Below are 57,671 nucleotides of genomic sequence, written 5' to 3' on the forward strand. Positions count from 1 at the left end.
CCGTCCGCGCCGGAGCTGGCAGCGAGCCGAAACCCGGTTACCTCGCCGAGACCCTCGCCGAAGCCATCACCCAGTACCGCAACGGACAGTAGCCAACAGCCGTGTGGGGGAGACCCCCACACCAGCCCACCACGGCGCCTCCCACAGCCTGTGGGCCACCACACGGCCGTGGGAGGCACTGACCTGCATGTGAGGGCGTGGGGGTCCCACACAGGAACCCGCCCCAAAGCCCTCCGCAGCCGCCCCCGAGCCGAACCCGGCCCTCTTCTCCAGGGCTGTGGGACCCCCACACACCCCACCAACGAATCTCACACCCAGTAACCGTGAAGGAGTCCCGTGCTCTCCCTTTCCTTCGTCGTCGTGCTCACGGTGATCGTCGTCCTCCTCCTGCGCACCGGACACCTGCGCATCGGACCCGCCCTCGCCGCCCTCCTCCTCGGCTTCTGCCTCGCCTCCACCGCCGCCGCCCCCACGATCAACCACCTCCTGGCCACCTGCGCGTCCGCGCTCAGCAAGCTCGCGGCCTGAACCCCGCACCACCCCCAACCGAGAGGGAACCCGCATGCGCCACGAACCTCCGCCCGACGGGCGGTTAGGGCCGATGGCCCCGCACATCCCCGCCGACCTCTTCCGCCAGGCACAAGCCGACGGACGCCCGATCGTCATCGTCCAGACCGCCGACCCTGCCCGCCCGGCGCGGTCCCACCTCGGCCCGGTCCTGATCGGCCTGGCCGTCGCCTTCGCCGCCATGGGCATGGTCGCCGCCGCGATCGCCTTGTGCGAGTTCGCGGTGCGGACCGCCGCGGTCATCGGCTCCCTCTCCGGACCGATCACGCTCGGCCTCGGCCTCAAGCTCTTCAACCCCAAGTCCAAGTAAGCGCCTCGAACGGAGAACTGACGTGAGCACCGACTTGGAAGACGTCGTCACCGTAGAGCTGGACTGCGGGCACTGGTCCGCGCCCTACTCCCGCGAGATCACCCTCCGCCAGCTCGGAGACCTGCTCCTGATCCTCGACGGCATGGCGGAGGAGACCGCCGTCGCAGAGGAGGGCGCCGCGTGATCCGCCGCACGCTCGCCCGTCACCGTCTCGCGGTCCGCTGCTGGTCCGGCTGGGTCTCCACCAGCCGTAGCGGCCGATCCATCGGCCCGCGCCCGATCCTGGCCCTGCACCGGCTGCCCGACCCGCACTGCGCCAACTGCGGCGGCAAGGGCCAAGTGCTGAGCGGCACCCCCTACTCGGATGAGCCGGACTTCGACGACTGCGACTGCGCCCCGTTCCTGCCTCTCGCCAAAGTCTGGCTCCCGAAAGCGCCGGGCTGGGCGCGACCGCTCCTCCAAGTGCGCCGCATTCGGCGCGCCGTCTACTCCGACGAACCGCCGTTCTAACCCCGAGAGGAAACGTCGTGTTCGAGATCCGCGCCATCCGCAAGGCGTACGCCGACGCCCCGAAAATCGTCGACGAAATGGCCGACGTCTTCACTCTGGCCATGCGCCTCCACAAGCCCGGCGGGCACAGCCCGGCCGCCGACCGGGAGTACAGGCTCCGGAAGGCGGTGCTACTCGACCGAGTCGCACTGAGTAAGGGCAAGCCGTGGGCCCCGGAAGCGGCGGCCGACGCCGAATGGGCCGCCGAGGAAGCAGCGGTGACATTCACCTCCGCTGACCGACTCGACGGCACCGCCGCGGGGCCCATGACACCTGAAAACGCCCGCCAGCAAGGCGCCTACCGGGACTACGTCCGCCAGGAGTACGCCCGCTGGCTGGCTGACCAGTAGCTACGCCCGGGGCGGCCGCCCTCTCGCCAAAGACGCGCGGCCGCCCCGGTCCCTGCACCGTTCCCGAAGGAACAGGAGAACCCCAGCATGACCCAACACGCCCTCTTACGGCGATCCCGCCCGCGAGTTCTGGACGCCTGTTGCGGTGCCGGCGGCGCCGCGGTCGGCTATCACCGGGCCGGATTCGATGTTCTCGGTGTCGACATCGCCCCGCAGCCGAACTACCCCTTCCCCTTAGTGCAGGCCGACGCGGTGGAGTTCGTACGCGAGCACGGCGCGGACTTCGACTTCATCCACTCCTCGTGGCCCTGCCAGCACCACACCGCGCTGACCAAGGGCACGAACAAGGGCCGGGAGTACCCGGACCTCATCCCCGCCGGCCGGGCCGCCATGGAGTCCACCGGACGCCCATGGGTGATCGAGAACGTCATGCCCGCACCGATCCGCCGCGACGTCGTCCTGTGCGGCGAGATGTTCGGCCTCGGAGTCACCCGGCACCGCAAGTTCGAGACGTCCGGCTGGTCGTTCACCCCGCCGGTTCATCTCCCGCACCGGGGCCGTACCCGCGGCTACCGGCACGGCCGGTACTACGACGGCCCCTACTACCCCGTCTACGGCGACGGCGGCGGCAAAGGCACCGTCCCGGAATGGCAGACCGCGATGGGCATCGACTGGACGGACGTCCGCAAGGAGATCGCCGAAGCGATCCCGCCCGCCTACACCCACTGGATCGCCACCCAGTACCTCACCCACGAGAAGAGGGCCGCCGCATGAACACCAGCACCCTCGACTCCCCGTGGCTGGGTGCCCTGCACGCCGCCGCGAACGGCTGGCCCGTCTTCCCGCTCCGCCCCGGCAGCAAGCGACCCGCCCTCCACGGCGAGAACCGGTGCCCGCGGACCGGCGCCTGCGCGGACGGCCACGCCAAGTGGGAGGACCGCGCCACCACCGACCCCGAGCAGATCCGCCGGTGCTGGGAAACCGGCCCGTTCAACACCGGGATCGCCACCGGCCCCGCCGGACTCGTCGTCGTCGACCTGGACGTACCCAAGAACGACAAGGGCAAGAAGGACATGCCGTGCGGCATGACGACCTTCACGGCGCTCTGCGAGCGCGCCGGACAGCCCGTCCCCACCACCCACACCGTGCGGACCCCCTCCGGCGGGTCGCACCTGTACTTCCGCTCCCCGGAGGGGGCCCGGCTCGGCAACACCGCGGGCACGCTCGGTGCCCTCATCGACACCCGGGCATGGGGCGGATACGTCGTCGCCTCCGGCAGCATCACCCCGCAGGGCGCGTACGAGATCGACGACCCCGCCCCCGTCGGGCCGCTCCCCGCTTGGCTGGCCTCCCTCCTCAACCCCGCCCGCACACCGCAGGCCCCGCCCACGGTCCACGTTCCGCGCAACGTGCCCGCGTACGCCGCAGCCGCGCTGCGCAATGAAGCAGCGGCTGTTGCAGGGGCGCAGGAGGGTACCCGGAACCGGTGCCTCGTACGGGCCGCCCGAGCTCTGGGCCGGTTCGTCGCCTCCGGAGACCTCGACCGGGGCACGGTCCAAGACGCTCTTAAGGAGGCGGGGGAGGCGGCTGGGCTGTCCGAGCGCGACTGCACGTCGGCCATCGCCAGCGCCCTGGACTGGTCCATCGCCCACAACCCTGGGCCGACCGCATGACCGCCCCCGCCCGCTCCCCCTTTAAGAGCCCCACACCCCCCACCGGCCAGCCCAACCCCGCCAAACCGACCCGGGCTCCCGACGGGAGTGGCGCGCCGAAGCTCGCCGCCCGCCAGGGCGTCCATTCAGCTCTTCGCCCTGAGCCGCACCAGGCAGACGGGCGGTACCCGGTCGCGTGGCTCCACATCACCGCACCGCCCGAACGCAACGTCACCCCCTATGCCACCTCGTGGTGCCAGTGCGGACACGAGGCCTCCGCCATGGGACACCGCGCTGTGCTGCGCCTGATCAACGACCACACCGAACACCGGGCCGTCTGCCCGTTGCGTACCGCCGAAGGGAGGAACCCGGCGTGAGTACCCCTGAGGAGATGAGCCCGGATCTGTGGGAGGGGTTCGACCAGCTCGATCCTGAACAGATCACCGGTCCGGCATGGGACGAACCTGTCCCCATCACGGCCCGCCCGGCCCTGCCCACGTTCCCCGTGGGCACCCTGCCCGCGTGGCTGGGGGACATGGTGCGCGGTGTCGCGGAGGAGACACAGACCCCCGTCGACCTCGCCGGGTGCCTGGCACTGGCGGTCATCGCCACAGCCGCCGGCGGCCGGGCGAAGGTGTGCGTCCGGGGCCACTGGCGCGAGCCCGTGAACCTCTACACGGCCATCGCCCTGGACCCTGGGAACCGTAAGTCCGCGGTCTTCGACCTCATGGTCCGCCCGCTGCTCGATGTGGAGAAGACCCTCATCGAGCTGTCCGGGCCGGTGCGGGCCGAAGCCGAGACCACCATCCGTCTGGCTAAGTCCGCCGCCGACAAAGCCGCCCAGAAGGCCGCCACTGCTGAACCCGTTGCCCGCGATGCCCTCACTGCCGAAGCGGTCGCCCTGGCACAGACGGTGGAGGAGATGACCGTTCCGGCCGTGCCGCAGCTCATCGCCGACGATGCCACCCCGGAAACCATCGGCACCCTGCTCGCCCAGCAGGACGGGCGGATCTCCTGCCTGAGTGCCGAAGGGGAGCTGTTCGACATCATCGCCGGGCGCTACAGCGGCCGGCCCAACATGGGCATGTTCCTCAAGGGCCACGCCGGAGACATGGTCCGCGTCAATCGCCAGGGCCGGGAATCCGAACACATCGACTCCCCGGCCGTCACCATCGGCCTGGCCATCCAGCCCGAAGTGCTGGACTCCCTGGCCCGGATCGACGGGGCCGACGGGCGCGGTCTGCTTGCCCGCTTCCTGTACTCCAAGCCCCTGTCCCTGGTCGGCAGCCGCAACCTATCTCCCGCCCTGCTGTCCGAGGACACAGCCGACCTCTACGCCCGCAACCTCGGTGGCCTGACGCTGGCGCTGGCCGACTGGACCGACCCCGCAATCCTGACCCTGACCCCCGAAGCAGACGCGGTGATCCTGGCCTTCCAGAAGGTCACCGAATCCCGGCTGGGCAAAGGGGGAAGCTTCGCCCCGATCGTGAAATGGGCGTCCAAGCGCGACGGGGCCGTGGCCCGCATCGCCGGACTGCTCCACCTGGCCACCCACCCCGAGGACGGATGGCACCGACCGATCGAAGCCGCGACCATGGCAGCCGCCACCGAACTGGGCGACTACTTCACCGCCCACGCCCTGGACGTCTTCGACGCCATGACCGCAGCACCCGCCCGCGACACCGCCTACGCCGTGCTCGCCCACCTCCGTTCCAGCCGGATGGACGGGTTCTCCAAACGAGAGCTGTTCCGGACCCTGCCCCGGGCGGACTTCCCCGCCATCGGCGACCTTGATCCCGCCCTGGCGCTGCTCGAAGAACACGGCTGGATCCGCCAGCAACCCCAGCCCCCGCGCACCGGACGCGGCGGCCGGCCACCCTCCCCCCGCTACGACACCCACCCCCGCGTCACCCGAAGCGCCTGACACAACCCCCAACCCGCTGACAGAACCGACAGAACCTCCGCACAAAGCCGTTGACCTGCACAAACACCCGTGATCGCGGCTGTGACAAAACCTCCGGAAACTCTGACAGAACCCCCGAGTCCCGAACCGGGCCACCGCGACAGAACCCCCCTCCTGGAGGTTCTGTCGGAGTTTTTTCGAGTTCTGTCACAAGACCCCGAACCACGGAAGCCGCAGGTCAGCGACCTAACGAGCGGGTTCTGTCGGTTCTGTCGGCGCACCGGGGGATTCCGCCCCCTGACCCTGGCCCGTGAAGGAGACACCGCATGCCGCCCGCCTCCCTTACCGACACGCTCCGCGGCGGCCTCCCCGACCGCTACCTCAACCCCGACGACATCGCCGAGATCTTCGACGTCCCGAAGGAAACCGTCTACGCCTGGCGCAAGAAGCGCATCGGCCCGCCTGGATTCCGCGTCGGCAAGCACCTGCGCTACGACCCCGCCGACGTCCAGCGCTACACCGCCGAACTCAAGGCCGCCGACAGGGCTGCCTGACAACCACCGCAATCAGTACGTCCCAACTCCCAGGGAGGGCCAGTGGCCCTCCCTGGCTGCGTCGCGAAGGGATCACAACCTCGATGGCAGGCCACATCCAAGACCGCTGGTACAAGCTCGAGACAGGGCCCGACGGTACGAGCCAGAGGGTCAAGACCGATCGCTACGGAACTGGGCTGCGCTACCGCGCTCGGTACGTCGCCCCGGATGGCAGCGAACGCAGCCGGTCTTTCCCTGACAAGCAGAAGCGGCTTGCAGAGGCATGGCTTTCCCAGATAGCAGCCGACATGACGCGCGGCCAGTACGTAGACCCCGCAGCGGGAAAGGTGACGTTCGAGCAGTACGCCACGACGTGGCTTGCGTCGCAGACGACCGACGTCTCGACCATCGACGCGATCGACCAGCGCTTCCGGCTGCACATCTTCCCGCATATCGGCTCTCGTTCCATGAGCGCCTTCACACCGGGGCATATCCGGGCCTGGGGTAGGGCGTTGCAAGACGCTGGGCTGGCCTCGTCGTACCAGCGCGTCATCTTCGCGAATGTCTCCGCTGTGTTCAGTGCCGCCGTCGATGATGGCGTCCTCGTTCGGAACCCCTGTCGGGCCAATTCTGTGCGTCCGCCCAAGCGTGACGCGCGGAAGGTTCAGGTATGGCCGGAGGGGCGGGTCCTCGCCGTTCGGGACGCCTTGCCGACGCCCTATCGCAAGGTTGTTGACATGGGGGCGGGGTGCGGCTTGCGGCAGGGAGAGATCTTTGGGCTAGCCGTCGACGAAGTCGACTTCCTCGGTGGGGTGGTTCATGTCGTCCGGCAGGTGAAGATGGTCAAGGCCCAGCTTGTATTCGCGCCCCCGAAGGGCGGCAAGATGCGAGACGTGCCGCTGTCCGATGCTGTGGCGTTCGCCCTGGCCGAGCACATCACCGAGCGCCCGCCGTTGGAAGTCACGTTGCCCTGGAGGACGCCCGACGGGCCGCCGGTCACCGCATCGTTGCTCTTCTACTCGCGAGAGCGAAAGGCGGTGAATCGGAACTACTTCAACATGCGTGTCTGGAAGCCCGCCCTTGTGTCCGCCGGCGTCATCCCCGGGCGCGAGGTCGGACAGCGCTTCGCGGAGTCGCGCCAGCACGGCATGCATGCGCTCCGACACTTCTACGCGTCCGTGCTCCTGGACGCGGGCGAGAACATCAAGGCCCTCGCGGAGTACCTCGGGCACGGCGACCCGGGCTTCACTCTGCGCACGTACACGCACCTGATGCCCAACAGCCAGGCGCGAGCACGGAAGGCCGTCGACCGCGTGTTCCGCAAGGGCGGTGACACGGACGACGGCCCACAGACGGCCCAGAACGGCGGGAAGGCGCCCTGACCTGCGGCGGAGTTAAATGTCGCGGAAGATCTCGATCTGCGCGCCGATCGAGTTGAGCCGCTCCGCCAGGTCCTCGTAACCGCGGTTGATCACATAGACGTTGCGCAGCACCGACGTGCCCTCCGCGGCCATCATGGCCAGCAGGACGACCACGGCGGGCCGCAGGGCCGGCGGGCACATCATCTCGGCCGAGCGCCAGCGGGTCGGGCCCTCGACGAGGACACGGTGCGGGTCGAGGAGCTTGACGTCGGCGCCGAGGCGGTTGAGGTCGGTGAGGTAGATGGCGCGGTTGTCGTAGACCCAGTCGTGGATGAGGCTCTGGCCCTGGGCGGTGGCGGCGATGGCCGCGAAGAAGGGGACGTTGTCGATGTTCAGGCCCGGGAACGGCATCGGGTGGATCTTGTCGATCGGCGCGCGCAGCTTGGAGGGCCGCACCGTCAGGTCCAGCAGCCGGGTGCGGCCGTTGTCCGCCGGGTACTCCGGGCTGCGCTCGTGGTCGAGGCCCATCTCCTCGAGGACGGCCAGCTCGATCTCGAGGAACTCGATCGGCACGCGGCGGATCGTCAGCTCCGACTCCGTCACGACGGCGGCGGCGAGCAGGCTCATCGCCTCGACCGGGTCCTCGGAGGGGGCGTAGTCGACGTCGCGGTCGATGGTGGCCACGCCGTGCACGGTGAGGGTCGTGGTGCCGATGCCCTCGACGCGCACGCCCAGCTCCTCCAGGAAGAAGCAGAGGTCCTGGACCATGTAGTTGGAGCTGGCGTTGCGGATGACGGTGACGCCCTCGTGGCGGGCGGCGGCCAGCAGGGCGTTCTCGGTGACGGTGTCGCCGCGCTCGGTCAGCACGATCGCCCGGGTGGGTGCGACCGAACGGTCGACCTGCGCGTGGTACGTACCGTCGGTGGCCGTGATCTCCAGGCCGAAGTGGCGCAGGGCCGTCATGTGCGGCTGGACGGTCCGGGTGCCGAGGTCGCAGCCGCCGGCGTAGGGGATCTTGAAGTGGTCCATGCGGTGCAGCAGCGGACCGAGGAACATGATGACGCTGCGGGTGCGGCGGGCGGCCTCGGTGTCCATCGCGGCCAGGTCCAGCTCGGCGGGCGGCACGATCTCGAGGTCGTTGCCGTCGTTGATCCAGCGGGCCCTGACGCCGATGCTGCCGAGCACCTCGAGGATCCGGTAGACCTCCTCGATGCGGGCGACGCGACGCAGTGTCGTACGGCCGGCGTTGAGGAGGGTCGCGCACAGCAGGGCCACGCAGGCGTTCTTGCTGGTCTTGACGTCGATGGCGCCGGAGAGCGGACGTCCGCCGACGACCCTCAGATGCATGGGCCCGGCGTAGCCGAGAGAGACGATCTCGCTGTCCAGCGCCTCACCGATGCGGGCGATCATATCAAGGCTGATGTTCTGATTTCCCCGCTCGATGCGGTTGACCGCGCTCTGACTGGTCCCGAGGGCGTCGGCGAGCTGCGACTGCGTCCAGCCTCGGTGCTGACGGGCGTCACGGATGAGCTTGCCGATGCGGGCGAGGTAGGCGTCTGTCATGAGACAGACGGTATCTCAGATATGAGATCCCTTCCCCATTGATCATTGTTCTATTACTATGCAAACAACTGAAAGGGGGGCGTGCACATGACCCTGAACGCGCCCGTACGTCCCGCGGCGATCCGGCGCCGCCCCTTCGTCGTGGCGTCGCCCTACCTTCTCGGCGCCGCCGCGTTCCTCACGGTCTTCCTCGGCTGCCGGGACCGGCTGCCCGATCCCGTGGCCACCCACTTCACCGGCGCCGGCCGCGCCGACGGCTTCACCGCGCTCGGTGTCTTCCCCTATGCGGCCCTCGGCCTGCTGCTCGTACCGGCCGCCCTCTTCGTCTGGTTCGCCTGGGCGGAGGACGGCAGACGCGTGAACGGGCGGGCACTCGTCGCCGTCGCCTACGGTGTGGCGGGGTTCGGCGGCTTCCTGCTCACCGACCTCGTCGTCGCCAACGCGCGGGCCGCCTCCGCCGAACAGGCCCGGCTCGGCCCCTGGCAACTTGCCGCGGCCCTGGTCGCCGCCGCCGTGGCCGCCGCCCTCGGCCTGCTCCTCGCCGGCCGGAGCGCGCCGGCCGTGTCCGGGTCGCCCGCCGACCCGGGCTCCGCGCCCCGCCTCCCCCTCCGCGAGGGGGAGAGCGTGACGTGGACGCGGACCGTCGGCTCCCGCGCCGTCTTCGCCTGCGGGCCCGCGCTCCTCGCACTGGGCGTACTGGTCGCGCTCGTCGCGGACTGGGGCTCGGCCCTCACCCTGCTCGTCCCGGGCGCGCTGCTGCCCGTCATGTCCGGCGCGCGTATCACGGTCGACCGGCACGGGCTGACCGCCACCGCGCCCTGGCTGCCGCGGCCCCGGCTGCGCGTCCCGCTCGCCCGCATCGAGGAGGCGACCGCCCGCGACATCAGCGCCCTGAAGGACATGGGCGGTTGGGGCTACCGCGTCCACCCGGGCCGCAGCGGGCTCGTGCTGCGCTCGGGCGAGGCGATCGTGGCCCGGCTGACGACCGGCAGCGAATTCGTGATCACCGTCGACGACGCGGCCACGGCCGCCGCCCTGCTCAACGCGCTGGTCGCCCGCGACCGCGCGCACCACGGGGGATGACGTGCTGATCCGACTCGACCCCGCCTCCCCGCTGCCGCTCGGCGACCAGATCGCCGCCGCCGTCCGCGGAGCCATCGCCGACGGCGCCGTCCGCCCCGGCGAACGCCTCCCCGCCGCCCGCGCGCTCGCCGACTCCCTCGGCGTGAACGTCCACACCGTGCTCCGTGGCTACCAGCGCCTGCGCGAGGAGGACCTCATCGAGCTCCGCCGCGGCCGCGGGGCGGTGGTCACCGGCGACGACACCTCCCCGGGCCGCGCCCGCCTCGTCGAGGGCGTCCGCCACCTGATCGCGGAGGCCCGCACCCTCGGACTCTCCGACGAGGAGGTCCTGTCCCTGGTCAGGACGGGGCTGGCGGGGCGGTGAATGGGTCCGCAGTCCTGGAGATCGCAGCTCCGGCGGCCGCCGAGCCCCCCGCGTCGAACCGGTCGCCCTCGGGTGAGGGCCACGCACGGCCTATCAGGGCATGACCGTGCCGCAGCGATGTACTAGAGTTATCTCGACATCGAGATATCTGCCGAGAGGCGTACCGCTGCCGCGCCAGTAAGGCATACCTAACTTAGGTTCACCTTAACGGATCGGCGTGGAGCTGTGACGGCAGGATGGCCGTGGTACGCGCGAATTCATGCATGAAGGAGACTGTCGTGTCGGCGAACAGCTTCGACGCCCGCAGCACGCTGCAGGTGGGCGACGAGTCGTACGAGATCTTCAAGCTGGACAAGGTCGAGGGCTCCGCCCGTCTTCCCTACAGCCTGAAGGTGCTGCTGGAGAACCTGCTCCGCACGGAGGACGGCGCGAACATCACCGCCGACCACATCCGGGCGCTGGGCAACTGGGACTCCCAGGCCCAGCCCAGCCAGGAGATCCAGTTCACGCCGGCCCGCGTGATCATGCAGGACTTCACCGGCGTGCCCTGCGTCGTCGACCTCGCCACCATGCGTGAGGCCGTCAAGGAGCTCGGCGGCGACCCGGCGAAGATCAACCCGCTGGCCCCGGCCGAGCTGGTCATCGACCACTCCGTCATCGCCGACAAGTTCGGCACGAAGGACGCCTTCGGCCAGAACGTCGAGCTGGAGTACGGCCGCAACAAGGAGCGCTACCAGTTCCTGCGCTGGGGCCAGACCGCCTTCGACGAGTTCAAGGTCGTCCCCCCGGGCACCGGCATCGTCCACCAGGTGAACATCGAGCACCTGGCCCGCACGGTCATGGTCCGCAACGGCCAGGCCTACCCCGACACCCTCGTCGGCACCGACTCGCACACCACCATGGTCAACGGCCTCGGCGTGCTGGGCTGGGGCGTCGGCGGCATCGAGGCCGAGGCCGCGATGCTGGGCCAGCCGGTCTCCATGCTCATCCCGCGCGTCGTCGGCTTCAAGCTGACCGGTGAGCTGCCCGCCGGCACCACCGCCACCGACCTGGTGCTCACGATCACCGAGATGCTGCGCAAGCACGGCGTCGTCGGCAAGTTCGTCGAGTTCTACGGCGAGGGCGTCGCCGCCACCTCGCTGGCCAACCGCGCCACCATCGGCAACATGTCGCCGGAGTTCGGCTCCACCGCCGCGATGTTCCCGATCGACGGCGAGACGCTGAAGTACCTGAAGCTCACCGGCCGCTCCGAGCAGCAGGTCGCGCTGGTCGAGGCGTACGCCAAGGAGCAGGGCCTCTGGCTGGACCCGGCCGCCGAGCCGGACTTCTCCGAGAAGCTCGAGCTGGACCTGTCCACGGTCGTCCCCTCGATCGCCGGCCCGAAGCGCCCGCAGGACCGCATCGTCCTGGCGAACGCCGCCGCGCAGTTCTCGCAGGACGTCCGCAACTACGTCGACACCGTCGACGAGGCGGGCAAGGAGTCCTTCCCGGCCTCCGACGCCCCGGCCAACACGCCCAACGGCGCCCCGTCGAAGCCGGTCACCGTGACCGCCCCCGACGGCACGACCTACGAGATCGACCACGGCGCCGTCACCGTCGCCGCGATCACCTCCTGCACCAACACCTCGAACCCCTACGTCATGGTCGCCGCGGCGCTCGTGGCCAAGAAGGCGGTCGAGAAGGGCCTGACCCGCAAGCCGTGGGTCAAGACCACCCTCGCTCCGGGCTCGAAGGTCGTCACCGACTACTTCGACAAGGCGGGCCTGACCCCGTACCTCGACAAGGTCGGCTTCAACCTCGTCGGCTACGGCTGCACCACCTGCATCGGCAACTCCGGCCCGCTGCCGGAGGAGGTCTCCAAGGCCGTCAACGAGCACGACCTGGCCGTCACCTCGGTGCTCTCGGGCAACCGCAACTTCGAGGGCCGGATCAACCCCGACGTCAAGATGAACTACCTGGCGTCCCCGCCGCTGGTCGTCGCCTACGCCCTCGCCGGCTCCATGAAGGTGGACATCACCAAGGACGCCCTGGGCATCGACACCGACGGCAACCCGGTCTTCCTCAAGGACATCTGGCCGTCCGAGGCCGAGGTCAACGACGTCGTGGCCAACGCCATCGGCGAGGACATGTTCAACAAGTCCTACCAGGACGTCTTCGCGGGCGACGCCCAGTGGCAGGCGCTGCCGATCCCGACCGGCAACACCTTCGAGTGGGACCCGCAGTCCACCTACGTCCGTAAGCCCCCCTACTTCGAGGGCATGACGATGGAGACCACCCCGGTCTCCGACATCGCCGGCGCCCGCGTCCTGGCGAAGCTGGGCGACTCGGTCACCACCGACCACATCTCCCCGGCCGGTGCCATCAAGGCCGACACCCCGGCCGGCAAGTACCTCACCGAGCACGGTGTCGAGCGTCGTGACTTCAACAGCTACGGCTCGCGCCGCGGCAACCACGAGGTCATGATCCGCGGTACGTTCGCCAACATCCGCCTGCGCAACCAGATCGCGCCGGGCACCGAGGGCGGCTTCACCCGCGACTTCACCCAGGCCGACGCGCCGGTCTCGTTCATCTACGACGCCTCGCGCAACTACATCGACCAGGGCATCCCGCTGGTCGTGCTGGCCGGCAAGGAGTACGGCTCCGGCTCGTCCCGCGACTGGGCCGCCAAGGGCACCGCGCTCCTCGGCGTCAAGGCCGTCATCGCCGAGTCCTACGAGCGCATCCACCGCTCCAACCTCATCGGCATGGGCGTCCTGCCCCTCCAGTTCCCCGAGGGCGCCTCGGCCGAGGCCCTGGGCCTCACCGGCGAGGAGACCTTCACCTTCACCGGTGTGACCGAGCTGAACAACGGCACCACGCCGCGCACGGTCAAGGTCACCACCGACACCGGTGTCGAGTTCGACGCGGTCGTCCGCATCGACACCCCCGGCGAGGCGGACTACTACCGCAACGGCGGCATCATGCAGTACGTGCTGCGCTCCCTGATCCGCAAGTAAGCGGTACCGGTAGGGCGTTCACAGGGCCGCACCCCGTTTCGTACGGGGTGCGGCCCTTCGCCATGTTCCGGGCGGACGTTCACCTCTCCACTCTCACGGGGCATTCCCCAACACGTCCGGGTGATCAGGAGGTTGAGGATGTGTCGGGCATTCCCCCGCGGGCTACGCTCCCTGCCGGGACGATGCGACGCCGTCGTTCCAGAGGGAGGGGCAAGCGATGGGATCCGCCGTTACCTTCGGGGAACTCGGCCGGCTTTGCGGTGAGGAGCTTCCTCCGCGGATCGCGCTTTCGAGTCTGTTGTCGGCAGGCGCCACGGCCGCCGATCCCGTGTATCCGACGCTCGTGAGAACGGAGCACGGAACGACGGTGGCCTATGCCTGTCAATACCGGCAGGACGCGGGCAGTCCTGGCCTTCTCGTCGCGCTGGGGCTGGCTCCCAGCTCTCCCGGGCACAGCACCACCTGTATTCCTGCGGCTGTCTCAAGCCGCTGACCGCTTTCGAGAAGGGGTACGGAAATGGACAACGCCATCAGCTTCGAGGAACTCGACAAGGTCGCGGGCGAGGTACTGCCGGAGCGGACCGTCATGGGCATCGTGGCCACTCCGCTCGGCTTCGGTGACCCCCACGGCGACGGCGGCGCCGCCGGCGCCGGCAGCTCCAGCAGCAGCTCCGCCACGGCCTCGGGCGGCGGCGTGTACGCCCCCGCTCCCAGCGACCACGGCACCACGATCCTGTCGGCCTGCCAGTCCGTGGACCGGCAGGGGACCCCGGGTCTGCTCGGTTCGCTGGGCCTGCCGTCCACGAACCCGACCACCACCCTGACCTGCACCCCTGCGGCCGTCTCGAGCCACTGATCGCGTAGCGGCACGCCGTAACGCCCGGGGAAGGGCCGGAGTCGTCCGGCCCTTCCCCGCCACTTCGCAGGCAGTCCGCCGGTCACCTCACGGAGAGCGCCCATGGCACAGGAACCCACGCTGGTGGCCGGCATGGAACTGGTCGGCGAGTTCGAGGGCTCCGGGTATCGGGAGCCGCCCCACCTGGTCTGCCGCCCCGACGGACAGATCGTTCGGCTGCCGGCCCTGCTCTACCAGGTCGTCCGAGCGCTGAACGGCCGGAGCCGGGAGCATTCCGGAGGGGCACCGGTCATGGCGCGGGTGGCCGACGAACTCCGCCGGGAAACGGACCGGGAGTTCACCACCGAGCACGTCGCCTTCCTCATCGACAAGAAGCTCGCCCCTCTCGGCATCACCACCTACAGCGACGGTTCGCCGCCTCCCCCCACCCCCAAGAGCGACCCGTTCCTCTCCTTCCGGTTCCGGGTGGCGGTGCTGCCGGAGCACGTCACCTGGTTCCTCTCCGGCCTCTTCGCCTGGCTGTTCCGCCCCCTGCTGGTGCTCGGTGCCCTCGCGGTGTTCGTGGCCGGCGAGGTATGGCTGTGGTCGACGCAGGACACCGGTGCCGCCCTGCGGACGGTGCTCTCCTCCCCGGCCGGCGTGCTGCTCGTCGTCCTCCTGGCCATCGCCTCGTGCGTGTTCCATGAAATGGGCCATGGCGCGGCGTGCCGTTACGGAGGTGCGCGGCCCGGCGCCATGGGATGCGGCATCTACGTCGTGTGGCCCGCCTTCTACACCGACATCACCAACTCCTATCGGCTGGGCCGCGCGGGCCGCATCCGGGCCGACCTCGGTGGCGTCTACTTCAATGCCCTTTTCGTTCTGGGCCTGCTCGCGCTGTACGTGTCGACCGGCTCCCCGCTTCTCCTGGTGGCGATCCTCTCCGTCCACCTGGAAATGTTTCAGCAGCTTCTTCCCACGCTGCGGTTCGACGGCTACTACATCGTCGCGGACCTGACCGGCATTCCCGACCTCTTCAAGTACATCGCGCCGATTCTCAAGAGGGTCGTGCTCCGGCGACCGCAGGACGAGCGGCTCCGAGCCCTCAAACGATGGCCGCAAATCGTGGTCGCGGTATGGGTCGTGTTCCTGGTGCCGGCGCTCGTTCTTCAGCTGGGCATGGTGCTCGCCAATATGCCCCGACTGCTCCAGGCCGACTGGCGGACCGTCAATTCGCTGGTGGAGAACGCCGGAACGTCCGGCAATCAGGTCCTCGGCATGGTCGCGGCGTGTCTCCAGATCCTCTTGCTCACGCTTCCCGTGGTCGGGCTGGTGCTGGTACTCGGGCGACCGGTGCGTTCCCTCGTACGCGTCGTCCGGCGCCGGGTGAGCCGCGGCGCTCCCGTGTGAGGGCAGCAGAAAGGGCCGCACCCCCGTCCGGGAGCGCGGCCCTCACCTCAGGTCAGAACATCAGGTGGTACTGGTGGTCGCTCCGGCCCGCGATCCGGGTGAGCCGGCCCGAGCCGGGACCGGCCTTCCTGCCCATCACTTTGTCGGCACCCCCAGCAGCTCCACCTCGGCCAGCCTGACCTCGCCGTTCGCGCTCTCCAGGCGGTAGTGGCGGTACCGGCCGGGAGCCCGGACGGAGAAGACCCGGGTCTGCCGGTCCCAGGCGAAGGACTCGCCCGCGCGCCGGTCGACCTGGGTCCATTCCTCGCCGTCCGTCGACCCCTTGAGCACCCAGCCTTCCGGGGCCCTCGCCCGGTCGGCCGAGGTCAGCGTGTAGGAGGTCACCCGGGACCCGGCCGGCACCCGCAGGGAGGCGGTGGTGAAGGACGTGTCCGTGGCGGAGGTGTCGTCCGTCAGTGCCGAACCGCTCGACGTGGTCAGATCGGCGGCGGGGGCGGGCACCTTGTCGTCGCGGCTGATGGACGACGGTCCCGCGTCCTTGCCGCTGCCCCACGTGGAGGGCTTCGGCCCCATGGTGAACTCCAGCGTCGCTCCGTTCGCGAGCACGGAGTGCGGGAGCGCGGTGGAGTCCCACGCCTTGCCGTCGACCCGCAGGCCCTGGACGTACACGTCGCGGGCGCTGTTGCCCGGGGCCTTCACCACCAGGTCGCGGCCGTTCTCCAGATGGACCGTGGCCTTGGTGAAGAGCGGCGAGCCGACCGCGTACTCACCGGCGCCCATCACCAGCGGGTAGAAGCCGAGCGCGCTGAAGACGTACCAGGCCGACATCTCGCCGTTGTCCTCGTCGCCCGGATAGCCCTGGCCGATCTCGCTGCCGAGATAGAGCCGGGACATGGCCTCGCGGACCTTGGCCTGCGTCTTCCACGGCTGGCCCGCCGCGTCGTAGGTGTAGGCGATGTGGTGGGAGACCTGGTTGCTGTGGCCGTACATGCCCATGCGGACGTCCCGGGCCTCGGTCATCTCGTGGATGACGCCGCCGTACGAGCCGGCGAACTCCGGCGCCCCCGTCTCGGGCGTGGCGAAGTAGGCGTCCAGCTTCTTCGCCAGGCCGCTCCGGCCGCCGTAGAGGGCGGCCAGGCCCCTGGTGTCCTGCGGGGCGGTGAAGGCGAAGTTCCAGCCGTTGGTCTCGGTGTAGTCGTGGCCCCAGACGCGCGGGTCGTAGTCGTCGGGCGACAGCCGCCAGGAGCCGTTCGCGTCCTTGCCCTGGAAGAAGCCGACGTTGGTGTCGAAGAGCTTCACGTAGTTCTGGGCGCGGCCCAGGAAGTAGGCGGCCTCCTCCTTGTAGCGGGCCCGGTGGGTCTTGGCGTAGAGCGCCTCGCCCATCTTCGCGAGCCCGAAGTCGTTGAGGTAGCCCTCCAGCGCCCAGGACACGCCCTCGCGGGTCTTCGTGCTCGTGTAGCCGAGGAAGACGGAGGTGTTCATGCCCTTGCGGCCGACACCGGGGTGGGTCGGCGCCACCGTCGCGTTCTTGAGCGCGGCCTCGTACGCCGCCTCGGCGTCGAGGCCCACGCCCTTGACGTAGGCGTCGGCGAAGGCGACGTCCGAGCTGGTGCCGGTCATCAGGTCGGCATAGCCGGGGGCGGACCAGCGGGAGGTCCAGCCGCCGTCCTTGTACTGCTGGACGAATCCGTCGACCAGCTTCGCGGCGCTCTTGGGCGTCAGCAGGGAATAGGCGGGCCAGGTGGTGCGGTAGGTGTCCCAGAAACCGTTGTTGACGTACACCTCGCCGTTGACGATCTTCGCGCCGGTGCGGGTCGGGGTGTTCTTACCGGCCGCGGGGGAGAAGGGGCTGGCGTAGCGGGGGCGCGGCCGGGCCCTGGTGCCGGTGTTCTCGAAGGCGGAGTTGGGATACAGGTACATCCGGTAGAGGTTGGAGTAGAGAGTGGTGAGCTGGTCGCGGCTCGCGCCCTCGACCTCGACGCGGCCGAGGATCGCCTCCCAGGCGGCGCGGGCGCGGTCGCGGACCCCGCTGAAGGAGGAGCCGGCCGGGATCTCCTGTTCGAGGTTGGCCTTCGCCTGGTCGACGCCGATCAGGGAGGTCGCCAGGCGCAGCGTCACGGCCTTGTCCTTGCCGGGCCTGAAGCGGAGATAGCCGGTGACGTTGCTGCCCGCTCCGCCGCGGGGGCGGCCGCTCGCGGTCACGGGTGCGTCGAAGACGCCGTAGACGAAGAGCCGCCCGGCGCCGGTGGACAGCCCGCTCCTGACGTCGGAGTAGCCGGTGACGACACCGCGGCCGGGATCGAGCGTCAGACCGCCTTGCTTGGTGACGTTGTCAAGGATGACACCGGCGTTCTCCCCCGGAAAGGTGAACCGCATCATCGCCGCGTGGTCGCTGGGGGTGATCTCGGCCTTGAGGCCGTTGTCGAAGGTGACGCCGTAATAGTGCGGCCTGGCCGTCTCGTTGGCGTGCCGGAAGGGCAGGGCGCGGGCCGTGCGGGAGGCGTCGGGGGTCCCGGCGGCGGTCGAGGGCATCACCTGGAAGGTCTGCCGGTCCCCCATCCAGGGGCTCGGCTCGTGGCTGGCGCTGAAGGCCTGGATGGTGGGGCGGTTGTCTGCGTTGTTGGTGGCGGCGTACTGGTAGAGCCAGGTCGTGGAGGCCGCGTTGGTCACGGGGGTCCAGAAATTGAAGCCATGGGGTACGGCGGTGGCGGGGAAGGTGTTGCCCCGCGAGAAATTCGAGCTGGAATGGGTGCCGCGCGTGGTGACGGCGTAATCCGCCAGATGGGCCTGTGGTTTCTCGGCCGGGGCGGGCGCGAGCGTGATGTCGTCGACCCAGCCGCGGAATTTGGCGGGCCCCACCGGCGAGTCGTACGCGACGAGCACCCGGTCGACGGTCTTGCCCGCGGCGACCGCGCCGATCAGTGCGGTCTTGTTGTTCCACTGGTTGACGTACAGCGTCTTGGAATCGGCCTGCCCCCGCGGGGTCAGCCGTGCGCCGTGCTGGTCGACGGCGCCGAGGTCGCTGAGATAGGTACCGTCGGTGAAGGCGAGGTCGAGCGAGACGTGGGTGGCGGGGTAGCGGGCATCCGCCTCCGGCATCGAGGGGAAGACCTTGTACGCCAATCGGGTCCTCGGCGTCACCCGGGTGTGGACGTCGAAGACCTTGTTGTACGAATAGCCGCGGCCGGTCGCCTGGTGGGTGCCGCCGTAGCGCAGGGCATGCGTGCCCGTGAAGCCCACATTGGCCTTCGCGGTGGGGGAGCCCGTCGGGCCGCGGTCGACGTGGCTGCGCATGTCGGAGGCGGGGGGAGTGCCGGTGTCCGCCGTCGCGAGCTGCACCTCGGCCAGTTGGGTGGCCGCGCCTCCGCTGTTGTGGGCTATGTCCAGCCGGTAGTGCCGGTAGGAGACGGCGCCGCCGAAGGAGAACTCCCGTGTCTGGAGCCGCCTTTCGAAGGCCTGACCCTCGCGGACGTCCAGGACGGTCCAGTGCGATCCGTCGTCGGAGCCCTTGAGCGTCCAGTCCCGGGGGTCCCGGCCGGGCGCGTCATTGGCGGAGGTCAGCGCGTACCGGACGGCCTTGACCGGTTCGGACAGTGTGAATTCCAGCCAGGCGGCCCTGTCGAAGGTGAGCCATTTGGTGGCGCTCTCGCCGTCGACGAGGTTCTCCTTGACCTCTCCCGCCTCGGCGTTCTCGCCGCTGGCCCGGACGCCGCTCACCTTGTCGGTGGCATTGCCGGGGATCCCGGTGGTGTCATTGCCGTCGACCCCGGCGGACTTCTTCCGGCCACCCGGGCCGGTCTCGACGGTATTGCGCCAATCGGGCTGCGGCTCACCCTTCTCGAAGGAGGAAGCGAACTCCTCGTCAGGAGCCTTGCCCCGAACGGCGGAAGCGTTTTCGGCCCATCCTTGCGTGCCCTGAGCAGTCGTCAGCAGTACGGTGGCCACGAGGAGGGCGGTGGGACGGGCACAGCTACGCCATCGGTGTCTGAATCTCTGTCGCATCTCATGCCTCTCGACGAAACTGACAACGTTGTCGCTCGAGTCGCGCAGAGTTAAGTAGGGCGTGAGACACCAGTGGTGTCAAGGGTTCCGGGGTTGGTGTCGGTGTATGTCGGCGAGGTCTCAACTCGGGAAAGACTGGTCGTCAAAGCTGCTTTCGATCTTGCCCAGTTGATGGGGAGTGGACTATACCTGTCGGCGTCCGAGGCGACGGTTCGGCGCCGCGGCGGACCCGGGAGGCAGCGGCGGACGGCAGTGCCGTGGGAACATCACCGATCCCGGACGCACACCCAGCACACACCAAGCTTCAACTGACCCGCGGTGTCGGGCCCTTCGTCGATGGCGAGTTCGCAAGGGGAAGACCGGTACACCGCCTGAGTCCTGGAGAAGGCGAGGACTTGAGCATGGGATCCACCTCGGAATTCGGTCGACGCGATCTGATCAAACGAGCGGCGGCCATCGGTCTGATCGCGGTGCCGTCGATGAGCGTGCTGAGCGCCTGCGCGAGCGGCGGCGACAGCGGCAACTCCAACCAGGTCGACAAGGGCGAGAAGAGCGCCACGAACCCGCTCGCCATCAACGAGGGCGCGCCGCTCGACGTCGTCATCTTCGACGGCGGCTTCGGCCAGCAGTACGCGAAGGACGCCGAGGCCGAATACGGCAAGGTCTTTCCGAGCAGCAAGGTGAGCCACTCCGCCACCCAGAAGATCCAGTCCACGCTCCAGCCCCGCTTCAACGGCGGTACCCCGCCGGACCTCATCGACAATTCCGGCGCCGAGCAGATGGACATGGGCACCCTCGTCGGAAAGAAGCAGCTCACCGACCTCAATGCCCTCCTCGACGCGCCCTCCGTCGACGACCCCAAGAAGAAGGTGCGCGACACGCTGCGCCCGGGCGTCGTGGAGATGGGCCAGTTCGACGGCCAGGAGACCTGGATCCTCTATTACGCCTACACGGTCTACGGCGTCTGGTACTCGAAGACCAATCTGCGCAAGCTCGACGCGCAGTACCCCGAGACCTGGGACGAGATGCTCGCGGTCTGCGAGAAGGCGAAGAAGAAGGGCATCGCCGGCTGGACGTACGCGGGCAAGCACCCGTACTACCTGCCGTTCAGCCTCTACCCCTTCATCGCCAAGATCGGCGGCAGGGAGGTCCTCGACAAGATCGACAACCTGGAGCCGAACGCCTGGAAGGACCCGGCCGTCAAATCCGCCTTCGAGGCGTACTACGAGCTGTACAAGAAGGGCTACATCCTCAAGGGCACCCCGGGACTGACCCACATCGAGTCGCAGACCGCCTGGAACGAGGGCAAGGCACTGTTCCTCCCGAACGGCTCCTGGGTGGAGAACGAGTCGAAGAAGACCACCCCGAAGGACTTCCAGATGGCCGTCGGGGCCCCCTCCGGCCTCGACAAGAGCGACAAGCTGCCGTTCGGGACGATCTGGGCCTCCGGCGGCGAGCCCTTCATCGTGCCGAAGAACGCGAAGAACCCGCGCGGCGGCATGGAGCTGCTGCGCATCATGCTGAGCAAGAAGTCCTCGCAGAACTTCATCAAGCAGGTCTCCTCGCTCACCTCCCTCAACGGCGGCACCGAGGGCCTGACCCTGCCGCCCGGTCTCGCGTCCTCGCAGGAGGCGCTCACCAAGGCCGGCCAGAACGTCGTCAACCCGCGCATCCAGGACTGGTACGTCGCCCTCCAGAAGGAGAAGATCGGCGTGGCGGCGATCGGCGAGCTGATGGCGGGCCGGGCCACCCCCGACGAGGCGATCGCCAAGATCCAGCGGTTCGCCGACGACACCGCCAAGGACGCCTCCGTCAAGAAGTACCGGCACAAGTGAGCTCGCGTCACCAGCGGCGGCACCCGCGGGAAGAGATCGGGGTCGAAAGTCATGCAGCACGGTAAGTACCGCTTCATCGTCGGTTTCCTGGCCCTGCCTCTGGCGATCTACGGTGTCTTCGTCATCTCGCCGTTCATCCAGGCCATCTACTACTCCTTCACGGACTGGACGGGGCTGAGTCCCGACTTCAAGATGGTCGGCTTCCAGAACTACCAGCGGCTCTGGGACGACGAGGTGTTCTGGAAGTCCGTGGGGCACAACGTCCTGCTGCTGGTGCTCCCGCTGGTGACGCTCGGGCTCGGGCTGTTCTTCGCGTTCATGCTCAACGTCGGCGGCCGGCGCAGGAAGAACGCGGCGATCGCCGGTGTCCGCGGCTCGAGCGTCTACAAGGTCGTCTACTTCTTCCCGCAGGTGCTCTCGATCGCGATCGTCGCACTGTTGTTCCAATTCGCCTACAACCCCAACAGCGGCGCGCTCAATTCCTTCCTCAAGGCCATCGGCCTGGACTCCGTGCAGCCGGACTGGCTCGGCGACCCGCAGCTCGCGCTGTGGTGCGTCATGGCGGTCATGGTGTGGTGCAACGTCGGCTTCTACGTCGTCCTGTTCTCGGCGGGCATGAGCTCCATTCCGAAGGACTTCTACGAGGCGGCGCTGCTGGACGGCGCCAACCGCGTCCAGACGTTCTTCCGGATCACGCTGCCGCTGCTGTGGGACACGGTCCAGACCGGCTGGGTCTACATGGGCATCATGGCGCTCGACGCCTTCGCGGTCATCCAGATCATGACCGTGGGGCCGGGCGGACCGGACTATTCCACCGAGGTCCTGGCCTACTACCTCTATACGAAGGCGTTCCGCGACGGACAGGCGGGATACGCCACCACGCTCGGCGTGGCGCTGCTCATCGTCACCATGATCTTCGCGGGCATCGTCATGAAGCTCGGCCGGCGCGAGCGGCTGGAGTACTGATGGCCGCCTCGACGGCCGCGTGGCCGCAGCCGACCCACCGTCCCACCGCCGAACCGGGAGTAGCACCGTGACCGCGCAAGCCGAGCCCTCGGACCTCCCCGACCTCCCGGAGGTCGCCACGGCGGACCCCGCGCCCGGCCTGCCGTCGCAGCGCGGCGGGCCGGCGATCGACTCGCCGAGCGGGCGGCTCGGCAGCGAGGGCAGGGTCCTCAACGTCTTCTCGCACGGCGTGCTGGCCCTGTGGGGCCTGATGGTCACCCTGCCGCTGCTGTGGGCGGTGATGAGCGCCTTCAAGACCGACAAGGAGATCTTCACCTCGCCGTGGGCGCTGCCGACGAGCCTGCACTTCGACGCCTGGGGCCGGGCCTGGTCCCAGGCGCACATGAGCCAGTACTTCCTCAACTCGGTGATCGTCGTGGCCGGTTCGCTCTTCGGCACGATGCTGCTGGGCTCGATGGCGGCCTATGTGCTGGCCCGCTTCGAATTCCCCGGCAACCGCTTCGTCTACTTCCTCTTCGTGGGCGGGATGAGCTTTCCCATCATCCTGGCGCTGGTGCCGCTGTTCTTCGTCATGAAGAACATGCAGCTGCTCAACACGTTTCCCGGACTGATCCTGGTCTACATCGCCTACTCGCTGCCGTTCACGATCTTCTTCCTCAGTGGGTTCTTCAAGACGCTGCCCAGCTCGGTGGCGGAGGCGGCGATGATCGACGGGGCCTCGCACACCCGGACCTTCTTCCAGGTGATGCTGCCCATGGCCAAGCCGGGCCTGATCAGCGTCGGCATCTTCAACTTCCTCGGCCAGTGGAACCAGTACCTGCTGCCCACCGTGCTGAACGTCGGCGACGAGGACAAGAAGCTCCTCCCCCAGGGGCTGGTCGCCCTCGCGGTCAGCCAGGGCTACAAGGGCGACTGGTCGGGGCTCTTCGCGGGCCTGGTGATCGCCATGCTCCCGGTGCTCGCCGCCTACATCGTCTTCCAGCGCCAGGTCCAGGCCGGGCTGACGGCGGGCGCGCTCAAATAGCGGTCACGGCCGCCGAGGCGGTGACCACGGTCGTACGCACGCCGAAGGCGGCCCTCCTGGGGCCGCCTTCGGCGTCCGTTCGGCACGGTCCGTTCAGCACAGCGTGAACCAGACCGCCTTGCCCCGGCCGTGGGCCGCCGGATAGACGCCCCAGGCCGTGGCGCAGGCGTCGATGAGGGTGAGGCCCCGCCCCGACTCGTCGTCGCAGCCGGCGCTGCGCCGGGCGGGCGCCTCGGGGCTGCTGTCGTGCACATCGACCCGCAGGGTCCGGGAGCGGCAGCTGAGGTCGACGGTCACCGGTGAGTTGGCGTGCACCACGCCGTTGGTGACCAGCTCCGTCGCCAACAGGCAGGCGGTGTCGGCGAGGTCGAGCCGCCCGTGCCGTTGCAGTGCGAGCTGGAGCGAGCTGCGGATGAGACTGATCATCCAGGGCTGCGCCGGGATCCGGAGTGTGTACCACCAGTCGGCGGTGGCCAGTTGGGGGTCCTCGCACATGTGCTGGGCTCCGTTCGTTCTATGGCTTGGACGGTGGCTGCGCGTGCATCGAATCGGTTGGCGTGCGTCGCCAATGCCGCAGAAGGCCCCAACTATCCGGCAGACGAACCCCGGCGCGGAGCTGTGCGGAGGCGGGGGAGCGGAGGTCATGTCGGGCGAACATGCCGCAGAAGCGCTTGAGTGCGGACAAGCCAAGATCAGTCGGATGGGACCCCGAGGAAACCGGATTCGCCCATTCGGGCTACCCGGGCTACGCAAAGCGTATGGGGTGACTTTTCGGAGGTCGGCGGGGTGCCGCTCGCTCCGGCCGGGGCGAGCCCGCTCCCGGCGGCCGGGGTGCGGCGGGATCCCGGGCGCTGCTCCGAACACCTCCGTGATCGGCTTCGCATGATCGTCCCGTGTGATCGAGAACGCGCCCCGGGCGGCGGGCGCCGCGCGGCACGAGCGTCCGGGTGGCCTGCCACAGGGCCCGCGGGCCGGGCCCTCACTGCCTCGGGAACCCCGCGGATCCGTACGATGTGGGCTCGATGTGGGCTCGAAGTGGAGTCAAGGCCTTGACGGGATCTCACCCAGGCGGCTCAGCTTAGGGTTCACATGTTGTACGAAGAGCCGGACTCCACTGCTGTGGTCCGGCCGAGGGCGCGGCGGTCGTGCCGCGCCCGATAGGCGGGAGTGGATGGGCGTGGAGACTCCGGGGTCGCAGTCGTCGCTGCACCGGGCCAACCTGGAGCGGGTCGTGCGCGCGGTGCGCATGGCGGGCTCGCTCACCCAGGCGGAGATCGCCCGGTCCACAGGGCTGTCGGCCGCCACGGTCTCCAATATCGTCCGGGAGCTGAAGGACGGCGGGACCGTCGACGTCACCCCCACCTCCTCCGGTGGGCGCCGGGCCCGCAGCGTGTCGCTGTCCGGGGACGCCGGCATCGTCGTCGGCGTCGACTTCGGACACACCCATCTGCACGTCGCCATCGGGAACCTCGCCCATCGGGTGCTGGCCGAGGAGGCGGAGCCGCTGGATGTGGACGCCTCCGCAGCGCAGGGGCTCGACCGGGCGGAAGCGCTGGTCAAGAGGCTGATCGCGACGGCGGGGATCAGCCCGGAGAAGATCGTCGGGGTGGGCCTCGGCGTGCCGGGCCCGATCGACGTGGAGTCCGGGGTGCTGGGCTCGACCGCGATCCTGCCGGGCTGGGCGGGCACCAACCCGCGCGACGACCTCGCCGCCCGCCTCGGGGTGCCCGTGTACGTCGACAACGACGCCAACCTCGGCGCGCTCGGCGAGCTGGTCTGGGGCTCCGGCCGCGGGGCGGCGGACCTCGCGTACATCAAGGTCGCCAGCGGTGTCGGCGCCGGCTTGGTGATCAACGGGCAGATCTACCGGGGCCCGGGCGGCACGGCGGGCGAAATCGGGCACATCACCCTGGACGAGTCCGGTCCGGTCTGCCGGTGCGGCAACCGCGGTTGTCTGGAAACGTTCACCGCCGCCCGTTATGTACTGCCGTTGCTCCATTCGGCCCACGGCACCGATCTGACCGTGGCGCGCATGGTGCAGCTCGCGCGGGAGGGTGACCCTGGCTGCCGACGGGTGATCGCGGATGTCGGCCGGCATATCGGCAGCGGCGTGGCGAACCTGTGCAATCTGCTCAATCCCCGCCGAGTGGTGCTCGGCGGGGACCTCGCGGAGTCGGGTGAGCTGATCCTCGGACCGATCCGCGAATCCGTCTCCCGGTACGCGATCCCCAGCGCCGCACGGCAGTTGGAGGTCGTACCGGGGGCGCTGGGCGGCCGGGCCGAGGTGCTGGGCGCCATCGCGCTCGTGCTGAACGAAATGGGCGATTCGACGTTGTTGGACGAGAGCGTCCCGACGGACGCGCCCGCGCCCGCCTGACGGTCGTCACCGTTTCCCGGGCACGGTTCTTGAGTTCACGCAGATAACGAATGGCATCGTTGCCATCTCGTTAAGGATTTACTTCTTGACGGTGCCTTGGCGGCCGAGTTGACTTCCAGCCACCTCGGCCGCAACGACGCGGCCTCGTCAGGGAGGTTTCTTCAGTGAACACGCATCTGCGTCGTGCCGCCGTCACCGTGGCCGCTGTTTCGATGGCCGCCGGACTCGCCGCCTGTGGCAGCGCCAAGGAATCGGGCAATGGCAGCGGTGAGAAGAAGGACAAGAAGGGGCCGCTCACCATCGGCCTCTTGCTGCCGGAGAACCAGACCGCTCGCTACGAGCGGTTCGACCACCCGCTGATCGAGAAGAAGATCAAGGAATTGGCGGGCCCGGACACCAAGGTCCTCTACGAGAACGCCAAGCAGGACGCCTCCGTCCAGCAGCAGCAGGTCGACACGATGATCACCAAGAAGGTCGACGCGCTGATCGTCGACGCGGTGGACGCGAAGTCGATAGCGGTTTCGGTGAAGAAGGCCAACGAAAAGGGCATCCCCGTCGTCGCGTACGACCGCCTGGCCGAGGGCCCGATCAAGGCGTACACCTCCGTCGACAACGAGCGCGTCGGCAAGATCCAGGGCGAGTCCCTGCTGAAGGAGCTGGGCGACGACGCCGACAAGGGCGAGATCGTCATGATGAACGGCTCCGTCACCGACCCGAACGCCAAGATGTACAAGGACGGCGCCCACTCCGTCCTCGACGGCAAGGTCAAGGTCGGCAAGGAGTACGACACCAAGGAGTGGAAGCCGGAGAACGCCAACGAGAACATGAAGGGCGCCATCTCCTCGCTCGGCAAGGACAAGATCGTCGGCGTTTACTCCGCCAACGACGGCATGGCCGGCGGCATCATCACCGCGCTGAAGAGCGCCGGATTCGACAAGCTCCCGCCCGTCACCGGCCAGGACGCCGAGCTTTCCGCCATTCAGCGGATTCTCTCCGACGAGCAGTTCATGAGCGTCTACAAGCCCTACAAGCCCGAGGCCGACGCCGCCGCCGAAATGGCCGTCGCCCTCGCGCAGGGCAAGAAGCTCGACTCGATCGCCAAGTCCACCGTCGACAGCGGCACCGAAAAGAAGATCCCCTCGATCATCGTCACTCCCTTCGCGCTGACCAAGGGCGACATCGGGAAGTACGTCGGCAAGGAGGGCTTCTTCAACCTGAACGAGATCTGCACCGCCAAGTACAAGGCGCAGTGCGACTCGGCCGGAGTGAAGTAAGCACAGCCCCTTTCCTCCTTCCCTTCTCTCTGTCCCCTTGTCCCCACTCCCCGCCGGCCAGGCGGCGAAGGAGATGATGCACGTGTCCGCTACGCCCGTGCTGGCGTTGCGCGGGATCTCCAAGCGGTTCGGCGCCGTCCAGGCGCTCACCGACGTAGAGCTGGAGATCCACCCCGGTGAGGTGGTCGCCCTGGTCGGCGACAACGGCGCCGGCAAGTCCACCCTCGTCAAGACGATCGCCGGAGTCGGCCCCGCCGACGAAGGCGTCATCGAGTGGGAGGGCAAGCCCGTCACCGTCGACCGGCCGCACGCCGCCCAGGAGCTGGGCATCGCGACCGTCTACCAGGACCTCGCGCTCTGCGACAACCTCGATGTCGTCGGCAATCTCTTCCTCGGCCGCGAGATCGTGCGCGCCGGGGTGCTGGACGAGGTCGAGATGGAGCGCCGCGCCCGTGAGCTGCTCTCCACCCTCTCCATCCGGATCCCCAGTGTCCGGATCCCCATCGCCTCGCTCTCCGGCGGGCAGCGGCAGACCGTCGCCATCGCCCGCTCGCTGCTCGGCGAGCCCAAGGTCGTCATCCTCGACGAGCCCACCGCCGCGCTGGGCGTCGAGCAGACCGCGCAGGTCCTCGACCTGGTCGAGCGGCTGCGTGAGCGTGGCCTCGGGGTCATTCTCATCAGCCACAACATGGCCGACGTCAAGGCCGTCGCCGACCGGGTCGCGGTGCTCCGCCTCGGCCGCAACAACGGCACCTTCGACGTGCGGGCCACCTCGCAGGAAGAGATCATCTCCGCCATCACCGGCGCCACGGACAACGCCGTGACCCGCCGCAAGGCGCGCACCGCGGAGGGCGAGAAGTGAGTACGAACCTGTCCAAGTCCGACGGCGCGGGGGACACCCCGCAGGCCACGCTTCCCCAGGACGCGCAGCCGGCCGCCGAGGGCGCCGTGACCGCGGTGGACCCCCGGCTGCTGGTCCGCGAGGAGGGCTTCGCCGGCTACTGGGGCGAATTCCGCCGCAAGATGCGCAGCGGCGAGCTGGGCTCGTTGCCCGTGGTGGTCGGCCTGGTCATCATCGGCCTCGTCTTCCAGCTGCAGGACTCGGCCTTCCTGGGCGCGGAGAACCTCTCCAACCTCTTCGTCACCGCCGCCGGTACCGGCCTGATCGCGGTCGGCATCGTCTTCGTGCTGATCCTGGGCGAGATCGACCTGTCCGTGGGCTCGGTGAGCGGACTGGCTGCCGCGGTCTTCGCCGTCCTCAACGTCAACAACGGCATGCCGGAGTGGCTCGCACTGGTCCTCGCGATCCTCTCGGGCGCCCTGGTCGGGGCGCTGCACGGGTTCTTCTTCGCCCGGATCGGCGTGCCCGCGTTCGTGGTGACACTGGCCGGTCTGCTGGGCTGGAACGGCCTGATGCTGGAGGTGCTCGGCTCCAACGGCACCATCAACCTGGACGACTCCGGGCTGGTCGCGGGGCTGACCAACCACTACTTCAGCGACGTCGCCGCCGCCTACGGGCTGGCGACGCTGAGCGTGGTCGCGTTCTTCGCGCTGTCCTTCCGGGACGCGCGGCGACGGGAGGCCGCGGGCGTCCCCAGCCGTCCGCTCAGCGAGATCGTGCTGCGGACCGCCGCCATCGCGGTGCCCGCTTACGTGGTGGCCTGGCTGTTCAACGAGTACAAGGGCCTGCCGCTGGCCGTGGTGATCTTCCTCGGAGTCGTCGTCGCGCTCGACTTCGTGCTGCGCCGCACCCCGTACGGGCGGAAGGTCTTCGCCCTGGGCGGCAGTGTCGAGGCGGCCCGTCGCGCGGGCATCAACGTCTCCGCGATCCGGATCTCGGTCTTCGCGCTCTCGGGCACGATGGCGGCGCTGGGCGGCATGTTCCTCGCCTCGCAGATCAACGCCGCGAACCAGTCCTCCGGTGCGGGCAGCCTGCTGATGAACGCCATCGCGGCGGCCGTCATCGGCGGCACCAGCCTCTTCGGCGGCCGGGGCAAGACCTGGTCGGCGCTGCTCGGTGTGCTGGTGATCCAGTCGATCGCCTCCGGCATGGCGCTGCTGGGCATCGCCTCCGCCGTCCAGTACATGATCACGGGTGCGGTGCTGCTGGCCGCCGTCGTGATCGACTCGGTCTCCCGCAAGACCCAGAAGACGGCCGGCCGGGCGTAGACCCCGGCGGGTGGTGCCGCGTCGCCCGTGGGGCGGACTCCGTGAGGACGGAGCCCGCCCCACGGGCGTGCGCGGGGCGCCGTGAGCCCCGCTCTCCACCCGTGTGGCCGGTCCGGCAGGTGATCACGGGCGTATAGCGTGTATCCCCATGGAGCCGGAGGAAGGATCGGTGGCCGACCTCGTCGCACTCGGGCTGTCCCGCTACGAGGCACGCGTCTACCACGCCCTGGTCAGACGCGAGTCCTACACGGCGGCCCAGGTGGCCCGCGAGGCGCGGGTGCCCCGTCAGCGGATCTACGACGTGCTGGACGGGCTCGTCCGCGGCGGTCTCGCGGCCGCCCACGGCGGCCGTGTCACGACGTTCTCCGCGATGGCTCCCGGGCAGGCCCTCTCCCGGCTGCTGAGCCGCCGCAGGGAGGCCCTGGAGGACCTGGAGCGGGTCTCCGCCGGGCTGGCGGCGGCCCTGCTGCCGCTGTGGACCGACGGGCGCTCGCACACCGACCCGCTGGACTACATCGAGGTGCTCCGCGAGCCCGGCGCGATCGTCGACCGGTTCGCCGACATCCAGGCGCAGGCCACCGGCGAACTCCTCACCTTCTGCCGGCCGCCCTTCGTCGCACCTCCCGCGACCGCCGTCGTCACCCGGGCCGCCCGCCGGATCACCCGCGGCGGCGGCACCGTGCGCGCCGTTTACACGCACGACGCGCTGGCGGACCCGGAGGTACGGGAGAAGGTCCTGCTGTTCGGCCGGGCGGGGCAGGAGGGCCGGGTCATCGACGAGCTGCCGCTCAAGCTCGTCGTCGCCGACGCGACGCTCGTCCTGTGCGACCTGCCCGATCCCGTGGCCGGCAGCGGCTCCACCACCGCCCTCTCCATCGAACACCCCGCCCTCGCGGCCTGCCTCAGACTGGCCTTCCAGACGGTATGGGACCGTGCTACGCCGATCGCGTGACATACGTCGCAGCACCCGTTCACCGGCACCGCGAGCGGAACATTAGACTCGACAGACCGGCAAAGCTCGACAGCTCGAACGCTTAAGGAGGCACGGGTGGCGCTGCTATCCCGCATCAGGGGACCGCGCGATCTGGACCGGCTGAGCCCGGAGCAGCTCGATCAGCTGGCCGCGGAGATCCGGTCCTTCCTCGTGGACGCGGTCTCCAAGACCGGCGGACACCTCGGGCCCAACCTCGGCGTGGTCGAGCTGACGATCGCCCTGCACCGGGTGTTCGAGTCCCCCAAGGACAAGGTCCTGTGGGACACCGGACACCAGAGCTACGTTCACAAGCTGCTCACGGGCCGCCAGGACTTCTCGAAGCTCAAGATGAAGGGCGGCCTGTCCGGCTACCCCGCGCAGGCCGAGTCCGATCACGACGTGATCGAGAACAGCCACGCCTCCACGGTCCTGGGCTGGGCGGACGGCCTCGCCAAGGCCAACGAGGTCCTGAAGAAGGACGACCACGTGGTGGCCGTCATCGGTGACGGCGCGCTGACCGGCGGCATGGCCTGGGAGGCGCTGAACAACATCGCCGCCGCCAAGGACCGCCCCCTCGTCATCGTCGTCAACGACAACGAGCGCTCCTACGCGCCGACCATCGGTGGCCTCGCCAACCACCTGGCCACCCTGCGCACCACCGACGGCTACGAGCGCTTCCTGGCCCGCGGCAAGGACCTGCTGGAGCGCACCCCGGTGCTCGGCAAGCCGCTCTACGAGACGCTGCACGGCGCGAAGAAGGGCCTCAAGGACTTCATCGCCCCGCAGGGCATGTTCGAGGACCTGGGCCTGAAGTACGTCGGTCCCATCGACGGCCACGACATCGAGGCCCTGGAGTCCGCGCTGCAGCGCGCCAAGCGCTTCGGCGGCCCGGTGATCGTCCACTGCCTCACCGAGAAGGGCCGCGGCTACCAGCCGGCCCTCGCGGACGAGGCCGACCGCTTCCACGCGGTCGGCAAGATCCACCCGGACACCGGTCTGCCGATCGCCTCCTCCGGCGCCGACTGGACCTCCGTCTTCGGCGAGGAGATGGTCAAGCTCGGCCACGAGCGCGAGGACATCGTCGCGATCACCGCGGCCATGCTCCAGCCCGTCGGTCTGGACAAGTTCGCCAAGGCCTTCCCCGACCGCGTCTACGACGTGGGCATCGCCGAGCAGCACGCGGCCGTCTCGGCGGCCGGGCTGGCGACGGGCGGGCTGCACCCGGTCTTCGCGGTGTACGCCACCTTCCTCAACCGTGCCTTCGACCAGGTCCTGATGGACGTGGCCCTGCACAAGTGCGGCGTGACGTTCGTGCTGGACCGGGCCGGGGTCACCGGCACCGACGGCGCCTCGCACAACGGCATGTGGGACATGTCGATCCTCCAGGTCGTCCCCGGGCTGCGGATCGCCGCCCCGCGCGACGCCGACCAGGTCCGCGCCCAGCTGCGCGAGGCCGTCGAGGTCAAGGACGCCCCGACCGTCGTGCGCTACTCCAAGGGCGCGGTCGGCCCGGCGGTCAAGGCCGTCGGCCGGGTCGGCGGCATGGACGTGCTCCGCGAGCCGGCCGAGGGCACCAAGAGCCCCGACGTCCTCCTCGTCTCCGTCGGCGCGCTCGCGCCGATGTGCCTGGAGATCGCCGACCTGCTCGACAAGCAGGGCATCTCGACGACCGTCGTCGACCCGCGCTGGGTCAAGCCGGTCGACGCGGCGCTGCCCGCGCTCGCCGCGCGGCACCGTGTCGTCGTCACCGTCGAGGACAACAGCCGGGTGGGCGGCGTCGGTTCGGCCGTCGCGCAGGCGCTGCGCGACGCGGGCGTCGACCTCCCGCTGCGCGACTTCGGCATCCCGCCGCTCTTCCTCGACCACGCCTCCCGCAAGGAGGTCATGGCCGAGATCGGGCTCACCGCCCCGGACATCGCCCGCCAGGTCACCGGCCTCGTCTCCAAGATCGACGGCCGCTTCGAGGAGCCGACCGACTCCGTCGGCGCCGTGGAGCCCGCCGAGGCGGCGCGCGACTAGGGGCTTCCCGCTTCACGGGCTGACCGGACGGCGTGCCGTCCGGTCAGCCGCTGTCGGGGTGACCCCTCGGCGGTCCCGGAGCGCCACGCTCTCTCCTTCCGACGAGCCGACTGTTTCCACCCGTCCGGGTGGACCAGTCGGCTCGTTCGCATATGTGCCGCTGCGTCCTATCGGGTGAATCCTGGGAGCGGTGGCCGGGATGGCCCGGATCTGGCCCGGATCATCGCGGACACTCGCTCAGTTGCAGGGACGAGCGACGGTCGAGCAGGCGGAGGTGGGCTGATGAGCACAGTGCGACCCTCCCGGAACAGCCGCGGCAGGAGCGGCATCTTCCGGACCAAGACGGTGGAGCAGTCCATCCGGGACACCGAGGAGCCGGAGCACGCGCTCAAAAAGTCGTTGTCGGCCATCGACCTCACCGTCTTCGGTGTCGGTGTCGTCATCGGCACCGGCATCTTCGTCCTCACCGGCAAGGTCGCCAAGGAGAACGCGGGCCCCTCCGTGGCCCTCGCCTTCGTCCTCGCCGGTGTGGTGTGCGGGCTCGCGGCGCTCTGTTACGCCGAGTTCGCCTCCACCGTGCCGGTGGCCGGATCCGCGTACACCTTCTCGTACGCCTCGCTCGGCGAACTGCCCGCGTGGATCATCGGCTGGGACCTCGTCCTGGAGCTGGCGCTGGGCTGCGCCGTGGTCGCCGTGGGCTGGTCCGGCTATGTCCGCTCACTGATGGACAACGCGGGCTGGCATCTGCCCGTCGGGCTGGAGGGCACCCACGAGGGCCGCTTCGGCTTCGACATCCTCGCCTGCGCGCTCGTGCTGGTCCTGACCGCGATCCTGGTCCTCGGCATGAAGCTGTCCTCGCGGGTGACCGCCGTCGTGGTCGCCATCAAGGTCACCGTCGTGCTGCTCGTCATCATCGTGGGCGCCTTCTTCATCACCGGCTCCAACTACGACCCCTTCCTCCCGGATTCCCAGGCCACCGAGGCCGGCGGCGGGGTGAAGGCCCCGCTGATCCAGGTGCTGTTCGGGTTCGCCCCGTCGAACTTCGGCGTGATGGGCATCTTCTCCGCCGCCGCGGTGGTCTTCTTCGCCTTCATCGGCTTCGACATCGTCGCCACCGCCGCCGAGGAGACCCGCAACCCGCAGCGTGACGTACCGCGCGGCATCCTCGGCTCGCTCCTCATCTGCACGGTGCTCTACGTGGCCGTGTCCATCGTCGTCACCGGCATGCAGAAGTACACCGAGCTGTCCACGGACGCACCGCTCGCCGACGCCTTCAAAGCCACCGGCCATCCCTTCTGGGCCGGTCTGATCAGCTTCGGGGCGGCGGTCGGTCTCACCACCGTCTGCATGATCCTGCTGTTGGGCCAGAGCCGGGTGTTCTTCGCGATGAGCCGCGACGGGCTGCTGCCGAGGATCTTCTCGCGGGTCCACCCGAAGTTCGGCACGCCCTACCGCTCCACCATCCTGCTCGGCGCCGTCGTCGCCGTGCTCGCCGGTTTCACCTCGATCGACGTGCTGGCCGAACTCGTCAACATCGGCACCCTCTTCGCCTTCGTCGTCGTCGCGCTCGGCGTCATCATCCTGCGCCGCACCCGCCCCGACCTGCCGCGCTCCTTCCGGGTCCCGTTCGTCCCCGTCGTCCCCATCCTGTCCGTGGCGGCCTCGGCGTGGCTGATGCTCAATCTGACCGGGGAGACCTGGTTGCGGTTCGCGGCATGGATGGTCCTCGGCATCGTCGTCTACTTCGTCTACGGGCGGCGGAACAGCCGACTGGGTAAGGCTGACCGTTCGGTACCACCGGCACCGACGAGCATTTAGCGGGACACCGCCCCGTATGTCAGCTCTGAATGGGGCATACGGGGCCCTAGGTTGACGTGCATGTCAGTAGCGCAGCGCGTCGCCGCCCCGACCCCGGGCGCACGGTCCTACGGGCCGCCCACCGCGCCCGGGGCCGGCCGTTTCTGGCCCCGGCTGCTGCCGGTGCTGGGCGCCCTGGCCGTGACGACCCGCCTGCCGTCCTTCGCCCGGCCCCTGTGGAACCCCGACGAGGGCTTCCTCGCCACCGAGGCCCGGATGCTCGCCCGCGGCGCCGTCCTCTACAGCACCGTCGTCGACCGTAAACCGCCCCTGCTGCCCTGGCTGTACCAACTGTGCTTCGGGCTCTTCGGCGACGACTCGCTGCTGCCCGTCAAGGTCCTGGCGGTGCTGGCCCAGCTGCTGACGGCGGTCCTGCTCGCCTCGCTCGCCCGCCGCCGCTGGGGGGAGCGGGCCGGCCGCACGGCGGGCGTGCTGTATCTGCTGGTGTCCATCGGCCTCGACCCCGAGGACGCGCAGGCCGCCACCTTCGAGGTCTTCATGGTGCCGTGGACCGCGGCCGCCATGTGGTGTGCGGACCGCGGCCGTTGGGGGGTCGCCGGGCTCGCCGTCGCGGGCGCCGTGCTCACCAAGCAGACCGGGGGTGCGGTGCTCGCCCCCGTCCTCCTGCTGCTGTGCGCCCACCACCGGCGCGCGGCCGGTGCGGGCGCCCTGGCCCTCGGGCTCATCCTGCCCGTCGCCGCGGTCGCCTGGCTCACGGGGCCCGCCCGGCTGCTGTTCTGGACGGTGACCGGCTCCGGCTCGTACGCGTCGGTGCACGGCGTGGTCACGCTCGCGCTCAGCCGCGCGGCGTTCAACGCGGGCGTCCTCTGCGTCGGTTGCGCCGGTCTGCTCGCCCCCGTCGTGGTGCTGCTGCTGACCCGCCGCCGGGTCGCGCCGCCCGAGCTGTGGCTGTGGACGGCCGCATCGGCCGTGGCCGTCACCACCGGATTCCACTTCTTCGGCCACTACTACCTCCAGCTGCTGCCGCCGCTGACCCTGCTGGGCACCTCCGCGCTGTGCGCACTGCCCCGCCCGGCGCCCCGACTGTGCACCGCGGGGTCCGCGCTGACCTGCGCGTTCTTCCTGACCTGGGGGCTCACCTCGCACGCGCCCGGCCTCCCGCACTCCCTGGAGGTGGCCCGGGCCGTCCGGGAACGGACCGCGCCCACCGACCGGGTGCTGTTCTGGGGCATGCACCCCGAGCAGTACTGGTTCGCGGACCGGTGGCCCGCCGGGCACTGCCTGTCCGCCGGACTGCTGACCAACTACAGCGGCGGCCGCGGCCCTTCGCGCGTCGGCGAGGCGTACGGGGTGCCGGGCACCTGGCCCGTCCTCCGACGCGAACTGAGCCTGCGCCCGCCCGCGCTCATCGTCGACGACTCACGGGGCAAACCGTACGGACCGTCCCGCATGCCGTCCCTGCGCGCGGTCCTTGAGCGCCGGTACGAGCGGGTGGCCACCGTCGACGGCGCCGTCCTCTACGCCCACCGGCCCGGGCCCCCGCGTCCGCCGGCCCCCGGGAAGGCGGCATAAACGGAAAAACGCACCCGATATTCGCGCACAACCGGAATGTTATTGTCGAGGGTCGACGAATGGGGTCCTCGTGGCGCGGAATTGAGCCCGACCCCCCTGGAACCAGGGGCCCCGACGCCGATCCCCCGACGACGACCAGAGAGGCTGGCAGCGAGTCATGGCAGTGCGGACGGCCAACCCGACCACCGGCTGGCTGCTGCGGGGTGCGGACGGGCGGCTGACGGCCTACGCGCCGACCGCGGGCGGCCTCGCGCGCTGGACCGAGACCCGGCCCGGCGGGCCGGAGTGGACCGGCCCGGAGCTGCTGACCGTGCCGGGCCTGGAGCCGTACCTCTCCCTCACCCAGAACGCCGCCGGCTACGTCTACCTCGTCGGTCTGCGGCGGCGTGAGCTGGACGACGGCCGGACCGAGACCGACGTCGTCTACGCGACCCAGTTCCAGTCGGGCCGGGCGCTGACGCCCTGGCGCTCGATCGGTACGCCCTACGGCCAGGACGCGCAGCGGGCGGACCAGATCGGCGTCCCCACGGCGGTCGTCGACTCCGTCGGCCTGCACGTCTTCGTGCGCAACGCCGGTGACGGGGTGTGCGGACGACGCCAGGACACCCGGGGCATCTGGCAGGCCTGGACGGACATGAAGGGCAGCCACGTCCTCGACGAGCTCACCGCGGCCAGAACGGACGCCGGACGCATCGAACTCCTCGCCCCCGCCGCGGAGTTCGTGGTGCGCTGGCGGCAGGAGGAGGCCGGCGGGCCGCTGCGGCGGATCCTCAACCTCCCCGCGAAGCCCATGGCCGGCTCGTCCAGCTCGGCCCCCACCGGCGACGACCGCATCACCCACTTCTGGCGGGACGCGACGGACTCCGCGCTGCACGCCCACCGCTCCGAGGGCTCCGCGAGCACCGGCGGCGAGGAGGGCCTCGACACCCCGTGCCCCACCGTCTCCGGCGGCACCGGCTCCGGCCCGGTCGCGGCGCTGCGCGCCACCGTCGACGGCCACGGCTGCACGGTCCTGGCCCAGCGGGCCGCGTCCGGACTGCCCGCCCTCGCCGCGTACCCCGCCGACGACGAGCAGGCGGACGTCTTCTGGTCCGAGACCGGCGAGGAGTGCGTGGGCGCCCCCGCGCTCGCACTCGACGCGCACGGCCGGGTGGTGCTCGCCGCCCTCGGCTCCGACGGCCGGCTGCGCGTCGCCCGTCAGCGGATGGACGAAGCGGGACTGGCCCTGGGGGCCTGGGACCGGGTGTGAGGCCGTAGGCCTGGCCGGCCGGTCTTTGCCGCCTGCGGCGGCGGGCGCCCTGCGGGCGCGTCCTCAATCGCCGGACGGGCTTGATGTGGCTGAGCCCAGCCGAATCCAAGCCCGTCCGGCGATCGAGGACGAAACGGCGGGTCACCCGCCCATCAAGACCGGCTCTCAGAGCCGCTTCGCGCTGCGCAGCCCCACCGCGTAGTAGCCGCTGCCGTCGAGACGGGCGGTGCCGCCCTTGTCACCGAACGTCGGCCCGTTGGCCTCTTCCCGGCTGGAGATGAAGCGGGGCTTGCCGTCCGTGTCCAGGCCCATGTACATGCCGACGTGGTCGAGCCGCTCGCCCGTACGACGGTCGACCTTGAAGAACACCAGGTCGCCCGGCTGGAGCCGGTCGATGTTGTCGGGGCGCTTGTCACCCAGCTCGATCACCGGCACACCGGGGGAGAGCCGGGCCATGCCGTTGGCGGTGCGCGGCAGGCCGTCGCCCTTGACGTCCTTGCTCATCAGCGGGTAGCGCGCGCGGTACCCGAAGATCGTGCGGATGTAGCCCGAGCAGTCGATCGAGCGGAACCGCAGGGGCTCCGGGCGCTCCACCGTGCCGTCCCGGAAGGTGTAGGTGATGCCCAGGTAGTCGTTGAAGTCCGACTGCTCCAGACGCAGGTCCGCGCCTTCCGAGCCCTTCGGGTTCAGCGGGCCGAAATGCGCGTCGCCCGTGTACGGCACGCCCTGCGCGTCCTTCTTCTGCGGGGCGCCGTCCAGGTACTCCATGGAGATGGCGAAGATGTCCGGCTCCTTGCTGCTCGCCATCTTGCCGTACCAGTCCTTGAACCAGGCGGCCTTCTCCGCACCCTCCTTCCACGGCTGCGGCAGGAGCCGGATCCAGCTGTCCGTGGTCACCTTCGCCGAGGTGAACTTGGGCTCGGCGAAGGTGCGGCTGGGGCCGGTGAGGACCGCGGTGCGGGCGTTGTCCGTGAAGGTGGCGAGGACCCCGCCGTCGCCACCGCGCACGACGGTGCGCGCCGGGTTGGCCAGCCGCTCGAAGCGCTGCTCGCCGGAGGCGGGCTTGGCACCGCCGGCCGCCGTGCTGGCCCCGGCTATGGACTCGACGGGCGGGGCGGTCTCGGGCTGCTTGTCGCGCAGCTCCACGGTCAGGTACGCGCTGGTGCCGAGCAGACCGAGCACGACCAGCGTGTGGACCACGTTCCGGGATCGCGGGCCCGCGGGCCGGCCCGTGGCGCTCGGGCCCTTCGTCTTTCGTTCCTTCTTCCGGGACATGGATACGCTCCGTGGGCTGCGTTTCGGGAGGGGCGGGAGAGTCGGGGGAGGCGCCGGCGGGGGCGCCTCGGGCCGGTCAGGCCGTGGGCATGAAGCCGAGCAGGATTCCGGCGGTCAGGACGACGTAGTTGGCGAGCGAGACGGTTCCCGTGGCCAGCAGCGTCGCGCCGCGCGGCTGCCGGACCAGCTGGTAGGCGATCAGACCGGGGACGATGAAGCCGAGGGTCTGGTTGGCGTACATCAGCGGGAACTGCTGCTGGAGGATGACGTACAGGGTCGCCTGGAGCACCACGCCGGTCAGCACGACGGCCGCGAACAGCCGCTTGCCGTAGAGGATCACGTAGCGCTGGAGCAGCAGCGTGGACAGATAGGTCAGGACGGTGATGCCGACCACCATGGCCGCGCGCTGGAGGTCCTCGACCAGGGTGAGCGCCAGCCAGCCGGGGGTGATCATGCCGCCGGGGGAGAGGTTGGTGGTGAGGTAGCAGACCAGCGAGAACAGCAGCCCGAGGGCGATGCCGATGGCGGCGATCTCCGGAGTGAGGACGGCGGGGATCAACGGAATTCTCCTGTGGTCTGCGTCTGCGAAGGTTCGTCTGCGGGCAGCTCTGCCAGCCGCTCCAGGAGCAGCTCGCCCTGGCCGTGGATGTTGCCGATGGCGATCAGCGAGGCGCCCGGGCCCAGCCGGCCGAGGATCTCGGAGGTGAGCTCGCCGGGGTCGCGGCGGTCGCCGCCGAGGTCGACGACGCGGTCGCGCCACTCGGCGGGAATCGCGTCGGCGGCGCTCTTGGTGGGGTGGCCGATGAGGAAGACCGAGTCCGGGGCCAGCCGGGGGATGATCTCGCCCATCTGCCCGTTGCGCTCGACGCGGTCGGGGCGGCAGTTGATCAGCACGTGCAGCGGCCGCTCGATGGCGCCGAGGCTGAGCAGCTGCTCGACGTTCATCAGCGTCGACTCGGGGTCGTTGGCCGCGAAGATGTTGGCGAAGCGGAACGGCATGCCCTCGGGGGTGAGGTAGCGCTCCACGGACAGCACACCGGGGTCCGGCGGCGCGTCGTACATCCCCTGGAGGGCGGTGGCGCGCTCGACGCCGAGCAGCTCGGCGACGGCCAGCGCGATGGCGACGTTCTCCTTGAAGGTGAACCAGCTGAAGCCGCGCAGCTCCGCGTCGGTGACCGTCTCCGGGTCCACCGCGATCAGCCGGCAGTTCCGCTTGTCGGCCTCCTCCTGGAGGATGTGCAGCCGGTCGACCTCGGCCGTCACACAGATGCCGTTGTGCGGCATGGAGCGGCTGAGCGAGCGGGCCACGTCGTCCAGGGTCGGGCCCATCTCGGCGAGGTGGTCCTCACGGACGTTGCACAGCACGCCGATCGTGGAGCGGATCAGCTTGGTCTGGTTGACCTCCTGGAGCGCCGGCATGACGGCCATGCACTCGATCACCAGGGCGTGCGGGCGGTACGCGGCGGCGCGCCGCACGATGCCGATCTGCTCGACGACGTTGGCGATGCCGAACTTGCGGTAGACCGGCTCCTCGGTGGCGTCCGGGTGGATGAAGCGGGCGGCGGTGCCGGTGGTCTTGGCGACCGTGACCAGATCGCCGCCGCGCAGCGCGCCCGCGCACAGCCGGGTGATGGAGCTCTTGCCGCGGATGCCGTTGATGAGCACCCGGGTGGGTATGAGGTCCAGGTTGGTGTAGTGGCGGCGCTGTTCGATCACCCCGGCGACCAGCACGATGGCGCAGCAGATCACGAGAACCGTGTAGAGGAAGAGCACGGCGGTCAGTTCCTTCCGGCCGGCTTGGCCGCCGACCCGGTGGCGGGGCGCAGCTGCTGGCGGATGAGTTCCAGGTTCCGTACGACCGCGCCGACCTCGTCGTGGTGCTGGGGGAACAGGACGGTCTTCCGGTCACCGCCGGCCAGCGCCTCGGCCTGGTCGGCGAGGCTCCGCAGGGGGCGGATGACGATGATGAACAGCCAGCCCAGGCAGGCCACGGCCGCGGTCACACCGAGCAGTCCGGCGAGCATGGTGTGCCGCTCGGCCGTGTACTCGGGCAGCTCCAGCCAGGCGGCGGGCTGGGCGCTGACGACCTGCCAGTCCAGTCCCTTGACCGCGCCGTTGTCGCCGAGGGGCGCGGCGGCGGCGAGGGAGGAGTTCCGCGAGCGGTGCAGGATGGCGGTGCCGTCGGCGTCACGGCGGGCCGAGACGGCCAGGTCGTTGAGGTGACCGCCGGGCAGCTTGGCGAAGGCGCGGTAGCCGTGCGCCTTGTCGGCCGCGATGATCCGGTGCTTCCTGTCGATCAGCCAGACCTGGCCGAGGCCGGGCCGGGTGACCAGGGAGATCAGGAACTGGGTGTCGTACTCGCCGACCACCGTGCGGCCCTTGCCGCCGGGCACCGCCGCGTAGGCCGCGACGGCCGGCTCCTTGCCGGAGGTGTTGAGCTGGACGACGGAGTCCGGGTGCGGCTTCTTCCCGCCCGGGTGACGGGGGGAGTCACCGGCCCGGGAGAGGACCTTGCCGTCGCCGTCGAGGACGTAGACCGAGCGGTAGCGGCCGTGCTCGCGCAGGGTCGTCTCCAGGACGGCCTTGTCCGCACCGTCCTTGCCGCCGCCCGCGCCGACGATCTGCGCGACCGAGGCCACGTCGGCCCAGCCCTCGTTGAGCGCCTTGCGGACCCGGTCGGCGGCGGTGTCGGTGCGGCGGCGCTGGTCCTCGACGAGCTGCTGGGGCACGGTCACGGTGCTGCCGGCCCGGTTGAGCAGGAACAGCAGCGGCGCGGACCAGGCGAGCAGGACCGCGGCGCACACGATGACGGTGCCGCGGGTGCCGAAGCCGCCGCGGGCCCGGCCGGTGCGGGTGGGGCGGCCGCCGAGGCGCTGCTTGCGCAGGCTCTCCAGGGCGGCGCCGATCCGGGCCGGTTCCCGGCCCCGGAACTGGCGCACCGGACGGTCCAGCTCGCCGCGGCTGAGCCGGCGGCTCTCCAGGTACAGCTGGAGCAGCGGTCGTTGGACGGTCCGCAGCAGCACCCAGCCCACGACGAGGGCCAGGGCGAGCAGGATGCCCGCGGCCGCGAGCCCGAAGGCCTGGGTGCGCACCGCCGACATGTCCTCGGTCACCTCGACCGAGGTGATGACCGACAGGCCGAGGGCGCCCGCGGCGCTGGTCTCGCCGGGTGCGCGGCCGGCCGCCGCGTAGCCCACGGCCGTACGCTCCTCGCCGCGCTTGCCGCCGCCCATCAGGTGGCCGCTGGCGCCGGGGTGGCCACCGGGCTCGGGGGTCTTGGCCGAGTCGCCGGCAGCCGTCTTACGGGCCTTCTCGGCCCACGACTTGCGGGACACCGACGGGCCGTCGCTGGCCAGGACCGTACCGGCGGAGTCGACGACGAGAAGGGTGCGGTCCTCGCCGGAGGAGATGCCGGGGACGTTCAGGGTGCCGGAGGCGACGAGCAGCCGCGGCCGGTCGCCGCCGCGCAGGGCCGCCACGACGAGCATCCGGGTCTCGCCGGACCGCAGCTTCACCAGCCGCGGCCCCACGCCGAACGCCTTGCCGTCCTTGTCATCGCCCTTGGCGTCCGGGGCGCCCTTGAGGACGGTGGCGAGCGGGATGTTCTCACCGCGCGCGGCCAGCAGGGTCCCGCCCACGGGGTCGATGACCGCGGTGCCGCGCCACTTGTTGTAGACCTTGCCGAGCTTGTCCAGGACGGTGTCGGCCGGTACCGGCTCGGGGCCGGTGAACAGGGCGGCGGCGCGCTGGAGGTCGGTCGCGCTCTCGTCGAGCGAGGCGCGCAGCGAGAGGGCGCCGTCCTCGGCCACGTGCTGCTGGGAGGTCAGGACCGCCGCGTCGAGGCTCGCCCGGTCACGGTCGCCGAGAACCAGGGCCGTCGCCCCCGCCACCGCAAGCAACAGGGCCAGCAGGGCGGCTATCGGCGGGCGGGCGCCGCCCAGCAGCGGCATGTCCGCGCGCCGGCGGGCCTTGCGTCGACGTGAGCCGCGCGAAGCGGACAACGGTATTCCTCTCGTCACGGCACGGGACACGCCGGGACCACGAGATACCTGTCACTGTCCGTCGCACTGCGTATATGTACGGTAAAGCGTTCGGATTCTAAGCGGCATTCGAACGCTTTACCAAAACCGTTAGTGTTGACGCAATGGTCGAGCGCGTCAATGGGATCTTGCTCACTCCGCGCCGCACACCGGCTCTGGTCAGGGACTTTCCGTGACCGTCAGGGCTTTTCCGTGACCGCGAGGGGCTCCAGCCCGTCCTTCTCGCCGCCCCGGTTCAGCACGATCCCGCGCGTCCGCTCGTACGCCGTCCGGTAGCGCGCCTTCTGGTCGTCCGAGAGACCCTTGCCGCCGCCCTTCAGCGCGGCCGCCACGTCCACCACCCGGATCTTCGGCTCCAGTTCCACCAGCGTGGGAACGTACCGGGCGTCCGTCACCGACCACTTGCCGTTGTTCCGGGTGAAGGTGAAGCGGCCCATCACGCCCTCCTCGGTGATGCCGAGCGGCTTGGCGTGCCGGGCCACCTGATTGCCCAGGCCGTACGCGACCCAGGTGCCGCGCACCTTCTCGAAGGGCTGCACGACGTGCGCGTGGTGCCCGACGACCAGGTCGATGCCCGTCTTCCGGGCTATCAGCTCGGCCGTGCGCAGCTGGCTCTTGCTCGCCTCGTTGTGCCCCTCGCGACCCCAGTGGATGCTGGCGAAGACGACCTCCGCGCCCGCGGCACGGGCGGCCTTCTCGTCCTTGGCCATCCGCTTCACGTCCACCGTGTTGACCAGCCACGGCTTGTCCTTCGGCACGGTCGTGTCGTTGAAGCCGTAGGCGTAGGACAGCTGGGCGACCTTCACCCCCTTGACGTCCATGATGTTGGGGGTGGCCGCCTCCTTGGCGTTGCGCGCCGAGCCGGTGTGCTTGATCCCCGCCTTGTCCAGCGTGTCCAGGGTCCGCTTCACGGCCTCCGGGCCGTGGTCGAGCGTGTGGTTGGACGCCGTCGAGCAGGTGTCGTAGCCGAGGTCCTTGAGGGTGCCCGCGATCTGCGGCGGCACGCTGAACTTCCGGTAGCCGAGGAACGGCCCCTTGGGCTCCGCCATGACGGTCTCCATGTGGCAGACCGCGAGGTCCGCCTGGCTCACCACCGGCTTGATCCCGGCCATGACGGCGCTGAAGTCGGGCCCTTGGCCGCCCTTGTCCTTCGCGTCCTTGTTCGCCTGGTCGGTGATCTCGGGGTGGATGAGAACGTCACCGCCCGCGGCCAGCGTGAAGGAAGCGTCACCGGCCGGTGCGGCGTCCTCGCGGGTATAGAGGTAGCCTGCGGTCGAGGCTCCGGCGACGGCCGTGGCGGCCAGGGCGAGGACGATACGGCGAGAGCGCTTCACCGGGGTATTTTTACCAACATGAGGCTCAAGCCGGAAATCGCCCGCACCATGACGGCATCCGCGCTGCTCGGCGCGGTGGCGTCGGCGGCGCTGTTCGGGCTGACCGGCTGCTCGAGCGCACCGAAGACCGCACGCCCGCACCAGGGCGGCCGGCCCGTCGAATCCGCCGAACCGGGCGGCTCCGTCGACCTCGGCCAGTGGATCACCGGCTTCACCGACCGCATCACGCAGAGCGGCGGCTACCGCATCCCCGGCGCGAGCGACCGCCGCGCGATAGCCGACGGCGTCCGGCTCGTCCTCGACGGGAAACAGCCGGAGGCCGAACGCTCCCTGGCCACCGTCGGCTACACCCTGCGCACCCTCGTCGACCGCGACGGCGGCATGGAGGTCGCGGAGATCGCCGACGCCACCAAGGACGGCGAGGCCCGGCGCGGCTGGGGGCGGATCTATGTGGACCTGCGCGGCCCGGCCCGCTGGTCGGTGCAGGTCCCGCACCCGACCGCCGACCAGCGCACCGAACAGCTCGGCATCGGCCTCCTGCGCAGCTCCCCCGGCGGCGTGCTCGTCCTCGCGGGCGCGCACCGCAACGCCGCCGCGGACGGCGAGGAGGGGGACGCGGCCGACGTCGCCCACCGCTCGGACTCGGTCTTCGCCGCCGTCTCCGACACCCTCGCCGACCGCCGTCTCCCCGCCGTCCAGGTGCACGGCTTCGCCGACAGCAGCTCCCCGGGCCACGACGTCGTCGTCTCGCCCGGCAAGGGTGACGCGGGGCTGCCCGCGGCCCGCCGGCTGTCCAACGCGCTGCGCAAGCTGCACCTGCGGTCGTGTGAGGTGTGGCAGCGCGACTGCGGCAGGCTGGAAGGCCGCACCAACGTGGAGGGCGACCACGCCGACGCGGTCGACGTCCCCTTCGTGCACGTCGAGCACAGCCGCCGGGTACGCGACGACGACCGGCTCCTCGCCCAGGCCGTCCGGGCCCTGACCGAGGTCACCAAGCGCTGGAGCACCGGCCGCCGGTAACGGCCAGGGCGTTACCGGCGGATCTTCGTGGTCGGCGAGCGGCGTCCGGTGCGGGCGATCGCACGGCGAAGGCCCCCCTCGTACCCGGGCGCACGCGGGCGACTGTCGACAGCGCGGCGAGCTCCCCCGGCCACCGCCGGGAGGTGTCCGGCGCCCGAGAGCCCGAGAAAATCCGCCGGACAGGAACGAGCGCCGGACGGGCCAACCAGCCCGTCCGGCGCTCGAGAACTTCCCTCGGCGGATCAGGGGCCCCCAAGCCCCTTCACCGCCGCGTCACGCGTTACGCCGGAACGCTCGCCACGCCCTGCGGCAGGAACCGCCGGCCGGCGGCCCGCTCGGAGACGCCCTCACGGTCCAGGTACGGCGTGATGCCGCCCAGGTGGAAGGGCCAGCCCGCGCCGGTGATCAGGCACAGGTCGATGTCCTGCGCCTCGGCGACGACGCCCTCGTCCAGCATGAGGCCGATCTCCTGCGCCACGGCGTCCAGCACCCGCTCGCGCACCTGCTCCTCGGTCAGGACGACGTCGCCCTGCTTCAGCAGCGCCGCGACCTCGGGGTCCAGCTCCGGCTTGCCGGAGTCGTAGACGTAGAAGCCGCGCTTGCCGGCCTTGACCACGGCGGCCAGGTTCGGCGAGACGGTGAACCGGTCCGGGAAGGCGCGGTTGAGGGTCTCGGAGACGTGCAGACCGATGGCCGGGCCGACCAGCTCCAGGAGCACCAGCGGGGACATCGGCAGACCGAGCGGCTCGACGGCCTTCTCGGCGGTGACCACCGGGGTGCCCTCGTCGATGACGTTCTGGATCTCGCCCATGAAGCGGGTGAGGATGCGGTTGACGACGAACGCCGGGGCGTCCTTCACCAGCACCGCGGTCTTCTTCAGCTTCTTGGCGACGCCGAAGGCGGTGGCCAGCGACGCGTCGTCGGTCTGCTCGCCGCGGACGATCTCCAGCAGTGGGAGGATCGCGACCGGGTTGAAGAAGTGGAAGCCCACGACCCGCTCGGGGTTCTTGAGCTTCGACGCCATCTCGGAGACCGACAGCGAGGAGGTGTTGGTGGCCAGGATCGCGTGGGCCGGAACGACCGCCTCGACCTCGGCGAACACCTGCTGCTTGACGCCCATCTCCTCGAAGACGGCCTCGATGACGAAGTCCGCGTCGCCGAAGGCGGCGGCCTTGTCGAGCGAGCCGGAGACCAGGCCCTTGAGGCGGTTGGCCTTGTCCTGGTTGACGCGGCCCTTGAGCAGCAGCTTGTCGATCTCGCCGTGGACGTAGCCCACGCCCTTGTCGACGCGCTCCTGGTCGATGTCGGTCAGCACGACCGGCACCTCGAGGCGGCGCGCGAAGAGCAGCGCGAGCTGAGAGGCCATCAGGCCGGCGCCGACGACGCCCACCTTGGTGACCGGGCGGGCCAGGGACTTGTCCGGGGCACCCGCCGGGCGCTTGGCGCGCTTCTGCACCAGGTTGAAGGCGTAGATGCCGCCGCGCAGCTCGCCACCCATGATCAGGTCGGCCAGCGCCTGGTCCTCGGCGTCGAAGCCGGCGCGCAGGTCGCCGTTCTTCGCCGCGGCGATGATCTCCAGGGCGCGGTAGGCGGCCGGGGCCGCGCCGTGCACCTTGGAGTCGGCGATGGCCTTGCCGCGGGCGACGGCCTGGTCCCAGCCCTCGCCGCGGTCGATCTCGGCCCGGACGACCTCGGTGTCGCCCTTCAGCACCGAAGCGGTCCACAGCAGGGACTGCTCGAGGAAGTCCGCACCCTCGAACAGCGCGTCCGCGATGCCGAGGTCGAAGACCTGCTTGCCGCGCAGCTGCTTGTTCTGGTTGAGCGAGTTCTCGATGATCACCGAGACCGCGCGGTCCGCGCCGATCAGGTTCGGCAGCAGCGCGCAGCCGCCCCAGCCGGGGACCAGACCGAGGAAGACCTCGGGCAGCGAGAAGGCGGGGATCGCCTTGGAGACCGTGCGGTACGTGCAGTGCAGACCGACCTCGACGCCGCCGCCCATCGCGGCGCCGTTGTAGTACGCGAAGGTCGGCACGGCGAGCTGCGACAGCCGCTTGAAGACGTCGTGGCCGCCCTTGCCGATGGCCAGCGCGTCCTCGTGGCGCTTCAGCAGCTCGACGCCCTTGAGGTCGGCGCCGACCGCGAAGATGAACGGCTTGCCGGTCAGACCGGCACCGACGATCTCGCCCGCCGCGGCCTCGGCCTCGAGCTGGTCGATCGCCGCGTCCAGGTTCGCGAGCGACTGCGGACCGAAGGTGGTCGGCTTGGTGTGGTCCAGACCGTTGTCCAGCGTGACGAGCGCGAAGCGCCCGGCGCCGAAGGGGAGGTCGAGGTGGCGCACGTGCGCCTGGGTCACGACCTCGCCCGGGAACAGCTCGGCCGCGCCCTTCAGGAGTTCAGTGGTGCTCACTTGTTGCCTCCGTCGAAGTGCGGGTTCTCCCAGATGACCGTTCCGCCCATGCCGAAGCCGACACACATGCTCGTGATGCCGTAGCGGACGTGCGGCTGCTCCTCGAACTGCCGCGCCAGCTGCGTCATCAGGCGCACGCCCGACGAGGCCAGCGGGTGGCCGAAGGCGATCGCGCCGCCGTACTGGTTGACGCGCGGGTCGTCGTCCGCGATGCCGTAGTGGTCCAGGAGCGAGAGCACCTGTACCGCGAAGGCCTCGTTGATCTCGAAGAGACCGATGTCGTCGATCGTCAGGCCCGCCTTGGCGAGGGCCTTCTCGGTCGCCGGGACCGGGCCGATGCCCATGACCTCGGGCTCGACGCCCGCGAACGCGTAGCTCACCAGGCGCATCTTGACCGGCAGGCCCAGCTCGCGCGCCACATCCTCGGCGGCGATCAGGGAGGCGGTGGCACCGTCGTTGAGACCGGCGGCGTTGCCCGCGGTGACCCGGCCGTGCGGACGGAAGGGGGTCTTCAGACCCGCCAGGTTCGCCAGCGTGGTGCCCGGGCGCATCGGCTCGTCGGCGGTGGCCAGGCCCCAACCGGTCTCGCCGGCCTCCGCGTTGGTGCGGCGGACGGAGATCGGCACCAGGTCGGCCTGGATCTTGCCGTCGGCGTACGCCTTCGCGGCCTTCTCCTGGCTGCGGACCGCGTACTCGTCGGCGCGCTGCTTGGTGATGTGCGGCAGGCGGTCGTGCAGGTTCTCGGCGGTCATGCCCATGAAGAGGGCGGACTCGTCGACCAGCTTCTCCGACACGAAGCGCGGGTTCGGGTCCACGCCCTCGCCCATGGGGTGACGGCCCATGTGCTCGACGCCGCCCGCGATGGCGATGTCGTACGCACCGAAGGAGAGCCCGCCGGCGACGGCGGTCACGGCGGTCATGGCACCGGCGCACATGCGGTCGATGGAGTAGCCGGGCACGGACTGCGGGAGGCCCGCGAGGATGCCGGCGGTGCGGCCGAGGGTCAGGCCCTGGTCGCCGATCTGCGTCGTCGCGGCGAGGGCGACCTCGTCGATACGGGCCGGGTCCAGGTCCGGGTTACGGCGCAGCAGTTCCCGGATGCACTTGACGACCAGGTCGTCGGCGCGGGTCTCGTGGTAGATGCCCTTCGGGCCCGCCTTGCCGAACGGGGTGCGGACGCCGTCGACGAAAACGACGTCCCTAGCGGTACGAGGCACGTTGGCTCTCCTCCAGATGCGGGATCGCTGCGCGCGGGCACGCCGGTACGGCTCCGCCGCGGTGCGGGCTGACACCGTCATGCTACTTGCGGGTAACCATGCTGCCCAGTCCCCCGGGCGGGAGCGTCGAAGGTCACATTCCGTGGACCTCCGCCCGCGGCGGGCGAAGGGGGGCCGGGACATGCGAAAGGGCCCCTGCCCTGCCGTTTCGGCAGGGCAGGGGCCCCGTGCGGGCGACCGGCTAGGCCACCGGTGCGGTCAGCGCCGTCACCAGGACGGGGGTGACCTGTTCGATCTGCCAGGGGCGGGCGCCGTGGGCGGCGAGGATCTCGGCCACGGCCTCCGGCGTCGGGTCCTTCGGGGGCTCCCAGCACAGCCTGCGGACCGTGTCCGGCGTGATCAGGTTCTCCTGCGGCATCGTCAGCCGCTCGGCCAGGGCCGAGACCGCCGCGCGGGCCGTCGACAGCCGCGCCGCGGCGACCGGGTCCTTGTCCGCCCAGGCGCGCGGCGGCGGCGGGCCCGTCAGGGGCTGGCCGGGCTGCGGCAGTTCCGCGTCCGGGATCGCCTTGGCGCGGTCGACGGCGGCCTGCCACTGCTCGAGCTGCTTACGGCTCATCCGGTGGCCGAAGCCGGTCAGGGCCGCGAGCGCGTGGGCGTTCGGCGGCACGTTGAGCGCGGCCTCGATGATCGCGGCGTCGCTGAGCACCTTGCCCGGCGAGACGTCGCGGCGCTGTGCGATCTGGTCGCGCGCGGTCCACAGCTCGCGGACCACGGCCATCTGCCGGCGCCTGCGCACCTTGTGCATGCCGGACGTGCGGCGCCAGGGGTCCTTGCGGGGCGGGGCGGGCGGGGCCGCGGCGATGGCCGCGAACTCCTGGCGGGCCCACTCCAGCTTGCCCTGCCGGTCCAGCTCCTCCTCCAGCGCGTCGCGCAGGTCCACGAGCAGCTCGACGTCGAGCGCCGCGTAGCGCAGCCACGGGTCGGGCAGCGGGCGGGTCGACCAGTCGACGGCGGAGTGGCCCTTCTCCAGGGCGTAGCCGAGGACGTTCTCGACCATCGCCCCGAGGCCCACGCGTGCGAACCCCGCGAGCCGTCCCGCGAGCTCCGTGTCGAAGAGCCGCGACGGCGTCATCCCTATCTCGCGGAGGCAGGGCAGGTCCTGGGTGGCGGCGTGCAGCACCCACTCGGCGTCGGCGACGGCCTCGCCGAGGGAGGAGAGGTCGGGGCAGCCGACCGGGTCGATCAGTGCGGAGCCGGCGCCTTCGCGGCGCAGCTGGACGAGGTAGGCGCGCTGGCCGTAGCGGTAGCCGGAGGCGCGCTCGGCGTCGACGGCGACGGGTCCCGTGCCTGCTGCGAACGCCGCGACGACCTCGGCCAGGGCATCGTTGTCAGCGACGACCGGCGGGATGCCTTCGCGTGGTTCCAGCAAGGGGATCGGCGCCGAATCGACGTCGTCCGGGGGAGCGCCCCCGGTGGTTCGCAGTGTCGTGTCTTCTGCGGTCTCTTGGGCGTCGGTCACCGGTCAAGGGTATCTGTGTATGGCAAGCGCCCGTCGACGGAACGTTCCGCCGACGGGCGTGATGCGCTTTCGCGGGGTCAGTGGATGATGCCGGTGCGCAGTGCGACGGCCACCATTCCGGCCCGGTCGCCGGTGCCGAGCTTGCGCGCGATGCGGGCGAGATGGCTCTTGACGGTGAGGGCGGACAGGCCCATCGAGACGCCGATCGCCTTGTTGGACTGGCCCTCCGCCACCAATCTCAGGACCTCGACCTCGCGGCCGGACAGCTCGCGGTAGCCGCCGGGGTGGCCGGGGGCGCCCGGCGGGCGGCGGTGCATCCGGGCCGCGGCGGCGGAGCCGATGGGGGCGGCACCGGGGCGGCCGGGGAGGCCGAGGTTGGTGCGGGTGCCGGTGACGACGTAGCCCTTCACACCGCCCGCGAGGGCGTTGCGTACGGCGCCGATGTCGTCCGCGGCGGACAGGGCGAGGCCGTTGGGCCAGCCCGCCGCGCGGGTCTCGGAGAGCAGGGTGAGGCCGGACCCGTCGGGGAGGTGGACATCGGCCACACAGATGTCGCGCGGGCTGCCGACGCGGGGGCGGGCTTCCGCGATGGACGAGGCCTCGATCACATCCCGCACGCCCAGGGCCCACAGATGACGGGTGACGGTGGAGCGGACGCGGGGGTCGGCGACGACGACCATGGCCGTCGGCTTGGTCGGTCGATAGGCGAGGCTCGCAGGTTGCTCGAGGAGAACGGACACCAGGCCTCCAGGGGGAGTGGCGGTGACGGTGCCGACTTGGGGCTAAGCCGGGGCGATCCGTATGGGAAGGGTCACAAGCCTCTTCGGCACCCAACCGTCCCGCCTTTAGGGAATGATCACGAATTGATGAGTAACAATTCGGGCAATTCGGACGGCTGACCGATCAACGGCTCTGCGGACCGCGCCGCTGCGGGAGCGTCACGACCCCGGCGTCCGGCGGCCCGCCCGGCGGCAGTCCCGCGATCTGACAGAGCAGATCGCACCAGGCCGCGAGGTGCGCCGCGGTGTCCGGCGCCTGCGGCATGCCCCCCGGGCCGCTGGTGTCGGTCGGCGACCACGACGCCCGGATCTCGATCCGCGTCGACGGCTCCCGCTCCGCGAGCCCGCCGAAGTAGTGCGACCCGGCCCGGGTCACCGTGCCGCTCGGCGCGCCGTACGGCACCCGGCGGGCCTCCAGCGCGCCCGTCAGCCAGGACCAGCAGACCTCCGGCAGCAGCGGGTCCGCCGCCATCTCCGGCTCCAGATCGGCGTGCACGAGCGTCACCATCCGGAACGTACCGCCCCAGGCGTCGTGCCCCGCCGGATCGTGCAGCAGGATCAGCCGCCCGTCCGCCAGCTCCTCGTCGTCCACGACGACCGCCGCCTCCAGCGCGTACGAGAAGGGGGCGAGCCGCTGGGGCGGCGGGGTGGCGTCGAGTTCGATCTCCGGCCGCAGGCGCACTCCTTGCAGCCCGGCGACCGCCTGCCGGAAGACGGACGGGGAGCCCTCCCCGTCCGCGTCGTCCGGACCGTCCGAGAGGTGTCCCTGCGCCGCAGCCATGCCCGGAAGACTAGGCGGAAGAGGCCGCTCTTCCGGGTAGGACACCCACACGGGCGGGTCACTCGTTCGGCCCGTGCGAAGATTTGGGGCATGAGTGAGCGCAGCCAGCTTCAGACCGGCCGCACCGCGGCGCACGACTCGGCGTTCCTGCGGGCGTGCCGACGCGAACCCGTACCGCATACCCCGGTCTGGTTCATGCGGCAGGCGGGACGCTCCCTTCCCGAGTACCGCAAGGTCCGCGAGGGCACCGCCATGCTGGAGTCCTGCATGCGCCCCGACCTCGTCACCGAGATCACCCTCCAGCCCGTGCGCCGCCACAACGTCGACGCCGCGATCTTCTTCAGCGACATCGTCGTCCCGCTGAAGGCCATCGGCATCGACCTCGACATCAAGCCCGGCGTCGGCCCGGTCGTGGCACAGCCCATCCGCAGCCGCGCCGACCTCGAGCGGCTCCGCCCGCTCGACGCCGACGACGTGAAGTACGTGACCGAGGCCATCGGCATGCTCACCGCCGAGCTGGGCGCCACCCCGCTCATCGGCTTCGCCGGCGCCCCCTTCACGCTGGCCAGCTACCTCGTCGAGGGCGGCCCGTCGCGCAACCACGAGCACACCAAGGCGCTCATGTACGGCGACCCCGAGCTGTGGGCCGACCTCCTCGACCGCCTCGCGGACATCACCGCCGCCTTCCTGAAGGTGCAGATCGAGGCCGGCGCCTCGGCCGTGCAGCTCTTCGACTCCTGGGTCGGCGCCCTGGCCCCGGCCGACTACCGGCGCTCCGTCATGCCCGCCTCGGCGAAGGTCTTCGACGCCGTCGCCGACTACGGCGTGCCGCGCATCCACTTCGGCGTCGGCACGGGCGAGCTCCTCGGCCTCATGGGCGAGGCCGGCGCGGACGTCGTCGGCGTCGACTGGCGCATCCCCATGGACGAGGCCGCACGACGCGTCGGCCCCGGCAAGGCGCTCCAGGGCAACCTCGACCCGGCCGTCCTCTTCGCCGGCCACGAGGCGGTCGAGACCAAGGCCCGCGAGGTCCTGGACGCGGCGGCGAAGCTGGAGGGCCACGTCTTCAACCTCGGCCACGGCGTGCTTCCCACCACCGACCCGGACGCGCTGACCCGCCTGGTCGCGTACGTGCACGAGCAGACGGCGCGCTAGGGCCTGGCTGGCCGGCCGGTCCTGGTCGGCGGCTGCCCCGGGCTGGTTGTGGCTGAGCTCAGCCACAACCAGCCCGCCCGGCGTTTGAGGACGCGCCCGCAGGGCGCTCACCGCCGTAGGCGGCAAAGGCGGCCCCGGAGGGGCCTGGCGGTCAAGCCCCTCCGGCCACCGCCGCGGCCGCCTTGCGCGCGGCGACGAGCACCGGGTCCCACACCGGGGAGAACGGCGGGGCGTAGCCCAGGTCCAGAGCCGTCATCTGGTCCACCGTCATGCGGGCCGTCAGTGCCACCGCCGCGACGTCCACCCGCTTCGCCGCGCCCTCCCGGCCGACGATCTGGACGCCGAGCAGCCTGCCCGTCCGGCGCTCGGCGAGCATCTTCACCGTCATCGGGCGCGCGCCCGGGTAGTACCCGGCGCGGCTCGTCGACTCCACGGTGGCGGTCACGAACTGCAGCCCGGCCGCCGTGGCCTGGGCCTCCAGCAGGCCCGTACGGGCGATCTCCAGGTCGCACACCTTGCTCACGGCCGTGCCGACCACGCCGGGGAACGTGGCGTAGCCGCCGCCGACGTTCGAGCCGATCACCTGACCGTGCTTGTTGGCGTGCGTGCCCAGGGCGATGTGCCGGGTGCGGCCGGCCACCAGGTCCCAGACCTCCACGCAGTCACCCCCCGCCCAGATGTTCCCGTGGCCGCGCACCCGCATCGCCGGATCCGTCAGCAGACCGCCCGAATCGCCGAGCGGCAGCCCCGCCGCCCGGGCCAGGGACGTCTCCGGGCGCACCCCCAGTCCCAGCACCACGACCTCGGCCGGGAACTCCCGCTCCCCGGCGACGACCGCCGTGACTGCGCTCTCCGGGCCGTCCGGGCCGTCCGGGCCGGTGACGAGCGAGGTGACCTCGGTCCCCGTCACCACCTCGATGCCCATCCCGCACATCGCCTCCCGGACCAGGGCGCCCATGTCCGGATCCAGGGTGGCCATCGGCTGCGCGGCCCGCTCGATCACCGTCACCTCGAAGCCGCGCAGGCTCAGCGCCTCCGCCATCTCCACCCCGATGTACCCGGCGCCGATCACGACCGCGCGGTGCGGGCCCGCCGGGTCGAGCTTCGCCAGCCCGTCGATCAGCGCCCGGCCGTCGTCCAGGGTCTGCACCCCGTACACCCCGCGCGCGTCGATGCCCTCGATCGGCGGCCGGACCGGCCGTGCGCCCGTCGCCAGCACGAGCCCGTCGAAGCCGTGCCAGCGCTCGGTGCCGGACTCCAGATCGCGCGCCCGCACCCGCTGCCCGGCCACGTCCAGCTCCGTCACCTCCGTACGCGTCCGCAGATCGATGCCGCGCCGGCGGTGCTCCTCGGGGGTACGGGCGATGAGCGCGTCCGGCCCGTCGACCACGCCGCCCGCCCAGTACGGGATGCCGCAGGCCGAGTACGAGGTGAAGTGCCCCCGCTCGAACGCCGTGATCTCCAGCTCGTCGGGTCCCTTGAGCCTGCGGGCCTGCGAGGCCGCGGACATGCCCGCCGCGTCCCCTCCGACGATCACCAGTCGCCGCACCGCCATCGCGTCCCCGTCCTCTCGTCGTCCGTCAACCCCCAAGCTACGGGGGACCGGGCCGTCCGCCCCGGTCGGGGAAGGCGAGGAACACCGTTTCGGCGCCGCCCCGGAGCCGGATGTCGAAGCGGTACGTGCGGTGCCCGCCCGCTTCCGGTGCGGCCAGCAGGGTGGCGCGCCGGGCGGGCGGCAGGGCCTCGATCAAGGGGTCGTGCTCGGGAAAGGCGAGGTAGACGCGGGTGAACAGATGACGTGTCAGGCCCGGCACGAGGAGACACAGCGCGAGATACGGCGCCCCGCCGGGCGGCAGGGTGCGCAGCGTGTAGCGGCCGTCGTCGCGGGTGACGACACGGCCGAAACCCGTGAACGCGGCACCGTCGCGCCGCAGGCTGCCGGGCGCGCCCACGAGCGAACCGTCCGGGGCGGCCTGCCAGAACTCCAGCAGCGCCTCGGGCACGGGTGCCCCGTCGCCGTCGCTGAGGCAACCGTGCACGGTGATCGTGTCCGGGTGTCCGACAGGGGCCGCCTCGCCGCCGCCGGGGAACGGCAGGGCGGTGCCGTGGAAGGGGCCGATGGTCTGCGAGGGGGTGGCGGGCAGGGACATTCAGCGGCCCTCCTCGGCCCAGGTGGCGTCCGGCCCGTCCAGGACGATGTCCCAGCGGTAGCCCAGGGACCGCTCGGGTTCGTTCAGCCCGGGGTCGTAGGCGGCGACCAGGCGTCGGCGGGCACTCGCGTCGCGGACGGAGGTCCAGATCGAGTCGTGGGGCAGGAGCGGGTCGCCGGGGAAGTACATCTGGGTGACCAGGCGCTGGGTGAACGCGGTACCGAAGAGGGAGAAATGCAGATGGGAGGGGCGCCAGGCGTTGTGATGGGTGACATCGGGATAGGCGCCCGGCCGGATGGTGGTGAAGCGGTAGCGGCCGTCGTCGTCGGTGAGGCACCGGCCCGCGCCCGTGAAGTTCGGGTCGAGCGGCGCCGCGTGCCGGTCCGCCCGGTGGACGTAGCGGCCGGCGGCGTTGGCCTGCCACAGCTCCACCAACTGGCCGCGCACCGGGCGTCCCCGGCCGTCCAGGACCCGACCGCCGACGGTGATCCGCTCACCCAGCGGCTCCCCGCGGTGCCCGAGGGTCAGATCGGCGTCGAGCGGGCTCACATCGGCCGCGCCGAAGACGGGCGCGCGCCGTTCGACGGCGTCGGGATCGAGGACCAGGGGGACGGGCGGCTGCAGGGGGTGGCGCTCGACACGGCCGACGTACGGACGGACGCCGCCCGGCCCGTCGCCGGCCGTGACCCCGGCGAAGCCCGCGCCATCACGGCCGGTCCCTTGCACTAACGGTTCGGAGGCTGCCATGGCCAGGACCTACCCCGGCGCGCGGGCGGTTGATCCCCACGCGCCGGTCTCCCGGGGGTTCCAGGCCAGTCGGCGACCGCCGCCGGCCCGCTTCCCCCGGTCAGCGTTCGAGGACCAGCGCCTGTCCCTGCCCCACGCCGATGCACAGCGCCGCCAGCCCCGTACCCGAGCCCGCCGCCGCGAGCTGGTGGGCGATCGAGCCCGCCAGCCGGGCGCCGGAGCAGCCCAGCGGATGGCCGATCGCGATCGCCCCGCCACGGGCGTTGACGATGCCGGGGTCGAGATCCGGCCATTCCGCGAAACAGCCCAGGGCCTGGGCGGCGAAGGCCTCGTTGAGCTCGAAGTGGGTCACGTCGCCGAAGCCGCGGCCCGCCTTGGCCAGCGCCCGCCGTACCGCCTCGACGGGGCCGAGGCCGAACAGATCCGGTTCGATGCCGGTGACGGCCGAGGCCCGCACCCGGGCCAGCGGCTCGCGGCCGGTCAGCCGCAGCCCCTCCTCGTCCACGAGCAGCAGCGCGGCGGCACCGTCGTTCAGCGGCGAGGAGTTGCCCGCGGTGACCGTGCCGCCCTCCGCACGGAAGACGGGCTTCAGCCGCGCCAGGGCCTCGGGGGAGGTGGCGTCGCGGATGGTCTCGTCACGCGGCAGCGGGACGCCGGGCAGGGGCACGACCTCCGCGTCGTAGGCGCCCTCCTTCCACGCCCGCGCCGCCTTCTCGTGACTGGCGAGCGCGAACGCGTCCTGCTGCTCCCGGGTGATGCCGTGCTTGTCCGCGATCAGTTCGGCGCCCTCGCCGAGCGAGGTCGTCCACCGCGGCTCCATGGCCGGGTTGGTCATCCGCCAGCCGAGGGTCGTCGAGTACATCCGCTGGTCGCCGACCGGGAAGGCCCGCTCGGGCTTGGGCATCACCCAGGGGGCGCGGCTCATCGACTCGACGCCGCCCGCGACGACCACCGACGCGTCACCGAGGGCGATGGCGCGGTACGCCTGCACGACCGCCTCCAGGCCGGAGGCGCACAGCCGGTTGACGGTCACGCCGGGCACGGTCACGGGCAGCCCCGCGAGCAGCACGGCCATCCGCGCGACGTTGCGGTTCTCCTCCCCGGCGCCGTTGGCGTTGCCGAGGATGACGTCGTCGATCCTGGCCGGATCGAGCTCGGGAGCCCGCTGGAGGAGGGACCGTACGACGTGTGCCGCGAGGTCGTCGGGGCGGACGGCGGCGAGGGCGCCGCCGTACTTGCCGACGGGGGTGCGGACGGCGTCGACGATGTAGACGTCGCGGATGCGGTCGTTCATGGCTTCTCCATCAGCGGTCGGGCGGTCGGCGGTCGACGTCGTGTCCATGCGCGCCACCGCACGTGTTCGCCCAGTGAACGCTCGTTCATGATCGGCCGGTGACGAGTCTCGGCTGGCCGCCGAGCCCTGTCAATGGGCGTACGGGGGCCCCGGGGACGTGCGGCGGTGTCTGAGAGAGTGGGCCCATGAGCGCAGTGGACACGCGTACGAACCATGTGGTCGTCATCGGTGGCGGGATCTCGGGGCTGGCGGCGGCCCACCGGCTGTCGCGGGGCGGCGCGAGGGTCACGGTCCTGGAGGCGTCGGGCCGGCTCGGCGGCAAGCTCCTGGCGGGCGAGATCGCGGGCGTGCCGGTGGACCTCGGGGCGGAGTCGATGCTGGCGCGGCGGCCGGAGGCCGTCGACCTGGCCCGCGCGGTCGGCCTCGCCGACCGGCTCCAGCCGCCGGCCGTCGCGACGGCGGCGCTGTGGACGCGCGGTGCCCTGCGGCCCATGCCCAAGGGCCATTTGATGGGCGTGCCCGGCGTCCTCGCCCCGCTGGCCGCTTCCGGGGTGCTCTCCGACGAGGGCCTCGCCCGGATCGCCCGGGACGAGGAGCTGCCGCACACGGAGACCGGTGAGGACGTCGCCGTCGGTGCCTACGTGGCGGAGCGGATGGGCCGTGAGGTCGTGGACCGGCTGGTGGAGCCGCTCCTGGGCGGCGTCTACGCGGGCGACGCCTATCGGATCTCGATGCGGGCGGCCGTCCCGAAGCTCTTCGAGGCGGCGCGCACCCATCGCTCGCTGACCGAAGGCGTACGTGCCGTCCAGGCGCAGGGCGACGGGGCCGCCTCCGGCGGAGCCGGCCGGGAGGTCGGGGACGGCGGAGCGGGGCGGGCCGGGGCGGCCCGGCCGGTCTTCATGGGCATCGCCGGTGGCGTCGGGCGGCTGCCCCTCGCCGTCGCGGACGCCGTGCGTGCGGCGGGCGGGGAGATCCGTCTCGACACGCCGGTGGTGGACGTGCGGCGCGAGGCCGACGGCTGGCGGATCGAGCTGGGGACGGGGACGGTCACGGCGGACGCCGTCGTCCTCGCCACCCCCGCGCACGACGCGGCCCGCCTGCTCGGGTACGTGTGCCGCCCGGCCTCCGCCGAGCTGGCCGCCGTCGAGTACGCCTCGATGGCCCTGGTCACCCTGGCCTTCCGCCGCCCGGACGTCGAA

At 70.8% G+C, this 57,671-nt stretch carries 48 protein-coding genes (1 of these 48 running past the window's edge); 31 read left to right on the forward strand and 17 right to left on the reverse strand.

Features of this window, described 5'->3' with window-relative positions; all coding sequences use genetic code 11:
- Positions 1-336: 336 nt before the first annotated feature.
- The 11 genes from FHS38_RS29510 (at position 337) to FHS38_RS29560 (ending at position 7,246) form a co-directional block, all read left to right on the forward strand.
- Complete coding sequence (locus FHS38_RS29510; RefSeq protein ID WP_184738726.1) at positions 337-528, forward strand: hypothetical protein; 192 nt, start codon at positions 337-339, stop codon at positions 526-528.
- Between the two features lie 34 nt (positions 529-562).
- Positions 563-877 carry a hypothetical protein gene (locus FHS38_RS29515; protein ID WP_184738728.1) on the forward strand — a complete coding sequence of 105 codons (315 nt, stop codon included), beginning with the start codon at positions 563-565 and terminating at the stop codon, positions 875-877.
- A gap of 22 nt (positions 878-899) precedes the next feature.
- Positions 900-1,061 carry a hypothetical protein gene (locus FHS38_RS29520; RefSeq protein WP_184738730.1) on the forward strand — a complete coding sequence of 54 codons (162 nt, stop codon included), beginning with the start codon at positions 900-902 and terminating at the stop codon, positions 1,059-1,061.
- On the forward strand, positions 1,058-1,387 hold the full coding sequence (locus FHS38_RS29525; protein WP_184738732.1) for a hypothetical protein: 330 nt from the start codon (positions 1,058-1,060) through the stop codon (positions 1,385-1,387). Before FHS38_RS29520 ends, FHS38_RS29525 begins: the two co-directional genes overlap by 4 nt.
- A gap of 17 nt (positions 1,388-1,404) precedes the next feature.
- Positions 1,405-1,776, forward strand: coding sequence for a hypothetical protein (locus tag FHS38_RS29530; protein ID WP_184738734.1), 372 nt, complete (start codon positions 1,405-1,407; stop codon positions 1,774-1,776).
- 87 nt (positions 1,777-1,863) lie between these two features.
- A complete protein-coding gene (locus FHS38_RS29535; RefSeq protein WP_184738736.1) occupies positions 1,864-2,550 on the forward strand; it encodes a class I SAM-dependent methyltransferase in 687 nt (228 codons plus the stop codon).
- Entirely contained in the window at positions 2,547-3,449 is a 903-nt protein-coding gene (locus FHS38_RS29540) for a bifunctional DNA primase/polymerase (RefSeq protein ID WP_184738738.1), read from the forward strand. Before FHS38_RS29535 ends, FHS38_RS29540 begins: the two co-directional genes overlap by 4 nt.
- Positions 3,446-3,805 carry a hypothetical protein gene (locus FHS38_RS29545; protein ID WP_184738740.1) on the forward strand — a complete coding sequence of 120 codons (360 nt, stop codon included), beginning with the start codon at positions 3,446-3,448 and terminating at the stop codon, positions 3,803-3,805. The genes FHS38_RS29540 and FHS38_RS29545 overlap by 4 nt, the downstream gene beginning before the upstream one ends.
- 14 nt (positions 3,806-3,819) lie before the next feature.
- A complete protein-coding gene (locus FHS38_RS29550) occupies positions 3,820-5,352 on the forward strand; it encodes a YfjI family protein (RefSeq protein ID WP_184739011.1) in 1,533 nt (510 codons plus the stop codon).
- A 305-nt stretch (positions 5,353-5,657) separates the two neighbouring features.
- On the forward strand, positions 5,658-5,885 hold the full coding sequence (locus tag FHS38_RS29555; RefSeq protein ID WP_184738742.1) for a helix-turn-helix domain-containing protein: 228 nt from the start codon (positions 5,658-5,660) through the stop codon (positions 5,883-5,885).
- A gap of 83 nt (positions 5,886-5,968) precedes the next feature.
- A complete protein-coding gene (locus tag FHS38_RS29560; protein WP_184738744.1) occupies positions 5,969-7,246 on the forward strand; it encodes a tyrosine-type recombinase/integrase in 1,278 nt (425 codons plus the stop codon).
- A 12-nt stretch (positions 7,247-7,258) separates the two neighbouring features.
- Here the strand turns inward: FHS38_RS29560 and relB are convergent, their stop codons facing one another.
- A complete protein-coding gene (gene relB, locus FHS38_RS29565; RefSeq protein ID WP_184738746.1) occupies positions 7,259-8,788 on the reverse strand; it encodes a type II toxin-antitoxin system RelB family anti-toxin in 1,530 nt (509 codons plus the stop codon).
- Between the two features lie 87 nt (positions 8,789-8,875).
- Between relB and FHS38_RS29570 the strand changes: the two genes are divergently transcribed.
- The 5 genes from FHS38_RS29570 to FHS38_RS29590 all read left to right on the forward strand — a co-directional run bounded on the left by FHS38_RS29570 (position 8,876) and on the right by FHS38_RS29590 (position 15,476).
- On the forward strand, positions 8,876-9,871 hold the full coding sequence (locus FHS38_RS29570; protein WP_184738748.1) for an SdpI family protein: 996 nt from the start codon (positions 8,876-8,878) through the stop codon (positions 9,869-9,871).
- A 1-nt stretch (position 9,872) separates the two neighbouring features.
- Positions 9,873-10,235 carry a GntR family transcriptional regulator gene (locus FHS38_RS29575; RefSeq protein WP_184738750.1) on the forward strand — a complete coding sequence of 121 codons (363 nt, stop codon included), beginning with the start codon at positions 9,873-9,875 and terminating at the stop codon, positions 10,233-10,235.
- Between the two features lie 278 nt (positions 10,236-10,513).
- A complete protein-coding gene (gene acnA / locus FHS38_RS29580; RefSeq protein WP_184738752.1) occupies positions 10,514-13,231 on the forward strand; it encodes an aconitate hydratase AcnA in 2,718 nt (905 codons plus the stop codon).
- Positions 13,232-13,748: 517 nt separating this feature from the next.
- Complete coding sequence (locus FHS38_RS29585) at positions 13,749-14,087, forward strand: hypothetical protein (protein WP_184738754.1); 339 nt, start codon at positions 13,749-13,751, stop codon at positions 14,085-14,087.
- A gap of 102 nt (positions 14,088-14,189) precedes the next feature.
- Entirely contained in the window at positions 14,190-15,476 is a 1,287-nt protein-coding gene (locus FHS38_RS29590) for a hypothetical protein (RefSeq protein ID WP_184738756.1), read from the forward strand.
- Between the two features lie 135 nt (positions 15,477-15,611).
- Here FHS38_RS29590 and FHS38_RS29595 read toward each other — a convergent pair whose 3' ends face one another.
- Positions 15,612-19,478 (reverse strand): GH92 family glycosyl hydrolase, encoded by a 3,867-nt coding sequence (locus FHS38_RS29595; protein ID WP_184738758.1) that lies wholly within the window; start codon positions 19,476-19,478, stop codon positions 15,612-15,614.
- Between the two features lie 401 nt (positions 19,479-19,879).
- Between FHS38_RS29595 and ngcE the strand changes: the two genes are divergently transcribed.
- The 3 genes from ngcE (at position 19,880) to FHS38_RS29610 (ending at position 23,303) form a co-directional block, all read left to right on the forward strand.
- Positions 19,880-21,313 (forward strand): N-acetylglucosamine/diacetylchitobiose ABC transporter substrate-binding protein, encoded by a 1,434-nt coding sequence (gene ngcE / locus FHS38_RS29600; protein WP_184738760.1) that lies wholly within the window; start codon positions 19,880-19,882, stop codon positions 21,311-21,313.
- 51 nt (positions 21,314-21,364) lie between these two features.
- Complete coding sequence (locus FHS38_RS29605) at positions 21,365-22,279, forward strand: carbohydrate ABC transporter permease (protein WP_184738762.1); 915 nt, start codon at positions 21,365-21,367, stop codon at positions 22,277-22,279.
- Positions 22,280-22,346: 67 nt separating this feature from the next.
- The gene (locus tag FHS38_RS29610; protein ID WP_184738764.1) at positions 22,347-23,303 is read left to right on the forward strand and encodes a carbohydrate ABC transporter permease; all 957 of its coding nucleotides are present in this window, start codon (positions 22,347-22,349) and stop codon (positions 23,301-23,303) included.
- 93 nt (positions 23,304-23,396) lie between these two features.
- On the opposite strand, the gene FHS38_RS29615 is transcribed toward FHS38_RS29610, so the two are convergent.
- The gene (locus tag FHS38_RS29615) at positions 23,397-23,798 is read right to left on the reverse strand and encodes an ATP-binding protein (RefSeq protein WP_130881718.1); all 402 of its coding nucleotides are present in this window, start codon (positions 23,796-23,798) and stop codon (positions 23,397-23,399) included.
- Between the two features lie 682 nt (positions 23,799-24,480).
- Between FHS38_RS29615 and rok7B7 the strand changes: the two genes are divergently transcribed.
- From rok7B7 to FHS38_RS29660, 9 genes are all read left to right on the forward strand, one after another.
- A complete protein-coding gene (gene rok7B7, locus FHS38_RS29620; RefSeq protein WP_184738766.1) occupies positions 24,481-25,680 on the forward strand; it encodes an ROK family transcriptional regulator in 1,200 nt (399 codons plus the stop codon).
- Between the two features lie 164 nt (positions 25,681-25,844).
- A complete protein-coding gene (locus FHS38_RS29625; RefSeq protein ID WP_184738768.1) occupies positions 25,845-26,954 on the forward strand; it encodes a substrate-binding domain-containing protein in 1,110 nt (369 codons plus the stop codon).
- 73 nt (positions 26,955-27,027) lie between these two features.
- Positions 27,028-27,816 (forward strand): ATP-binding cassette domain-containing protein, encoded by a 789-nt coding sequence (locus tag FHS38_RS29630; protein WP_184739013.1) that lies wholly within the window; start codon positions 27,028-27,030, stop codon positions 27,814-27,816.
- Positions 27,813-29,123: a sugar ABC transporter permease gene (locus FHS38_RS29635; RefSeq protein ID WP_184738770.1), complete on the forward strand. Its 1,311-nt coding sequence runs from the start codon at positions 27,813-27,815 to the stop codon at positions 29,121-29,123. The genes FHS38_RS29630 and FHS38_RS29635 overlap by 4 nt, the downstream gene beginning before the upstream one ends.
- A gap of 148 nt (positions 29,124-29,271) precedes the next feature.
- A complete protein-coding gene (locus FHS38_RS29640) occupies positions 29,272-30,075 on the forward strand; it encodes a TrmB family transcriptional regulator (protein WP_184738772.1) in 804 nt (267 codons plus the stop codon).
- 96 nt (positions 30,076-30,171) lie between these two features.
- On the forward strand, positions 30,172-32,115 hold the full coding sequence (dxs, locus tag FHS38_RS29645; protein WP_184738774.1) for a 1-deoxy-D-xylulose-5-phosphate synthase: 1,944 nt from the start codon (positions 30,172-30,174) through the stop codon (positions 32,113-32,115).
- 282 nt (positions 32,116-32,397) lie between these two features.
- On the forward strand, positions 32,398-33,933 hold the full coding sequence (locus FHS38_RS29650) for an amino acid permease (RefSeq protein ID WP_184738776.1): 1,536 nt from the start codon (positions 32,398-32,400) through the stop codon (positions 33,931-33,933).
- Between the two features lie 60 nt (positions 33,934-33,993).
- Entirely contained in the window at positions 33,994-35,505 is a 1,512-nt protein-coding gene (locus FHS38_RS29655) for an ArnT family glycosyltransferase (protein ID WP_184738778.1), read from the forward strand.
- Positions 35,506-35,662: 157 nt separating this feature from the next.
- Positions 35,663-36,754: a PLL family lectin gene (locus FHS38_RS29660; protein ID WP_184738780.1), complete on the forward strand. Its 1,092-nt coding sequence runs from the start codon at positions 35,663-35,665 to the stop codon at positions 36,752-36,754.
- 165 nt (positions 36,755-36,919) lie between these two features.
- On the opposite strand, the gene FHS38_RS29665 is transcribed toward FHS38_RS29660, so the two are convergent.
- The 5 genes from FHS38_RS29665 to FHS38_RS29685 all read right to left on the reverse strand — a co-directional run bounded on the left by FHS38_RS29665 (position 36,920) and on the right by FHS38_RS29685 (position 43,403).
- A complete protein-coding gene (locus FHS38_RS29665; RefSeq protein ID WP_184738782.1) occupies positions 36,920-38,029 on the reverse strand; it encodes an NlpC/P60 family protein in 1,110 nt (369 codons plus the stop codon).
- A 76-nt stretch (positions 38,030-38,105) separates the two neighbouring features.
- Entirely contained in the window at positions 38,106-38,588 is a 483-nt protein-coding gene (locus FHS38_RS29670) for a poly-gamma-glutamate biosynthesis protein PgsC/CapC (protein WP_130881708.1), read from the reverse strand.
- Entirely contained in the window at positions 38,585-39,802 is a 1,218-nt protein-coding gene (pgsB, locus tag FHS38_RS29675; RefSeq protein WP_184738784.1) for a poly-gamma-glutamate synthase PgsB, read from the reverse strand. Before pgsB ends, FHS38_RS29670 begins: the two co-directional genes overlap by 4 nt.
- A 5-nt stretch (positions 39,803-39,807) precedes the next feature.
- A complete protein-coding gene (locus FHS38_RS29680; RefSeq protein ID WP_229822814.1) occupies positions 39,808-42,030 on the reverse strand; it encodes a cache domain-containing protein in 2,223 nt (740 codons plus the stop codon).
- Between the two features lie 218 nt (positions 42,031-42,248).
- Complete coding sequence (locus FHS38_RS29685) at positions 42,249-43,403, reverse strand: CapA family protein (protein ID WP_184738786.1); 1,155 nt, start codon at positions 43,401-43,403, stop codon at positions 42,249-42,251.
- A gap of 18 nt (positions 43,404-43,421) precedes the next feature.
- On the opposite strand from FHS38_RS29685, the gene FHS38_RS29690 reads away from it, so the two are divergent.
- The gene (locus FHS38_RS29690) at positions 43,422-44,423 is read left to right on the forward strand and encodes a hypothetical protein (protein WP_184738788.1); all 1,002 of its coding nucleotides are present in this window, start codon (positions 43,422-43,424) and stop codon (positions 44,421-44,423) included.
- Positions 44,424-44,703: 280 nt separating this feature from the next.
- Here the strand turns inward: FHS38_RS29690 and FHS38_RS29695 are convergent, their stop codons facing one another.
- From FHS38_RS29695 to FHS38_RS29715, 5 genes are all read right to left on the reverse strand, one after another.
- Positions 44,704-46,830 (reverse strand): 3-hydroxyacyl-CoA dehydrogenase NAD-binding domain-containing protein, encoded by a 2,127-nt coding sequence (locus tag FHS38_RS29695; RefSeq protein WP_184738790.1) that lies wholly within the window; start codon positions 46,828-46,830, stop codon positions 44,704-44,706.
- Entirely contained in the window at positions 46,827-48,047 is a 1,221-nt protein-coding gene (locus tag FHS38_RS29700) for a thiolase family protein (protein ID WP_184738792.1), read from the reverse strand. The genes FHS38_RS29695 and FHS38_RS29700 overlap by 4 nt, the downstream gene beginning before the upstream one ends.
- Positions 48,048-48,288: 241 nt before the next feature.
- Positions 48,289-49,566 (reverse strand): HRDC domain-containing protein, encoded by a 1,278-nt coding sequence (locus FHS38_RS29705; protein WP_184738794.1) that lies wholly within the window; start codon positions 49,564-49,566, stop codon positions 48,289-48,291.
- Between the two features lie 77 nt (positions 49,567-49,643).
- Entirely contained in the window at positions 49,644-50,306 is a 663-nt protein-coding gene (locus FHS38_RS29710) for a response regulator transcription factor (protein WP_130881701.1), read from the reverse strand.
- A 163-nt stretch (positions 50,307-50,469) separates the two neighbouring features.
- Entirely contained in the window at positions 50,470-51,126 is a 657-nt protein-coding gene (locus tag FHS38_RS29715; protein ID WP_184738796.1) for a DUF3000 domain-containing protein, read from the reverse strand.
- Positions 51,127-51,216: 90 nt separating this feature from the next.
- On the opposite strand from FHS38_RS29715, the gene hemE reads away from it, so the two are divergent.
- Entirely contained in the window at positions 51,217-52,281 is a 1,065-nt protein-coding gene (gene hemE, locus FHS38_RS29720) for a uroporphyrinogen decarboxylase (protein ID WP_184738798.1), read from the forward strand.
- Between the two features lie 151 nt (positions 52,282-52,432).
- Here hemE and FHS38_RS29725 read toward each other — a convergent pair whose 3' ends face one another.
- The 4 genes from FHS38_RS29725 to FHS38_RS29740 all read right to left on the reverse strand — a co-directional run bounded on the left by FHS38_RS29725 (position 52,433) and on the right by FHS38_RS29740 (position 56,472).
- Complete coding sequence (locus FHS38_RS29725) at positions 52,433-53,836, reverse strand: FAD-dependent oxidoreductase (protein WP_184738799.1); 1,404 nt, start codon at positions 53,834-53,836, stop codon at positions 52,433-52,435.
- A gap of 37 nt (positions 53,837-53,873) precedes the next feature.
- Complete coding sequence (gene pcaG / locus FHS38_RS29730) at positions 53,874-54,431, reverse strand: protocatechuate 3,4-dioxygenase subunit alpha (protein ID WP_184738801.1); 558 nt, start codon at positions 54,429-54,431, stop codon at positions 53,874-53,876.
- Positions 54,432-55,178, reverse strand: a complete 747-nt coding sequence (pcaH, locus tag FHS38_RS29735; RefSeq protein ID WP_184738802.1) for a protocatechuate 3,4-dioxygenase subunit beta — start codon at positions 55,176-55,178, stop codon at positions 54,432-54,434.
- A 100-nt stretch (positions 55,179-55,278) separates the two neighbouring features.
- Complete coding sequence (locus FHS38_RS29740) at positions 55,279-56,472, reverse strand: thiolase family protein (protein ID WP_184738804.1); 1,194 nt, start codon at positions 56,470-56,472, stop codon at positions 55,279-55,281.
- A 185-nt stretch (positions 56,473-56,657) separates the two neighbouring features.
- Here FHS38_RS29740 and hemG point away from each other — a divergent pair, with 185 nt between their 5' ends.
- On the forward strand, positions 56,658-57,671 hold the 5' portion of the coding sequence (hemG, locus tag FHS38_RS29745) for a protoporphyrinogen oxidase (protein ID WP_184738806.1). Its footprint extends 468 nt past the window's final position; the window shows 1,014 of its 1,482 coding nt (coding positions 1-1,014); the start codon lies at positions 56,658-56,660; the stop codon falls past the right edge of the window.

This window comes from Streptomyces netropsis (genome assembly GCF_014203545.1).
Taxonomy (GTDB): Bacteria; Actinomycetota; Actinomycetes; order Streptomycetales; family Streptomycetaceae; genus Streptomyces; species Streptomyces netropsis.

Bases quoted from the DNA above. Each gene is read 5' to 3' on its own strand.
- FHS38_RS29590 (WP_184738756.1), top strand. From the start codon at position 14,190: ATGGCACAGGAACCCACGCTGGTGGCCGGCATGGAACTGGTCGGCGAG.
- pcaG (WP_184738801.1), bottom strand. From the start codon at position 54,431: ATGTCCCTGCCCGCCACCCCCTCGCAGACCATCGGCCCCTTCCACGGC.
- FHS38_RS29545 (WP_184738740.1), top strand. From the start codon at position 3,446: ATGACCGCCCCCGCCCGCTCCCCCTTTAAGAGCCCCACACCCCCCACC.
- relB (WP_184738746.1), bottom strand. From the start codon at position 8,788: ATGACAGACGCCTACCTCGCCCGCATCGGCAAGCTCATCCGTGACGCC.
- FHS38_RS29595 (WP_184738758.1), bottom strand. From the start codon at position 19,478: ATGCGACAGAGATTCAGACACCGATGGCGTAGCTGTGCCCGTCCCACC.
- FHS38_RS29570 (WP_184738748.1), top strand. From the start codon at position 8,876: ATGACCCTGAACGCGCCCGTACGTCCCGCGGCGATCCGGCGCCGCCCC.
- FHS38_RS29690 (WP_184738788.1), top strand. From the start codon at position 43,422: ATGAGGCTCAAGCCGGAAATCGCCCGCACCATGACGGCATCCGCGCTG.
- FHS38_RS29630 (WP_184739013.1), top strand. From the start codon at position 27,028: ATGATGCACGTGTCCGCTACGCCCGTGCTGGCGTTGCGCGGGATCTCC.
- FHS38_RS29585 (WP_184738754.1), top strand. From the start codon at position 13,749: ATGGACAACGCCATCAGCTTCGAGGAACTCGACAAGGTCGCGGGCGAG.
- ngcE (WP_184738760.1), top strand. From the start codon at position 19,880: ATGGGATCCACCTCGGAATTCGGTCGACGCGATCTGATCAAACGAGCG.
- FHS38_RS29615 (WP_130881718.1), bottom strand. From the start codon at position 23,798: ATGTGCGAGGACCCCCAACTGGCCACCGCCGACTGGTGGTACACACTC.
- FHS38_RS29515 (WP_184738728.1), top strand. From the start codon at position 563: ATGCGCCACGAACCTCCGCCCGACGGGCGGTTAGGGCCGATGGCCCCG.
- FHS38_RS29555 (WP_184738742.1), top strand. From the start codon at position 5,658: ATGCCGCCCGCCTCCCTTACCGACACGCTCCGCGGCGGCCTCCCCGAC.
- FHS38_RS29550 (WP_184739011.1), top strand. From the start codon at position 3,820: ATGAGCCCGGATCTGTGGGAGGGGTTCGACCAGCTCGATCCTGAACAG.
- pcaH (WP_184738802.1), bottom strand. From the start codon at position 55,178: ATGGCAGCCTCCGAACCGTTAGTGCAAGGGACCGGCCGTGATGGCGCG.
- FHS38_RS29715 (WP_184738796.1), bottom strand. From the start codon at position 51,126: ATGGCTGCGGCGCAGGGACACCTCTCGGACGGTCCGGACGACGCGGAC.
- FHS38_RS29605 (WP_184738762.1), top strand. From the start codon at position 21,365: ATGCAGCACGGTAAGTACCGCTTCATCGTCGGTTTCCTGGCCCTGCCT.
- FHS38_RS29660 (WP_184738780.1), top strand. From the start codon at position 35,663: ATGGCAGTGCGGACGGCCAACCCGACCACCGGCTGGCTGCTGCGGGGT.
- FHS38_RS29665 (WP_184738782.1), bottom strand. From the start codon at position 38,029: ATGTCCCGGAAGAAGGAACGAAAGACGAAGGGCCCGAGCGCCACGGGC.
- FHS38_RS29655 (WP_184738778.1), top strand. From the start codon at position 33,994: ATGTCAGTAGCGCAGCGCGTCGCCGCCCCGACCCCGGGCGCACGGTCC.
- FHS38_RS29725 (WP_184738799.1), bottom strand. From the start codon at position 53,836: ATGGCGGTGCGGCGACTGGTGATCGTCGGAGGGGACGCGGCGGGCATG.
- FHS38_RS29540 (WP_184738738.1), top strand. From the start codon at position 2,547: ATGAACACCAGCACCCTCGACTCCCCGTGGCTGGGTGCCCTGCACGCC.
- FHS38_RS29640 (WP_184738772.1), top strand. From the start codon at position 29,272: ATGGAGCCGGAGGAAGGATCGGTGGCCGACCTCGTCGCACTCGGGCTG.
- FHS38_RS29560 (WP_184738744.1), top strand. From the start codon at position 5,969: ATGGCAGGCCACATCCAAGACCGCTGGTACAAGCTCGAGACAGGGCCC.
- hemE (WP_184738798.1), top strand. From the start codon at position 51,217: ATGAGTGAGCGCAGCCAGCTTCAGACCGGCCGCACCGCGGCGCACGAC.
- FHS38_RS29535 (WP_184738736.1), top strand. From the start codon at position 1,864: ATGACCCAACACGCCCTCTTACGGCGATCCCGCCCGCGAGTTCTGGAC.
- FHS38_RS29650 (WP_184738776.1), top strand. From the start codon at position 32,398: ATGAGCACAGTGCGACCCTCCCGGAACAGCCGCGGCAGGAGCGGCATC.
- FHS38_RS29740 (WP_184738804.1), bottom strand. From the start codon at position 56,472: ATGAACGACCGCATCCGCGACGTCTACATCGTCGACGCCGTCCGCACC.